The 46,124-nt window shown below is 52.5% G+C and carries 48 protein-coding genes and 1 pseudogene; 19 read left to right on the forward strand and 30 right to left on the reverse strand.

Annotated elements, in window-relative coordinates:
* The first annotated feature begins 375 nt into the window (after positions 1 to 375).
* The 4 genes from yqaB (at position 376) to luxS (ending at position 3,661) form a co-directional block, all read left to right on the forward strand.
* Entirely contained in the window at positions 376 to 942 is a 567-nt protein-coding gene (yqaB, locus tag AC07NP_RS14135) for a fructose-1-phosphate/6-phosphogluconate phosphatase (protein ID WP_494660854.1), read from the forward strand.
* The gene (locus AC07NP_RS14140) at positions 939 to 1,367 is read left to right on the forward strand and encodes a YqaA family protein (protein ID WP_192613202.1); all 429 of its coding nucleotides are present in this window, start codon (positions 939 to 941) and stop codon (positions 1,365 to 1,367) included. The genes yqaB and AC07NP_RS14140 overlap by 4 nt, the downstream gene beginning before the upstream one ends.
* 72 nt (positions 1,368 to 1,439) lie before the next feature.
* Complete coding sequence (gene gshA / locus AC07NP_RS14145) at positions 1,440 to 2,996, forward strand: glutamate--cysteine ligase (RefSeq protein ID WP_494660855.1); 1,557 nt, start codon at positions 1,440 to 1,442, stop codon at positions 2,994 to 2,996.
* 149 nt (positions 2,997 to 3,145) lie between these two features.
* Positions 3,146 to 3,661, forward strand: coding sequence for an S-ribosylhomocysteine lyase (luxS, locus tag AC07NP_RS14150; RefSeq protein ID WP_494660856.1), 516 nt, complete (start codon positions 3,146 to 3,148; stop codon positions 3,659 to 3,661).
* A 127-nt stretch (positions 3,662 to 3,788) separates the two neighbouring features.
* Here the strand turns inward: luxS and emrB are convergent, their stop codons facing one another.
* From emrB to AC07NP_RS14210, 12 genes are all read right to left on the reverse strand, one after another.
* On the reverse strand, positions 3,789 to 5,327 hold the full coding sequence (gene emrB / locus AC07NP_RS14155) for a multidrug efflux MFS transporter permease subunit EmrB (protein WP_494660857.1): 1,539 nt from the start codon (positions 5,325 to 5,327) through the stop codon (positions 3,789 to 3,791).
* A gap of 16 nt (positions 5,328 to 5,343) precedes the next feature.
* Positions 5,344 to 6,516, reverse strand: coding sequence for a multidrug efflux MFS transporter periplasmic adaptor subunit EmrA (gene emrA, locus AC07NP_RS14160; RefSeq protein WP_203360263.1), 1,173 nt, complete (start codon positions 6,514 to 6,516; stop codon positions 5,344 to 5,346).
* Positions 6,517 to 6,645: 129 nt separating this feature from the next.
* A complete protein-coding gene (gene mprA, locus AC07NP_RS14165; RefSeq protein WP_203360264.1) occupies positions 6,646 to 7,176 on the reverse strand; it encodes a transcriptional repressor MprA in 531 nt (176 codons plus the stop codon).
* A gap of 460 nt (positions 7,177 to 7,636) precedes the next feature.
* Positions 7,637 to 8,821 (reverse strand): MFS transporter, encoded by a 1,185-nt coding sequence (locus tag AC07NP_RS14170; protein ID WP_494660858.1) that lies wholly within the window; start codon positions 8,819 to 8,821, stop codon positions 7,637 to 7,639.
* A gap of 133 nt (positions 8,822 to 8,954) precedes the next feature.
* Entirely contained in the window at positions 8,955 to 9,950 is a 996-nt protein-coding gene (gene proX / locus AC07NP_RS14175) for a glycine betaine/L-proline ABC transporter substrate-binding protein ProX (RefSeq protein WP_494660859.1), read from the reverse strand.
* Between the two features lie 68 nt (positions 9,951 to 10,018).
* On the reverse strand, positions 10,019 to 11,074 hold the full coding sequence (proW, locus tag AC07NP_RS14180) for a glycine betaine/L-proline ABC transporter permease ProW (RefSeq protein ID WP_494660860.1): 1,056 nt from the start codon (positions 11,072 to 11,074) through the stop codon (positions 10,019 to 10,021).
* Complete coding sequence (proV, locus tag AC07NP_RS14185; protein WP_203360268.1) at positions 11,067 to 12,269, reverse strand: glycine betaine/L-proline ABC transporter ATP-binding protein ProV; 1,203 nt, start codon at positions 12,267 to 12,269, stop codon at positions 11,067 to 11,069. Before proV ends, proW begins: the two co-directional genes overlap by 8 nt.
* A 356-nt stretch (positions 12,270 to 12,625) precedes the next feature.
* A complete protein-coding gene (gene nrdF, locus AC07NP_RS14190; protein ID WP_494660861.1) occupies positions 12,626 to 13,585 on the reverse strand; it encodes a class 1b ribonucleoside-diphosphate reductase subunit beta in 960 nt (319 codons plus the stop codon).
* Positions 13,586 to 13,595: 10 nt separating this feature from the next.
* Positions 13,596 to 15,740 (reverse strand): class 1b ribonucleoside-diphosphate reductase subunit alpha, encoded by a 2,145-nt coding sequence (gene nrdE / locus AC07NP_RS14195; RefSeq protein ID WP_494660862.1) that lies wholly within the window; start codon positions 15,738 to 15,740, stop codon positions 13,596 to 13,598.
* A complete protein-coding gene (nrdI, locus tag AC07NP_RS14200; RefSeq protein ID WP_494660863.1) occupies positions 15,713 to 16,123 on the reverse strand; it encodes a class Ib ribonucleoside-diphosphate reductase assembly flavoprotein NrdI in 411 nt (136 codons plus the stop codon). The genes nrdE and nrdI overlap by 28 nt, the downstream gene beginning before the upstream one ends.
* A complete protein-coding gene (nrdH, locus tag AC07NP_RS14205) occupies positions 16,120 to 16,356 on the reverse strand; it encodes a glutaredoxin-like protein NrdH (protein WP_494660864.1) in 237 nt (78 codons plus the stop codon). The genes nrdI and nrdH overlap by 4 nt, the downstream gene beginning before the upstream one ends.
* A 269-nt stretch (positions 16,357 to 16,625) precedes the next feature.
* On the reverse strand, positions 16,626 to 17,057 hold the full coding sequence (locus AC07NP_RS14210; protein ID WP_494660865.1) for a carboxymuconolactone decarboxylase family protein: 432 nt from the start codon (positions 17,055 to 17,057) through the stop codon (positions 16,626 to 16,628).
* A 91-nt stretch (positions 17,058 to 17,148) separates the two neighbouring features.
* Here AC07NP_RS14210 and pdxR point away from each other — a divergent pair, with 91 nt between their 5' ends.
* Positions 17,149 to 18,486, forward strand: a complete 1,338-nt coding sequence (gene pdxR, locus AC07NP_RS14215; RefSeq protein WP_494660883.1) for a MocR-like pyridoxine biosynthesis transcription factor PdxR — start codon at positions 17,149 to 17,151, stop codon at positions 18,484 to 18,486.
* Positions 18,487 to 18,536: 50 nt separating this feature from the next.
* Here pdxR and AC07NP_RS14220 read toward each other — a convergent pair whose 3' ends face one another.
* Positions 18,537 to 18,863, reverse strand: a complete 327-nt coding sequence (locus tag AC07NP_RS14220) for an ElaB/YgaM/YqjD family protein (RefSeq protein WP_203360274.1) — start codon at positions 18,861 to 18,863, stop codon at positions 18,537 to 18,539.
* A gap of 161 nt (positions 18,864 to 19,024) precedes the next feature.
* Here AC07NP_RS14220 and AC07NP_RS14225 point away from each other — a divergent pair, with 161 nt between their 5' ends.
* The gene (locus AC07NP_RS14225) at positions 19,025 to 19,381 is read left to right on the forward strand and encodes a DUF2002 family protein (protein WP_192613190.1); all 357 of its coding nucleotides are present in this window, start codon (positions 19,025 to 19,027) and stop codon (positions 19,379 to 19,381) included.
* A gap of 35 nt (positions 19,382 to 19,416) precedes the next feature.
* Here the strand turns inward: AC07NP_RS14225 and alaE are convergent, their stop codons facing one another.
* On the reverse strand, positions 19,417 to 19,854 hold the full coding sequence (gene alaE / locus AC07NP_RS14230) for an L-alanine exporter AlaE (protein ID WP_203360275.1): 438 nt from the start codon (positions 19,852 to 19,854) through the stop codon (positions 19,417 to 19,419).
* Between the two features lie 696 nt (positions 19,855 to 20,550).
* Here alaE and stpA point away from each other — a divergent pair.
* Positions 20,551 to 20,952, forward strand: coding sequence for a DNA-binding protein StpA (stpA, locus tag AC07NP_RS14235; RefSeq protein WP_203360276.1), 402 nt, complete (start codon positions 20,551 to 20,553; stop codon positions 20,950 to 20,952).
* 94 nt (positions 20,953 to 21,046) lie between these two features.
* Here the strand turns inward: stpA and AC07NP_RS14240 are convergent, their stop codons facing one another.
* The gene (locus AC07NP_RS14240; RefSeq protein ID WP_494660866.1) at positions 21,047 to 21,574 is read right to left on the reverse strand and encodes a rhodanese family protein; all 528 of its coding nucleotides are present in this window, start codon (positions 21,572 to 21,574) and stop codon (positions 21,047 to 21,049) included.
* A gap of 9 nt (positions 21,575 to 21,583) precedes the next feature.
* The gene (locus tag AC07NP_RS14245) at positions 21,584 to 21,883 is read right to left on the reverse strand and encodes an ArsR/SmtB family transcription factor (protein ID WP_203360278.1); all 300 of its coding nucleotides are present in this window, start codon (positions 21,881 to 21,883) and stop codon (positions 21,584 to 21,586) included.
* Positions 21,884 to 22,066: 183 nt separating this feature from the next.
* On the opposite strand from AC07NP_RS14245, the gene AC07NP_RS14250 reads away from it, so the two are divergent.
* Positions 22,067 to 22,225, forward strand: coding sequence for a YqaE/Pmp3 family membrane protein (locus AC07NP_RS14250; RefSeq protein ID WP_192613185.1), 159 nt, complete (start codon positions 22,067 to 22,069; stop codon positions 22,223 to 22,225).
* 105 nt (positions 22,226 to 22,330) lie between these two features.
* Here AC07NP_RS14250 and csiR read toward each other — a convergent pair whose 3' ends face one another.
* From csiR to AC07NP_RS14295, 9 genes are all read right to left on the reverse strand, one after another.
* The gene (gene csiR, locus AC07NP_RS14255) at positions 22,331 to 23,023 is read right to left on the reverse strand and encodes a DNA-binding transcriptional regulator CsiR (RefSeq protein ID WP_203360279.1); all 693 of its coding nucleotides are present in this window, start codon (positions 23,021 to 23,023) and stop codon (positions 22,331 to 22,333) included.
* Between the two features lie 51 nt (positions 23,024 to 23,074).
* Positions 23,075 to 24,475: a GABA permease gene (gene gabP, locus AC07NP_RS14260; RefSeq protein ID WP_494660867.1), complete on the reverse strand. Its 1,401-nt coding sequence runs from the start codon at positions 24,473 to 24,475 to the stop codon at positions 23,075 to 23,077.
* 121 nt (positions 24,476 to 24,596) lie between these two features.
* Positions 24,597 to 25,880 carry a 4-aminobutyrate--2-oxoglutarate transaminase gene (gene gabT / locus AC07NP_RS14265; RefSeq protein WP_494660868.1) on the reverse strand — a complete coding sequence of 428 codons (1,284 nt, stop codon included), beginning with the start codon at positions 25,878 to 25,880 and terminating at the stop codon, positions 24,597 to 24,599.
* Between the two features lie 35 nt (positions 25,881 to 25,915).
* Positions 25,916 to 27,364 carry an NADP-dependent succinate-semialdehyde dehydrogenase gene (gabD, locus tag AC07NP_RS14270; RefSeq protein WP_494660869.1) on the reverse strand — a complete coding sequence of 483 codons (1,449 nt, stop codon included), beginning with the start codon at positions 27,362 to 27,364 and terminating at the stop codon, positions 25,916 to 25,918.
* A gap of 23 nt (positions 27,365 to 27,387) precedes the next feature.
* Positions 27,388 to 28,656 carry an L-2-hydroxyglutarate oxidase gene (gene lhgO, locus AC07NP_RS14275; protein WP_494660870.1) on the reverse strand — a complete coding sequence of 423 codons (1,269 nt, stop codon included), beginning with the start codon at positions 28,654 to 28,656 and terminating at the stop codon, positions 27,388 to 27,390.
* A gap of 23 nt (positions 28,657 to 28,679) precedes the next feature.
* Positions 28,680 to 29,657, reverse strand: coding sequence for a glutarate dioxygenase GlaH (glaH, locus tag AC07NP_RS14280; protein ID WP_494660871.1), 978 nt, complete (start codon positions 29,655 to 29,657; stop codon positions 28,680 to 28,682).
* A gap of 305 nt (positions 29,658 to 29,962) precedes the next feature.
* On the reverse strand, positions 29,963 to 31,393 hold the full coding sequence (locus AC07NP_RS14285; protein ID WP_494660872.1) for a DUF2272 domain-containing protein: 1,431 nt from the start codon (positions 31,391 to 31,393) through the stop codon (positions 29,963 to 29,965).
* A gap of 41 nt (positions 31,394 to 31,434) precedes the next feature.
* Positions 31,435 to 32,382: a hypothetical protein gene (locus AC07NP_RS14290; protein ID WP_494660873.1), complete on the reverse strand. Its 948-nt coding sequence runs from the start codon at positions 32,380 to 32,382 to the stop codon at positions 31,435 to 31,437.
* Positions 32,383 to 32,925: 543 nt separating this feature from the next.
* Positions 32,926 to 33,837 (reverse strand): LysR family transcriptional regulator, encoded by a 912-nt coding sequence (locus AC07NP_RS14295; RefSeq protein ID WP_192613174.1) that lies wholly within the window; start codon positions 33,835 to 33,837, stop codon positions 32,926 to 32,928.
* A 153-nt stretch (positions 33,838 to 33,990) separates the two neighbouring features.
* Here AC07NP_RS14295 and speB point away from each other — a divergent pair, with 153 nt between their 5' ends.
* The 10 genes from speB (at position 33,991) to AC07NP_RS14345 (ending at position 41,732) form a co-directional block, all read left to right on the forward strand.
* The gene (speB, locus tag AC07NP_RS14300; protein ID WP_192613173.1) at positions 33,991 to 34,968 is read left to right on the forward strand and encodes an agmatinase; all 978 of its coding nucleotides are present in this window, start codon (positions 33,991 to 33,993) and stop codon (positions 34,966 to 34,968) included.
* A 90-nt stretch (positions 34,969 to 35,058) separates the two neighbouring features.
* Entirely contained in the window at positions 35,059 to 36,570 is a 1,512-nt protein-coding gene (locus AC07NP_RS14305) for an aldehyde dehydrogenase family protein (RefSeq protein WP_494660874.1), read from the forward strand.
* A gap of 142 nt (positions 36,571 to 36,712) precedes the next feature.
* A complete protein-coding gene (locus AC07NP_RS14310; protein ID WP_494660875.1) occupies positions 36,713 to 38,254 on the forward strand; it encodes a purine-cytosine permease family protein in 1,542 nt (513 codons plus the stop codon).
* Complete coding sequence (gene betA / locus AC07NP_RS14315; RefSeq protein WP_494660876.1) at positions 38,254 to 39,945, forward strand: choline dehydrogenase; 1,692 nt, start codon at positions 38,254 to 38,256, stop codon at positions 39,943 to 39,945. The genes AC07NP_RS14310 and betA overlap by 1 nt, the downstream gene beginning before the upstream one ends.
* Positions 39,946 to 40,334: 389 nt before the next feature.
* Positions 40,335 to 40,547: a cold shock protein CspG gene (gene cspG, locus AC07NP_RS14320; RefSeq protein ID WP_192613158.1), complete on the forward strand. Its 213-nt coding sequence runs from the start codon at positions 40,335 to 40,337 to the stop codon at positions 40,545 to 40,547.
* 10 nt (positions 40,548 to 40,557) lie between these two features.
* Positions 40,558 to 40,746, forward strand: coding sequence for a cold shock small protein YmcF (ymcF, locus tag AC07NP_RS14325; protein WP_192614395.1), 189 nt, complete (start codon positions 40,558 to 40,560; stop codon positions 40,744 to 40,746).
* 80 nt (positions 40,747 to 40,826) lie between these two features.
* Positions 40,827 to 41,054 (forward strand): hypothetical protein, encoded by a 228-nt coding sequence (locus tag AC07NP_RS14330; RefSeq protein WP_192613157.1) that lies wholly within the window; start codon positions 40,827 to 40,829, stop codon positions 41,052 to 41,054.
* Between the two features lie 117 nt (positions 41,055 to 41,171).
* Positions 41,172 to 41,258: a hypothetical protein gene (locus tag AC07NP_RS14335; protein ID WP_193568791.1), complete on the forward strand. Its 87-nt coding sequence runs from the start codon at positions 41,172 to 41,174 to the stop codon at positions 41,256 to 41,258.
* On the forward strand, positions 41,248 to 41,421 hold the full coding sequence (locus AC07NP_RS14340; protein ID WP_494660877.1) for a GnsA/GnsB family addiction module toxin: 174 nt from the start codon (positions 41,248 to 41,250) through the stop codon (positions 41,419 to 41,421). The genes AC07NP_RS14335 and AC07NP_RS14340 overlap by 11 nt, the downstream gene beginning before the upstream one ends.
* A gap of 137 nt (positions 41,422 to 41,558) precedes the next feature.
* Positions 41,559 to 41,732 (forward strand): YnfU family zinc-binding protein, encoded by a 174-nt coding sequence (locus tag AC07NP_RS14345; protein ID WP_494660878.1) that lies wholly within the window; start codon positions 41,559 to 41,561, stop codon positions 41,730 to 41,732.
* 79 nt (positions 41,733 to 41,811) lie between these two features.
* On the opposite strand, the gene AC07NP_RS14350 is transcribed toward AC07NP_RS14345, so the two are convergent.
* Entirely contained in the window at positions 41,812 to 42,168 is a 357-nt protein-coding gene (locus AC07NP_RS14350) for a hypothetical protein (RefSeq protein ID WP_490469991.1), read from the reverse strand.
* A gap of 181 nt (positions 42,169 to 42,349) precedes the next feature.
* On the opposite strand from AC07NP_RS14350, the gene AC07NP_RS14355 reads away from it, so the two are divergent.
* Complete coding sequence (locus AC07NP_RS14355; RefSeq protein ID WP_494660879.1) at positions 42,350 to 42,706, forward strand: DUF1294 domain-containing protein; 357 nt, start codon at positions 42,350 to 42,352, stop codon at positions 42,704 to 42,706.
* A gap of 48 nt (positions 42,707 to 42,754) precedes the next feature.
* Here the strand turns inward: AC07NP_RS14355 and AC07NP_RS14360 are convergent, their stop codons facing one another.
* From AC07NP_RS14360 to AC07NP_RS14375, 4 genes and pseudogenes are all read right to left on the reverse strand, one after another.
* Positions 42,755 to 43,453, reverse strand: a complete 699-nt coding sequence (locus AC07NP_RS14360) for an RluA family pseudouridine synthase (RefSeq protein ID WP_494660880.1) — start codon at positions 43,451 to 43,453, stop codon at positions 42,755 to 42,757.
* Between the two features lie 100 nt (positions 43,454 to 43,553).
* Positions 43,554 to 43,940, reverse strand: coding sequence for a DUF7079 family protein (locus AC07NP_RS14365; RefSeq protein ID WP_494660884.1), 387 nt, complete (start codon positions 43,938 to 43,940; stop codon positions 43,554 to 43,556).
* A 299-nt stretch (positions 43,941 to 44,239) separates the two neighbouring features.
* Complete coding sequence (locus AC07NP_RS14370; protein ID WP_494660881.1) at positions 44,240 to 44,746, reverse strand: hypothetical protein; 507 nt, start codon at positions 44,744 to 44,746, stop codon at positions 44,240 to 44,242.
* 531 nt (positions 44,747 to 45,277) lie between these two features.
* Positions 45,278 to 46,042: pseudogene (locus AC07NP_RS14375) on the reverse strand (integrase core domain-containing protein).
* Positions 46,043 to 46,124 lie beyond the last annotated feature (82 nt).

Raw genomic sequence — 46,124 nt, forward strand, 5'->3', positions numbered from 1 at the left:
TCCGTAGCTCAGCTGGATAGAGTACTCGGCTACGAACCGAGCGGTCGGAGGTTCGAATCCTCCCGGATGCACCATCTTCTCGGAAATAACAGTCAATGTGTTGTTTCATGGTCTGCGGACATACCGCAAGTACCAGGGAGGATAACGTTGCTTTAGCAACGGCCCGCAGGGCGAACACCAGTGAGTCATCCTCCCGGATGCACCATCTTCTCAGAAATAATCCTCCCGGATCCCCCATCTTCTACAAAACACTTCATTTCTTCACACAAACACTTCTTTGCTTCACACACTGAACAATCCTCACTATCTCCATCAGCGACAAAATCAATCAATTACGATAAAGTAACGTCTGGTCATTAGGCTGGTGAGAACGCAATGTACGAACGTTATGCGGGTTTGATTTTTGATATGGATGGCACCCTCCTGGATACTGAACCGACGCACCGTAAGGCGTGGAGTGAGGTATTAGGACGCTACGGCCTGCATTTTGATCTTCAGGCAATGGTAGCACTCAACGGTTCTCCAACCTGGCGCATTGCTCAGTCGATCATTGAACTCAATCATGCCGATCTTGACCCCCATTCGCTGGCGCGAGAAAAAACCGATACGGTAAAAAGTATGCTGCTGGACAGCGTCGAACCGTTGCCTTTAGTTGAGGTGGTGAAGGCCTGGTATGGCCGTCGCCCGATGTCAGTGGGAACCGGTAGTGAAAGTGCCATCGCTGAAGCGTTGTTGGCTCACCTGGACTTACGTCGCTATTTTGATGCGGTCGTCGCGGCTGATCATGTTCAGCATCACAAACCCGCGCCTGATACGTTCTTACTGTGCGCGGAACGCATGGGCGTGATTCCAGCGCAATGTGTGGTGTTTGAAGATGCTGATTTTGGTCTGCAGGCGGCACGTGCGGCGGGAATGGATGCTGTGGACGTTCGATTATTGTGAGTGATGGACTGTCGCTCCTGTCACTGTTTGCCAGTAGTTTTCTCAGCGCCACGCTATTGCCCGGAAATTCAGAAGTTGTTTTAGCGGCGATGTTAGTTTCTGGGGTAAGTCATCCCTGGGTCTTAGTCTTAACAGCAACAATGGGTAATAGCCTTGGGGGGTTAACTAACGTTATCCTTGGGCGTTTCTTCCCGTTACGTAAAACGTCGCGCTGGCAAGAAAAAGCCACGGGCTGGCTTAAGCGTTATGGCGCAGTCACACTGCTATTAAGCTGGATGCCGGTCGTGGGGGATTTACTGTGCTTACTGGCGGGATGGATGCGCATCTCATGGGGGCCAGTGCTCTTTTTTTTATGTCTTGGTAAAACGTTGCGCTATGTTGTGGTCGCAGCGGCTACTCTTCAGGGCATGATGTGGTGGCACTAATTGTAGATTGACACACATGGTCACCATTACAATTATGCTAAATAAAACGATTTTGACAGGCGGGAGGTCAATTTGATCCCGGACGTATCACAGGCGTTGGCCTGGCTGGAAAAGCATCCTCAGGCATTGAAGGGGATTCAGCGCGGGCTAGAGCGCGAAACACTGCGTGTTAATGCTGATGGCACATTAGCAACGACGGGTCATCCAGAGGCGTTAGGCTCTGCGCTGACGCATAAATGGATAACGACCGACTTTGCTGAAGCGCTGCTGGAGTTTATCACTCCGGTCGATGGCGATATTCAACATATGCTGACATTGATGCGCGATCTGCATCGTTTCACGGCCAGAAACCTGGGCGATGAACGGATGTGGCCGCTGAGCATGCCTTGCTATATTGCCGAAGGGCAGGATATCGAACTGGCGCAGTATGGAACCTCTAACATCGGTCGTCTGAAAACGCTGTATCGCGAAGGGCTGAAAAACCGCTACGGCGCGTTGATGCAAACCATCTCTGGCGTGCATTACAACTTCTCGCTGCCGATGGCGTTCTGGCAGGCGAAGTGTGGCGTAACGGAAGGCGAAGATGCGAAAGAAAAAATCTCCGCCGGTTATTTCCGTCTGATTCGTAACTATTACCGTTTTGGTTGGGTGATCCCGTACCTGTTTGGCGCGTCCCCGGCTATTTGCTCTTCGTTCCTGCAGGGAAAACCGACCACGCTGCCGTTTGAGAAAACGGACTGCGGCATGTACTACCTGCCGTATGCAACGTCTCTGCGCCTAAGCGATCTCGGTTATACCAATAAGTCGCAAAGCAATCTCGGTATTACGTTTAACGATCTGCATGAGTATGTGGCAGGATTAAAGCGCGCGATCAAAACGCCTTCCGAGGAGTATGCGGAGATTGGGCTGGAGAAAGACGGCAAGCGCCTGCAAATTAACAACAACGTTCTGCAGATTGAAAACGAACTCTATGCGCCAATTCGTCCGAAGCGTGTAACGCGTAGCGGCGAATCGCCGTCAGATGCGCTTTTGCGCGGCGGTATTGAGTATATAGAGGTGCGTTCGCTGGATATTAACCCGTTCTCGCCGATTGGCGTGGACGAGCAGCAGGTGCGTTTCCTTGATCTGTTTATGGTCTGGTGCGTATTGGCGGATGCGCCGGAAATGAGCAGCGACGAACTCCTGTGTACGCGTACTAACTGGAATCGGGTGATTCTGGAAGGGCGTAAGCCAGGCCTGACGTTAGGTATTGGCTGTCAAACGGCGCAGTTCCCGCTGCCGAAAGTCGGTAAAGACTTGTTCCGCGATCTAAAACGTGTGGCACAAACGCTGGACAGCATCCACGGCGGAGAGGAATATCAGAACGTCTGCGATGAACTGGTAGCCTGCTTCGATAATCCGGAACTGACGTTCTCGGCACGTATTCTGCGGTCTATGATTGACACAGGAATTGGTGGAACAGGCAAAGCGCTGGGCGAGGCCTATCGTAATTTGCTGCGTGAAGAGCCGCTGGAAGTATTGCAGGAGCAGGACTTTATTGCTGAACGCGAGGCATCGAAACGTCGCCAGCAGGATGTCGAAGCGGCGGATACCGAGTCGTTTGCAGAATGGCTGGAAAAGCACGCCTGACAGAAAAGAAAAAGGCCACTCGGGAGTGGCCAAAATTTCATCTCTGAAAACAGGGATGATGATAACAAATGCGCGTCTTTCATATACTCAGACTCGCCCCGGAACAAAGAGTTCAGTTTATTTTTAAAATAATTATCGGAGGTGGCGAAATGCCGTTGTTAGATAGCTTCACTGTCGATCATACCCGGATGGAAGCACCTGCAGTCCGGGTCGCGAAAACGATGAACACCCCGCATGGCGACGCCATTACCGTGTTTGATCTGCGTTTCTGCATCCCAAACAAAGAAGTGATGCCGGAAAAGGGCATTCACACGCTGGAGCACCTGTTTGCGGGCTTTATGCGTAATCACCTTAACGGTAACGGCGTTGAGATCATCGACATCTCCCCGATGGGCTGCCGTACAGGTTTCTATATGAGCCTGATTGGTACGCCGGACGAGCAGCGCGTGGCGGATGCCTGGAAAGCGGCGATGGCGGACGTGCTGAAAGTGCAGGATCAAAACCAGATCCCGGAACTGAACGTCTACCAGTGTGGTACGTATCAGATGCACTCGCTGAGCGAAGCGCAGGAGATTGCGCGTCATATTCTGGAGCGCGATGTTCGCGTGAACAGCAATGAAGCGCTGGCGCTGCCAAAAGATAAGCTGCAGGAACTGCATATCTAGTTGCTGTGCCGAATGGCGATGCTGACGCATCTTATCCGGTCTACAATGAGAAATGTCCTCGTAGGTCGGGTAAGTGAAGCTGCCACCCGACACAAAAAAAGCCAGTTCAAAAGAACTGGCTTTTTTACTAGTGCGCACCGCCGCTGCCGCCACCCGCGCCAAAGGGTGGTTTGGCGAACCAGACCAGTCCGAGCAACACCAGAAATATCCCCGCCGACATCCAGAAAATTTCATTGGCAGAGATAATCAGCCCCTGGCTGGTTATCTGCTGGGCGAGCCAGCCAGAAGCCTGCTGTTCGGTCATGCCCAGCCCCTGGAGCTGATCGTACATGGCCCTTGCATTGGGGTTATACGGATTCACCGCCTCGGTTAACTGTGCATGGTGCATGGACTCGCGGCTGGTCCACATGGTGGTCGTAATTGAAGTACCAATGGAACCTGCCAGCGTTCGCGTAAAGTTCGACAAACTCGATGCCGCCGCCAGACGCTCAGGCGGTAAGCCGGAGAGGGTGATCGTTGTCAGCGGCATAAAGAAGCAGGCCACAGCGAAACCCTGAATAAACTGCGGCCAGGCCGATGCGCCGAAATCCATGCCCGGCTCGAACGTGTATGCGCGCCAGTAGAAGCAGACGGCGTACATAATAAAGCTGAACGTGACCAGCCTGCGCATATCCAGCTTGTGCGCGAAGCGTCCGATAATGGGCGACAGGATCACCGGAATAATCCCCACTGGCGCAGATGCCAGACCTGCCCACGTCGCGGTATAGCCATACACTTCCTGCAACAGCTGCGGCAGCAGGACTATAGCGCCGAAGTAGAGCATATAGGCCAGACTGATACACAGACACCCTATCGTGAAGTTTCGCGACTTAAACAGCGAGAGATCGACAATGGGGTTATCGTCCGTCAATTCCCAGACAATCAGGAAGCTAATGGCGACAACGGCGACCACGGTCAGAATGATAATCTCCTGCGAGGCGAACCAGTCCAGTTCTTTGCCGCGGTCGAGCATAATCTGTAGGCTGCCGATCCCGACCACCAACAGCGCGAGGCCGATGGCGTCAATCCGCCGCTGCTCGGTGCGGGTTTCCCGTCCGCGCAGGGTTTGCAGCGTCATCAATACGACCACCGCGCCGATAGGCACGTTGATGAAGAATATCCAGCCCCAGTGGTAGTTATCGCTGATATAGCCGCCGAGAATCGGGCCGCAAATCGGCGCGACAATCACCGTCATCGACCATAACGCCAGGGCGATAGAGCGCTTAGCGGGCGGATAGTTATTCAGCAACAGGCTCTGCGAAAGCGGAATTAATGGCCCGGCAACAATCCCCTGTATCACACGAAAGAAGATCAGCATATTGAGGCTGTTGGAGACGCCGCAGGCCCACGACGCAATGACAAAGGCGACGGTGGACCACATGAACAGCTTCACTTCGCCAACGCGTTTCGCCAGCCATCCGGTGATCGGAATCGAAATGGCGTTTGCCACCCCGAATGAGGTGATCACCCATGTTCCCTGGCTCAATGAAGAGCCAAGGTTTCCGGCGATAGTTGGGATCGCCACGTTAGCAATGGTGGAGTCCAGAACCTGCATGAACGTTGCCATCGACAACGCGATCGTCATAATGACGAGCTGTGCGCCTTCCAGCGGTTTTTGCTGTTGCATCACACGCACCTCAGGATTAACCCGCGTTGGCCAGGACTATCTCTTCGATCAGCTTATTGACCGGAGCGAGACTGATTTCTCGGGCATCGCTTTCAGAAACGGGCGTTGTGCGCACCTGGCTAGCCAACACCTGCCCATCGCGATTTGAGGTATCTACCGTCACTAATGTCGATAAACCAATACGCAGAGGATGTTGCGCCAGTTGCTGCGCATCCAGTTCAATACGGACTGGCAGACGCTGTACGACTTTGATCCAGTTACCGGTCGCATTTTGCGCAGGGAGCAGCGAGAAGGCGCTGCCTGTTCCCATATCGAGACCGACGACTTTCCCGGTATATTTCACGTCATCGCCGTAAATATCGCTGATGACGGTAGCCGGTTGGCCAATGCGCATATGCGCCAGCTGAGTCTCTTTAAAGTTGGCATCGACCCACAGATTGTTCGCCGGAACGACCGCCATCAGCGGTGTGGTCGGACTAATCTGGGCACCTGGCTGAACGGCGCGGCGAGACACGTATCCTGTCATCGGGCTGACAATTTTCGTACGTTCCAGCGCCAGCCATGCATTGCGGACTTCAGTCGCCGCTTGTTGCACGGCAGGCTGATCTTCCAGCCGACTACCGAGGATCATGGCCTGATTAGCGTTATATTGTTGAATCGCGACGTCAAGTTGCGCCTGGGCGCTGGCGACGGCATCACGCGCGTGTTGCAGCTCTTCGCGGCCAATCAGGTTGGCGTTACCCAGCGGAACACGACGATTAAAGTCACTTTGTGCCTGGGCCAGCGCGGTTTTCTGCACTTCAATGCTCGCCTGCAACTGCTTGCTGTTGATCATTAACTGGTGTGTCTGACGTACGCTTGAGGCTAACGCTGTTTTGGCTTTTTCAAACGCTTGTTTGGCATCGGTCTGATCGAGCGTGACCAGGACATCGCCTTTTTTCACAAAGTCAGTATTATCAGCCCAGACTTTGGTCACGCTGCCGGATACCTGCGCCATGATTTGCACCTGGTTCCCTGCCACGTACGCATCATCAGTCTCTTCGGCATGACGCAATACTAAAAACCAATAAATCCCATATGCCACGGCAATAATAATAAAGAGCAAGGTGAGAAGGATAAGCATACTTTTACGTTTGCCATTCTTCTTAACCGGTTGCTGCGGGGTTTGAGTCTCCGCATTTGCGCTCATGTTGTTCTCCACGATCTTATTTCTCACATCGGCTGAGCCGACCTGTTTGTCAGAAAGGCCAGCAGTGTCACGTGCTGGCCTGTCAGTTTTTTTCTTTTATAAATCTGGATTTTTGAGCGTGTCGACGCGTTAGCGTAGTGCCTCAAGAACGGCACCGTCCTTATCCATCTGATCGAGACGGGTCAGGAGTTTACGCGTGATGTGCTCAAGCTGATCTTTTTCGGCGGTGCTGAGTGATGACCAAAGCTGATGCAGGCAGTGGTGCTGAGGTGGGAGAACCTCACGCAAAAAATCATGCCCCTTTTCAGTCAATTGCAGGTGCAGACAACGACGATCGTTATCGCTTTCACGACGTTCGATCCAGCCGCGTTTTTCTAACTCATCCGCGATTCGTGTTGCGTTAGTACGGGACGAACCGAGTGCACAACTCAGTTCCGATGGCTGAATACTGTGGTTTTCCTGAGACTCCAGCGTAATCAACGCCATAAACAACGTCTCGTTAATCCCTTGAGCTTTCAGCATTTTATTGCGGTTTTCCAGCAACTTGCCCTGCATATGCATGCAAAGACGGGTCAGAAGAATTTCCTGATATGGGAAATCTTCGTAGCGGCTGGCGCGAAATTTTAGCATTTGTTCAATGGGCGTAAACGAACTATCCATTTGGGCATGACCTCATTAATTTCAGCCGATATAGTAACGACAGTGACAAATAAAGTAAATGTATTATTAAATTAAAACGATTCTTGCTGGTTATAAAATCGCCAGTATTTTCCGGGCTAATCCGTAGTCCGGAAAACGCAACGATGCGGGGAGCGAGCAAACAACGAATAAGCAGTACGGGAGGCATGAAACCTGACGTGACCCCAGCGGGGGGAAACCCCCGACGGGTAAACGTAAAAGCGAACGGGTTACCGCTGATGACTATCGGTACGCTGTCTTCACATCCCTCAGCGATCGTCGCCGGACTGGGATCAGACAGGTGGGCAGGGCTTTCCATAGGATTATATGATTCGTCACCGATGTTAAATAATCAGGATAAATAATTCCTATAACCTTAACAGACTGGGGGGCACCTTAACACCCTAAGGAGCCCAAACAGGCATAAACGCTTAGCGTCTGCTTAATTTACGGCTTCTTGTCGATGAAAACCTCGCCACCAGACCAGCAGGTTAAGTACGGCAACGGTCGTCCCCGCCAGACAAACGCCAGTCCACCCTGCATGTTGCCAGGCGGATGCGGAAACCAGAGAACCGGCAGCGCCGCCGATAAAATAGCAGGTCATGTAACCCGCCGTCAGACGGTTACGCGCATCCGGGTGAATACGATAGATAACCGTTTGGTTGGTGATGTGTACGCCCTGAACCGTCAGATCCAGCACCAGAATACCGACAATCAGCGCCAGCACGGAGGTGTGTCCATACCAGATAGCCAGCCAGGAGAGCAGCAACAGCGCCAGGCCGATGGTGGTCGTGAGATGGGATTTTCCTTTATCGGCAAAACCACCTGCAGGCCGTGCGCCCAACGCCCCTGCGGCACCTGCCAGACCAAACAGGCCAATCATCCCTTCGGAATAGTTAAACGGCGGCGCGGCAAGCAAAAAGGCCATTGAAGTCCAGAGGATGCTGAAGTTGGCAAAGGTCAGGCATCCTAACAGTGCGCGGGTGCGCAGCAGTTTGTCGTGGATAAACAGGCTGAATACGGAACCCAGCAGCTGCGGATAATTGAGATGGGTTTCCGGTTTCATCTTCGGCAGTCCACGCCACAGCGCGAGAGCCATCAGCGCCATCAACACGGAAGCGACCCAGAATACGGTTCGCCAGCCGCCGAGATTAGCGAGCAATCCGGCGACGGTTCGCGCCAGTAAAATCCCCAGCAGCAGACCGCTCATGATGGTGCCGACCACCTTACCGCGCTTATCCGGCGTGGCGAGGGTGGCGGCCAGAGGAACCAAAATTTGGGCGACGACCGAGAACAATCCGGTGAGCGCCGTCCCCAGGATCATCATGGCAAGCGACTGGCTGCTGGCGGTGATCAACATGCCGCCTGCCGCCAGCAGTGTCATTGAGACAATCAGCGTCCGGCGTTCAAACATGTCGCCCAGCGGAACCAGAAACAGTAACCCGGCCGCATAGCCCAGCTGTGCGGCTGTGACGATAAATCCGGCGGAGCTGGCCGAAAGCGAGAACGTGCGGGCGATGCTGTCGAGCAGCGGCTGCGCGTAATAGTTGCTGGCGACCGCCAGACCGGTGGCGACAGACATCAGAACAATCAGCGCCGGACTCAGGGGATGTGTGGGGTTATTCATTGTTATCAGTATGTTTTGATTGAGTGACAACAATCATAACGAATGAAAATGAATTCAGGTGATGGATTGTGCGGTTTAGCGGGGGAGGTGAAATGTGCCTGATGGCGTCTTGCCATCAGGCATAAAGCTTACATTACTTCTGCGCGGCCAACGCTTCTTTCACCCAGCCGTCAAATTGCTGCTGGTGAGCTTTGATCCAGCCGTCAACATGACCCTGAATATCACCTTCGGAAGCCTTACCTTCATGCATCATCGAGTTTTGGGCGTTGATATCCGCAACTGACAGTTTCATGACGGCAAACAGTTTCGCCGCCGCCGGGTTTTTCTCAGCCCAGGCTTTGTTGGCGACAATATGCATCGTACTCACCGGGAAGCCATAGTTCGCACCGTTCGGCAGTTTGGTGTCGATATCTTTCTGCACACCCGGCAGAGAGGAGAACGGGACCTGCAACCAGACCACATCTTTACCTGGTTTCAACACGTCGCTCACCCAGTACGGTGTCCAGGTGTAGTAAAGCACTGGCTTGCCTTCTTTATAACGGGCGATGGTATCGGCCATCATCGCCGCATAGTTACCCTGGTTGTGGTCAACGGTTTTCGTCAGGTCATAGGCACCTAACTGATGATTAATGGCCGCTTCACAGCCCCAGCCTGGGTTACAGCCGGTTAAGTCCGCTTTACCGTCGTTGTTGCTGTCGAACAGTTTGGCGATTTTCGGGTCTTTCAATTGCGCGATATTGGTGATGTTGTGTTGTTCGGCGGTTTTTTTGTCGATCAGATAACCCTGGGCGGCACCTGTGACGAATACCCCCTCGCGATAGAACTTCTTATCGCCACCCGCAGCGGCGTACATATCATCATGCAGCGGCTGCCAGTTCACGGCAGTAAACGTGGCATCGCCAGAGGCAATGGAGGTGTAACCCACGTTGTAGTCGACTTCACTCGGTTTACTGACGGTATAACCGAGTTTTTCCAGCGCCCGGCTGACCAGCAGTGTCTGGAAGGTTTCTTCGGAAATAGTGCTTTGAATTGGCTGTACGGTAATGCCTTTGCCCGGCAGGTCAGCAGCGAAAGCGCTGGTGGAGACAAGGGTGGCAAACGCTGTGGCAATGATTATTTTCTGTCGCATCGTTGTTCCTTAATTATTGGAGGGACACTGAGGCCCGGCAGGCATCGCGCTACCGGGCAACAGGTGAATTACTTGATGAAAGGGCGGGTAAAAAGCCCAACAGGACCGGTGGTATACCAGCGGCGGTTGCCACGGCTGCGCGCGTCGCGCCCCACGGCTTGTGTCAGACGATCCAGAATGATGGCGAGGATCACTATGCCCACTCCGCCAACAGTGGCCAGTCCCATATCGAGACGACCGATGCCGCGCAGAACCATCTGGCCCAGCCCGCCAACAGCAATCATGGAGGCGATCACGACCATGGAGAGCGCCAGCATCAGTGTCTGGTTGACGCCTGCCATAATGGTGGGCATTGCCAGCGGCAACTGAACTTTGAACAGCATCTGGCGCGGACTGGCGCCAAATGAGCGCGAAGCCTCAATCAGATCCGCTGGCACCTGGTTGATCCCCAGAATGGTCAGACGCACAATCGGCGGCAGGGCGAAGATGATGGTCACCACCACGCCTGGCACATTGCCAATGCCGAAAAGCATCACAATCGGCACCAGATAGACGAACGCTGGCGTGGTCTGCATCGCATCCAGCAACGGGCGGATAATCTTAGATGCCCTGGGGCTACGCGCCAGCCAAATTCCCAGCGGTAACCCGATAATGACGCAGAACAACAGCGCGGTGAGCACCAATGCGAGCGTAATCATTGCCTGAGACCAGGCACCGATGGCACCAATGGCAATTAGCGAGACCAGCGTGGCGATCCCCATGCCGAGGCTCGACATTTGCCAGGCGATCAGAGCAAAAAGAAGAATCGCCACCGGCGCTGGCATTCCCAGCAGCAGTTGCTGGAAGGCGCTCAGGATATAATCTACCGGCACACGGATCCCCTGAAAGGCCGGGCGGAGGTGCAGTACTATCCAGTCGATCCCCTGTGTCACCCAGCTATCCAGTGGGATCAGCGTCTTATGGAAAGGATCCATAATATTAAAATGTTCCGGCGCTGGCGCAGGCGCGCTGTTCAGCCAGTCTGCACCGCCGCTGTTGGCAGGCGCGCTGCCCCAGGCATCTGCCGATTGTGCGGCGTTCTCTGTTGCCGGTGCGGTATCCCACGGATTGTTTTGATCAGCCATTATTTGCCCCCTCGCGATCTAAAGCCTGTAACAGCATGCGTTTTGAAATGATGCCGACATACTGTTGTTCCTCGTCGACGACCGGTACTGCACAGGGCGCCTGACCAACATGAGAAAGCAATTCGCTGAGTGGGGTTTGCGCATCTACGGCTAATGGCTGTTCGATCAACGCCGCTTCCATGCCTTGCGCCTGACTTAATGCCGATTTTAAGGAGTCAATTGACACCACGCCGACATACTTATTTCCGCGTTCAATGACGTAGCCGAATTCGCGGTCTTCATCCTGTAATAATTTCAGCGCAGAACGTGGACCGAACCCTGGGGTTTTACGAATTAATCCCACGGGACTACGGCGGGCAATATCTTTTGCGCTGAACACCTGGCTAATATCAACGCCGCGGAAGAAGGTGCGGACATAATCATTCGCCGGATTATTCAGAATCTCATCCGGCGTCCCGACCTGTACGACTTCGCCATTTTGCATAATGGCAATCCTGTCGCCAATACGCATCGCTTCATCCAGATCGTGGGAAATAAAGACCACGGTTCGCTGGTGTTTCGCTTGCAGTTTTACCAGTTCATCCTGCATCTCAGTACGAATTAACGGATCGAGGGCCGAGAAGGCTTCATCCATTAATAAGATGTCAGGATTGATGGCTAATGCGCGGGCGAGACCGACACGCTGACGCATGCCCCCGGAAAGTTCATCCGGGTAGCCGTGAGCATAATTCTCCAGTCCGACCTGGCGTAACGCATCGAGCGCTTTTTCCCGACGTTCATTCGCAGCAATACCGGCTAATTCCATGCCGAATGCTGTATTGTCCAGCACCGTCATGTGCGGCATTAATGCAAATGACTGGAACACCATCGCAATCTTTTTTCTGCGCACCTCGCGAAGTTCTGCATCGGATATTTTTGCAATATCGACACCGTCAATCAGAACTTGCCCGCGGGTGGGTTCAATCAGGCGATTGAGAAGGCGTACCATTGTGGATTTACCCGAACCGGATAATCCCATGATGACAAATATCTCGCCTTCTTCAATGGCCAGACTGGCGTCTTTAACGCCAAGCGATAGCCCCGTTTTATCCAGAATCTGCTCTTTCGAAAGTCCTTTTTCAATATATTTGAAAGCTCGCTGTGGATGCTCACCAAATATCTTATAGAGATTTTTAACTTCTAATTTAATTGCCATGCAATAGATTGTTTCCTGTTATTTATATATGTCAATATGTTACCTGATAGAAATAGTCACCTTTTTCTACCCTAACATACTGAGAATCTGAGACAACCCTGAATTTGTTAATGATGTTAATGCAATGGAATGCTATTCGGCAGGATTTCCCGTGATATAAGGGCTGAGCGCCAATGATTACGTGGCGATATTTTTTGTAAGGGGCATTTGAAATGCGCCTGAATTGTCAGTGTTCAGGCGGATAAGATGGAAGATAATGAGTGTAGATCACACAATAATAATTGAATGACAAAAATGTGATCGCGTTAAAAATATTAACGCAAATATCAGCGCGATATTTACGTCAATAGCCATTATCAGAAACTCCAGTCTTCGTCTTTGGTTTCTACCGATTTACCCATGACATAGGATGATCCCGACCCGGAAAAGAAATCATGATTTTCATCGGCATTGGGCGACAGCGCAGCAAGAATTGCCGGATTAACGTCGGCCATTTCTGCCGGAAACAATGTGTCATATCCCAGATTCATTAAGGCTTTATTGGCGTTGTAGCAAAGGAAGGCGTTGACCTCCTCGACCCAGCCGGTTTCTGCGTATAATTCTTGCGTATAGCGGACTTCGTTGTCATACAGTTCCATCAGCAGTTCAAGGGCAAAATCCTTCAGCGATTCACGTTCCGATTCTGAGGCTTTCTCCAGCCCTTTTTGGTACTTATAACCGATGTAATAGCCGTGGACCGCTTCATCACGGATGATCAGGCGGATTAGGTCGGCGGTGTTGGTCAGTTTGCCGCGGCTGGAAAAATACATCGGGAGCCAGAAGCCGGAGTAAAACAGAAATGATTCGAGAAATACGCTGGCAATTTTCTTCTTCAGCGGTTCCTCGCACGCGTAACAGGTCAGGATAATGTCTGCTTTACGCTGTAACGGTTCGTTGCGCTCACTCCAGGCATAGGCGGCGTCGACGTCTTTGGTCTGACACAGCGTCGAGAAGACAGAGCTGTATGAACGGGCATGTACGGCTTCCATAAAGCTGATATTCGACAGCACCGCTTCTTCATGCGGGGTCAATGAATCCGCCATCAACGAGGGCGCACCGGCGATATTCTGAATGGTGTCGAGCAAGGTTAAGCCGGTGAAGACGCGAATAGTCAGTTGTTGTTCAACGGCGCTCAGTGATTGCCAGGCTGGCGTATCGTTAGACAGCGGCACCTTCTCGGGCAACCAAAAGTTGCTGGTCAGGCGATTCCACACTTCCAGGTCTTTATCGTCCTGGATCTGGTTCCAGTTGATGGCGCTGATACGTGATAGTTTCACTTCGATCTCCTTACAGCGCGCATGACACGCAGCCTTCAATTTCAGTACCTTCCAGCGCCCTCTGGCGTAGTCGGATGTAATAGATTGTTTTGATGCCTTTGCGCCAGGCGTAGATCTGCGCTTTGTTGATATCGCGGGTGGTGGCGGTATCGGGGAAAAACAGCGTCAGCGATAGCCCTTGATCCACATGCTTTGTGGCTTCGGCATAGGTATCGATAATTTTCTGCGGGCCAATCTCATAGGCGTCCTGGTACATCGCCAGATTCTCGTTGGTCATAAACGGCGCCGGGTAGTAAACGCGCCCGGTTTTGCCTTCCTTGCGGATCTCCACTTTCGACACAATGGGATGAATACTTGATGTCGCATGGTTAATGTAGGAGATCGACCCGGTCGGCGGCACCGCCTGTAAATTCTGGTTATAGATACCGTAGCGCATCACATCATCGCGCAGTTGCAACCACATTTCGCGCGTCGGCAGCGTTATGCCGGCACGGGCAAACAGCGCCCGGACTTTCCCGGTTTTTGGTTGCCAGTCGCCGTGCAGATACTGCGCAAAATAGTCGCCGCTGGCGTAGCGGGATTGGGTAAACCCGGCGAAGGTTTTACCGCGTTCGCGCGCCAGCAACATCGAGGTATGCAGCGCATGCCAGGTGACGGTGTAGAAATAGAGATTGGTGAAATCCAGTCCCTCCGGCGAACCATAAGCAATCCCTTCCCGCGCCAGATAGCCGTGCAGGTTCATTTGTCCAAGTCCGATGGCATGTGAAGCGGCGTTGCCCACGTCAATTGAGGGGACGCTACGCATATGGCTCATGTCCGATACCGCCGTCAGAGCGCGAACGGCGATTTCCACGGTGCGGCCAAAGTGGGGAGAGTCCATGACGTGGGCGATGTTCAGCGAACCGAGATTACAGGAGATGTCGTGACCGATGTCCGCGTAATCCAGGTTTTCGTCATAGGTAGATGCGCTGTTGACCTGCAATATCTCCGAGCACAGATTGCTCATATTAATACGCCCGGCAATGGGACTGGCGCGATTGACCGTGTCTTCATACATGATGTACGGATAGCCGGACTCAAACTGGATCTCAGCAAGGCGCTGGAAAAAGTCGCGGGCGTTAATGGTTTTTTTACGGATGCGTTCGTCGGCAACCAGCTCATGATACAGCTCGCTTATCGCAATATCGCCAAACGGCTTACCGTAAATACGCTCCACGTCATAGGGTGAGAACAGCGCCATTTCGGCGTTCTCTTTGGCTAACTGAAAAGTGATATCCGGGATCACCACGCCAAGCGACAACGTTTTGATACGGATTTTTTCGTCGGCATTTTCACGTTTGGTATCAAGAAAACGCAGAATATCCGGATGATGCGCGTGCAGCCAGACCGCGCCTGCCCCCTGGCGCGCCCCAAGCTGGTTGGCATAAGAGAACGCATCTTCCAGCATTTTCATTACGGGGATCACACCCGAGGACTGGTTTTCAATGCGTTTAATTGGCGCGCCGGCTTCGCGCAAATTAGAGAGCAAAAACGCCACGCCGCCGCCGCGTTTAGACAGCTGAAGCGCCGAGTTTACCGCCCGCCCAATCGACTCCATGTTGTCTTCAATGCGCAGCAGAAAACAGGAGACCAGTTCACCCCGCTGGCGCTTCCCGCTGTTTAAAAAAGTCGGCGTGGCAGGCTGAAAGCGCCCGGAAAGCATTTCATCAGCGAGCTGGATCGCCAGCGTTTCGTCGCCCTGCGCCAGCGTCAACGCCACCATGGTGACGCGGTCTTCAACGTCTTCCAGATAGCGTTTACCGTCAAAGGTTTTCAACGTGTAGCTGGTGTAGTACTTCCATGCGCCGAGGAATGTCTGGAAACGAAAACCGCTGGCATGTGCCCGGGCAAACAGCGATACCACGAACGCGCGGTCATAGCGGCTGAGCACGTGGTTATCGTAATAGCCTTCACGTAACAGATAATCCAGACGCTCATCCTGGCTGGCAAACGCCACGGAATTGGGCTTCACATGCGTGGTAATGAATACCTCTACCGCCTGGCGGTCTTTGTCGAACTGAATATGGCCCGCTTCGTCATACAGATTCAGCATGGCATTCAGGGCATGATAATCCGTGGTTGTCGGCGTCACGCGTTCTGCGGTTGTCGTTGCCAAAATTCGTTCACTCCTTTTCGGACATTATCGATATCGGCAGGCGTTCCCATCAGCTCAAAGCGATACAGGCAGGGCACGCCGCATTTTTGTGAAATAACGTCTCCGGCGCGGCCATACGCTTCACCGAAATTGCGATTGCCAGAGGCAATAACGCCGCGAATTAACGCCCGGTTGTGTTCATCATTTAAAAAGCGGATCACCTGTCGGGGTACCGCGCCCGCAGTACCTCCACCACCATAAGAGGGCACCACCAGAAGGTAAGGTTCATCCACGCGGATCCGTTCTCGCTCATTAAGCGGGATACGGATGGCAGGCAACCCCAAACGCAACATAAAGCGATGCGTGTTTTCGGAGCTGCTGGAGAAGTAGACGAGCTGGCTCATGCGTGGGGTTCGGCGCGCAGACGGTTAATCATGTCGGGGCGGAATCCAGACCAGCTGGTTTCCCCGGCAACCACGACTGGCAACTGGCGAAAACCCCGGGCACGCAGGGTTTCTGCCGCATCAGGGAGCCTGTCGACGTTCACCATCTCAAAATCAAAGCCACGGCTTTCCATCGCCCGTTTAGTTGCGTGGCACTGAACGCAATTATCTCGAGTGTAAATAGTTATGCGCATGATTCGTATTTCCATTTAAAGTTAGAGAACGGCGCGAAGGTATGCGTCGGGTTGTATGTGTTTCGATAAAGGAAATACTAGATGTAGTTGTAAAAAGATTCAACCATACAAGATATGGGAAATTTAGATTGATTACGCCCCGACTAATGCACTCAGCGGGGAGGGGGCGTTATTGGGGAAATTGCCGGATGGCGACACAAGCGTGTTATCCGGCCAAGAATGTGCTCTTTTGTAAACCTGATAGCGATAGCGCCATTCGGCAACAAAAGTTACATCCGCATGCTCACTGCCAGACGGTTAAAGCAGTTCATCAGGCCGATCGCAAAGGTCAGATCGCTTACCTCTCTGGCGCTAAAATGGTCGAGCAACGGCAGATAAACGTCATCTTCCGCGCGGGTGCCGACAATATCCGTGACGGATTCAGCCCAGGCGAGCGCTGCGCGTTCCTGTTCACTGAAACGATGGCTTACCCGCCAACCTGCCAGCGCATCCAGTTTGGTTTGCTCAACGCCGGATTTACGCAGCCCTTTGCTGTGCATTTCAAGGCAAAACGCGCAGCCATTGATTTGCGAAATGCGCAGATAAACCAATTCCATTAGCGTGGTATCCAGTGCGCTGTTTTCCAGTGCTTGTTTCGCCTGAACCAAAGCGTTATAGACTTCAGGGCTAAGTTCATAATAGGGCTGGCGTAATGTTGTCATGGTGTTTCTCCTCGTTTCAATGGCTGCACTGTAGCACTATAATGGACTGTTAAAGAGAGCCATATTTTCACATAAAAAGCAGGCCATAATGATGCCGCGCTATCAGCAAATCGCCCGTCAATTAAAAAATGCCATTGAACAAGGTGAACTCAAACCTGGCGCACGGTTGCCGTCCAGCCGCACGTGGGCGCAGGAGTTGGGCATTTCCCGCTCAACGGTGGAAAATGCGTACGGTGAGCTGGTGGCTCAGGGCTGGCTGGAACGGCGTGGACAAGCCGGAACGTTTGTCAGTGGTCATCTGCGTTTGGAAAAACCGCATGCCGCGCCGGCTGTTTTTGCCGGAGAAAGCCAGACGCCGCAGCCTTTTCAGATGGGATTACCCGCGCTGGATCTCTTCCCACGCGAGATATGGGCGCGTGTCATGGGACGCCGTCTGCGCACCCAGACGCGTTTTGACCTGGCGCTGGGCGAGGTTTGTGGCGAAGCCGTGCTGCGTCAGGCGATTGTCGACTACCTGCGGGTCTCACGCAGTATCGAGTGTGAGCCGGAGCAGGTGTTTGTGACGTCCGGATATGCGTCCTCGATGATGCTCATCCTGCGGGCGCTGGCACAACCGGGGGATGGCATGTGGGTGGAAGACCCTGGTTTTCCTCTGATTCGCCCGGTTATCGAGCAGGAGCGGGTTGAATTGTTGCCCGTGCCGGTCGATGGCGATGGTCTGGATGTGTCGGCGGGGATCCGCGCTTACCCACAGGCGCGTTTTGTCCTGCTAACGCCCGCGCATCAGAGTCCGCTGGGCGTGGCGCTGTCATTGGCGCGTCGCCATCAGCTCCTGGAGTGGGCCGCCAGTTCACAGGCATGGATTATCGAGGATGACTATGACAGTGAGTTCCGCTATCACGGTAAGCCGCTGCCTCCGCTGAAAAGTCTGGATGCGCCGCAGCGCGTGGTGTATGCCGGAACATTCAGCAAGTCACTCTTTCCGGCGCTGCGCACGGCATGGCTGGTGGTGCCGATGAATCAGGTCGCGCGATTTCGTGAGCAGGCGGCATTGATGGCCAGCAGCGTACCGGTGTTATGGCAACAGACGTTGGCGGATTTCATTCGCGACGGCCATTTCTGGCGACATTTAAAAAAGATGCGTCAACATTACGCCGAGCGCCGCCACTGGATAGAAGAGGCGCTAACGGAGCAGGGCTTTCACGTGGTGTCGCAGGAAGGGGGCATCCAGATGGTGATTTCAGTAGAAGGTGATGATGTTTCTCTGGTAGAGAAGGCGAATCATGCCGGGTTGGCGGTTCAGGCGTTGAGTCGCTGGCGAATAAGAGAGGAAGGGCAGGGCGGATTGCTGCTGTCGTTTACCAATATCACCACCGCCGCGATGGCGAAACAGGTCGCGCAACAGCTCAGGCAGGCGATAGCGTCGTGAAGCAATGCCGGATAAGACGTTTTGGCGCCATCATCCGGCATATCGGCCTGTTAGCGACGCCGACTCAGTAGCGCGCCGAGAAAAATACCGACCGCCGCTGCGGTACCCACGCTGCACCAGGGTTTGTCGCGTACAAAAGTATCCGCGCAGCCAATGGCGTCCCGGGCTGCCTGCTGGACGCGAGTGCGACCATGCATACGTGCGCGAGTCTCTTTCAGCAAAGCCTGCGCTCTGCGTCGTGCGTCCTCCGCTTCGTCTTTGGCGTCACTCCCCCAGGACTTAAGCACCTCTTCCAGACTGTCAGCTAATCGACTGGCATCATTATGAATATCCTGTACATCTTCATCTACGTCGTTTCGGTTGGGTCTGTTAAACATATGATCCTCCATTGATTTCGATGTGCTTTTCAGTGTAGACCATAATTTTATCTTCCGACGTTCATCACGCTGTATTCGTATGTTTATGGATTTTTCTGAAAGCGCTGCTAATGCTGAATCAGGTATGGTAAGGCCGCGGTAAAAGATGACGAGGAAATTATATGTATTTACGACCAGATGAGGTGGCGCGCGTACTTGAAAAAGTAGGCTTTACCGTCGATGTAGTGACACAAAAAGCATACGGTTATCGGCGTGGCGAAAATTATGTCTACGTGAATCGAGAAGCGCGTATGGGACGAACCGCATTAGTGATTCATCCGACATTAAAAGAACGAAGCTCTTCGCTGGCAGAGCCTGCAACGGATATTAAAACCTGCGATCACTATCAGCAATTTCCACTGTATTTAGCGGGTGAAACGCACGAGCATTACGGTATTCCACACGGATTTAGCTCGCGTATTGCGCTGGAACGTTATTTGAATGGGTTGTTTGGCGAGGCGAAACTGAACGCAAACTAATAAAGCGACTGGCGGGGCCAGTCGCCAGTGATGACTCAGGCGTAACTGCTGACCTTAAACAGGCGACGGCAGTAATCGAGAAAATAACCGTATACTGCCCCCATCAACATTGATACCACGATATTCGAACTCACGGCGGCGGTGATTTGATGCCAGTCAGCGCCAACCGTCAGCAAAATAGCGACATAAACCGGCGACTGGAAGGTTACATAAGCCAGAATATCCGCCAGGTTTTTCACCCATCCTGCCGAACTTGCCTTGCGCGAAACGCGCATAAACAGATCCCGGTACATTCCATACGGCCATGCGATAAGGATGTTAACCGGTATAGCCACCAGCCTGGATGAAAGCGACTGTTCAAAGGTCATTCCGGAGAGGAATATCTCGATCAACATGTTCACGACAGAACAGTAAACAACCATCGCGAACGTGTCAGCGACAGCATGACGCAAGCGTGACTGCGGTGAGAACATGTTAATGCTCCTTGTCAAAGGGGATTAATCGTCGTTAAATACTGCCCTGTAGTGAATTAGCGAAGCCTTTTCGCTTTTGCATAGAGTATATCTCTATATAATAACTAGCAATTAGCGTAAAATTTTTATTTATACGCTTTTTGTCGATAAAATGCTCTGCAATGGTCTGTTTTTTGTACGTTTCGGGATTTTCGGTGTCCGTTTGCAGTAAATGTATTTTAAATCAAATCGTTATAGCGTCTTGTCTTTTCGGTTTTTTTGAGAATCATTGTGAAATGTATCAGATTCAACAGAGAACTCGGCGGCGCAGGCGGTTTTTGTCTTACCAGCATGTTTAATGCTGTATTGGGTTATTTTGCAGTATAAAACTCCATCTAAGCGATATGGCTAATTAATCGCTTTTTATAAATTTTTATTCATTACAGCTCCAGTGGTGAGTGAGTGACATTCTCCGTCAGTCGCTTAGTTTTCGCGGATTTTCTGGTACACCACAGGAAAATATATTTTTTTATTTATTCACAAAATGCAGTTCGGCTGCAATATATTCACTGGCGGGTGTTTGATAAATAATCATTATAAAGTGACATTTCATAATATTCTTAAACACGCCTGGGTCTGGAAATATCATTAAATATCGAATACACTTCCTTCTGTAATACTGTTTTTGGCTTTCTGCGTTAAAAGGTTTTTATTATTATGAATTTGATGTTACAGAACTTAAATAATATTCGTACGCTGCGTGCAATGGCTCGCGAATTCTCCATTGACGTTCTTGAAGAAATGCTCGAAAAATTCAGGGTTGTCACTAAAGAAAGACGTGAAGAAGAAGAAGAACAGCAGCGTCAACGTGCAGAGCAGCAAGAGAAAATTAATACTTTTCTCGAGCTGATGAAAGCGGACGGCATTAACCCGGAAGAATTACTGGGAATGCAAACTGCGGCACCTCGCGTAACGAAAAAACGTCAGCCGCGTCCGGCGAAATACCGTTTTATCGATTTTAATGGTGAAACGAAAACCTGGACCGGGCAGGGGCGTACACCTAAGCCGATTGCTCAGGCGCTGGCAGCCGGTAAATCTCTGGATGATTTCCTGATTTAATACGGGTCGTGATATGCCGGATGGCAGCATTACACTGCCTCCGGTTTATTACCGGAAACCGGACTCCACATTACAATACTGACCTGCCGGGTTCTTAATGCGCACGACGGTTCCAGGGCATTTTATCGAGCAGACGCGCCATCCCGCAAAAACCGGTGAATCCGGCCAGCATCAGCCCCGCACCGACGAAACCGCTCAGCAGGAAGAAGCTCTGACTCACCGCGTATCCCAGCACAACCCCGAGCAAAATCAGCCCGCCAGCGGCAATCTGCACCTGACGCATTAGCGGCAACGGCTGCGATGTGTCCTTTGTGACGGGCAGCGACGCCGCTTTCCAGCCATCAATACCGCCTTCCAGCAGCCAGACTTTTGCTGGCGCAGCAACCGCCTGTAGCCTGGCTATATTGTTTTGTGTGCGCCGCCCCGACTGGCAATGAAAGATAACGCACTCCCCGCGCAGACGGTCGGGAAAGGCGCTCTGTTCAAGCGTAGTGAGCGGAACCAGATGGGCATCAGGAATATGTTCATGCAGATACTCATCGACATCACGGATGTCAATCAGATTCGCGCCCTGCGCAATGAGCGCCTGCGCCTCGCGTGGGGAAATCGTCCCGCTTGTCATAGTGGCTCCTTATGGGCAATACAGGGTTTTCAATGTGGCGATAAGTGAACCTACCGCCTCATTTTTGATGAAGTAATGAATACGCTGGGCATCCCGCTGGCTGTCGATAAGTCCTTCTTCACGCATACGCGCCAGATGTTGCGATGTGGCGGAAGGACTGAGTCCCGTCGCCCGCGCCAGTTCACCGGCACTGGTGCCCGGCGAGCCGCAGAGCATGCACAAAATCAACAACCGTTTTGGATTGCTCATGGCCTTTAGCAGGGCGGCAGCCTGTTCGGCGCTAGCCTGGAGTTGTTCGAGTTCAGTCATGGTTATTTAAGTATTGTCTAAATTAAGGTAATTCTAAAATAATGAGCAACAGTATGCCAGCGTCAAGAGCGTAAAAGAGGGTAAACGAAAAGGGGTAAATTGGCAGATTCGGCTAAACTGACTACGCTTAGAGAGAAAATCTCTTTTTTAAACAATGAGTAATTTTACTTTTTTGGAGTGTGTATGGGTTTCTGGAGAATCGTAATTACCATCCTTCTTCCTCCGCTTGGCGTGCTGCTGGGGAAAGGATTCGGCTGGGCATTTATCCTTAACATCATTTTGACGCTATTGGGCTACATCCCCGGCCTTATCCATGCTTTCTGGATCCAAACTCGCGACTGATTATTGCCGGGGGCGCTTCGCTTGCCCGGCCTACGATTATTTTCAATTTCAACAAATTACAGATGTTTGTAGGTCTGATAAGCGAAGCGCCATCAGACAATTTCCTCAGGTCTGCTCTTGCTGAAGTTTGCCGGACATCGCCTGTTGAATAATCGGGATTGGCGTCAGTAAGTGCTGGCGCATTAACTCGCTGGCGCGTTGTGCATCCCGCGCCAGAATCGCCTCGGTGAGCGTCTGGTGCTGAATGTGTTTGTCCTCCAGCATTTCGACCGACAGCACCGTTTCACGCAGCCAGATAAACCGGTAGCGCGCTGCAAGATCAAACAGGCGTTCACGCATTTGCAGCAGATAATGTGAACCGCATCCGGCGACGATGGCGGAATGAAACGCCTGGTGACGCTGATCCCACTCATCCAGCATTCCTTCACTGGCATCGCTTGATTCCAGTTTATTCAGCATATGCGCTCTGGCGAGGATCTCGGCTTCCCATGCGTCGTCTCCACGCTCGATAGCCAGTCGAACCAGCATGGCTTCCGTATTGGCGCGGGCATCAAATATATCGAGCAGTTCCTGCCCGGACATCGATGCCACACGGTAGCCTTTCTGATTGACCACGGTCACCAGCCGTTCCGCCACCAGTTGGGAAAGGGCTTCTCGTAACGGCCCCACGCCAAGTTCATAGCGTGAGGTCAGTAAACTCATTCGCAGTTTTTCATCGGGCTGATAAATACCGCGAATGATGTCATTTTTAAGCCAGTGGTATCCATCTATGGCCGTCGGTTGGGAAGTGGCGGTCATGGGTACGACTCCTTAAGAAAATCACTATCCCGGCTTGCGCCGGGAACAGGTCTAACGTGTATTTTGTAACGGTGCCTTTTGCCACGATAGCAGTTTTTTCCAGCGTGACATAATCGGGACCGTACAAATGATCCCCAGGCCCAGAAGCCCTGTGGATATCACCTCAAGCTGCTGTGCAGGTCTGAACAACATGGCGATCAGCACGAAGGCGATAAAGGCAATTACCAGCCAGGTTAACCACGGATAGAGCCACATTCTCAGTTTAATGTCGCTCCCCTGCGCCAACAGAATTTTGCGCATCCGTAATTGAGAGACGGCAATAACCAGATACACCAACAGCGCGATGGCGCCTGAACTGTCGATCAGGAATTTAAACACTTTCGCCGGGGCATAATAATTCACAACCACCGTTAAGAAGGCCGCGCCCGTCGAGAGCAGCACCGCCACATAAGGCGTTTTGCTGCGGTTGGTTTTGCCCATAAACGCAGGCGCATCGCCGCGATGGCTCAGGGAGTAGAGCATCCTGGAGGCCGTATACAGCGCGGAGTTCAGGCAACTGGTGACCGACAGTAAAATGACGCAATCCATAATCAGTTTAGCGTATGGAATATTCAGCAGTTCCAGCACCGAACGGTACGACCCCACACTCTTCAGTCCCGGCATGTTCCAGGGGATCAGCGCTACCACCACGAAAATTGAGCACAGATAGAAGATAGAAATACGCCAGATAACCGAGTTACTCGCCCGCACGATGTGCTTATCCGGGGTGTCGGATTCCGCGGCGGCGATAGTGACGATTTCCGCCCCCATAAACGAAAACATCGTAATCAGCATGGCGCTCAGTACCGCGCCAAAGCCATTTGGCATAAAGCCGCCATGATCCCATAAGCGTGATACACCGCCCACGTCGGCATACGGATAAAAACCACTGATCGCCACCGCGCCCAGCGCAATAAACGCCAGAATGGCAACGACTTTGCACAGCGCCAGCCAGAATTCAAATTCGCCGTAGTTTTTGACGCTTAGCAAATTACTGCCCGTCAGAGCGAGCGTGATCACCAGTGAAAACACCCAGATAGGTATGCCCGGGATCCATGAATTCAGGATGATGGCGGCGATATTGGCTTCCAGCGGAATCACCAATACCCAGAACCACCAGTACAGCCAGCCAATGGTATACCCCGCCCACGGACCGATAGCTTTATCCGCATAGGTGGAAAAGGATCCGGTGTCTGGCGTGGCGACGGCCATTTCAGCCAGCATACGCATGATCATCACCACCAACAGACCGGCGAACAGATAGGCCAGCAGAACAGCAGGCCCGGCTTCAGCAATAGCGACGCTGGAACCGACAAATAAACTCGCGCCGATAACACCGGCAATAGATAACATGGTGACGTGGCGTGATTTCAGCCCGCCCCCTAAAGCATGTGATTCTGACGATTGCCCCATCTTCTATCCTCTCGAAAGTGTGTCACTTGGGAGAGCACCCCGACATTTCCCGCGTCGGGGCACGCGTATTATTGTTGTATTTACTGCATCGTCATCATTCCGTTAGCAACGAGGTATAGCCTTAGCGTTGTTTAACCTCATCGAAACACTGGGCGATAATCTCCAGCCCCTGGCGGATCTGCGCATCTTCAATGGTCAGCGGTACCAGAATACGCAGCACGTTGTAGTAAGGGCCGCAGGAGAGCAGGATCAGGCCTTTGTCGCGCGCGCGGGCGACGATTTCTGCGGTCAGCTTCGCATCGGGTTTGCTGTGATCGCCGTTTTCAAACAGCTCGATGGCGATCATGGCGCCCAGTCCGCGAACATCGCCGATTTCCGGGTGTGTTTCAGCAATCGCCAGCAGTCCTTCGCGCAGGGTTTTGCCCAACGTGTTGGCCTTTTGCAGCAGATTTTCCTGCTCGAAAATTTTCAGTACCGCCAGCGCGGCGGCGCAGGCAATCGGGTTACCGGCATACGTGCCGCCCAGACCACCCGGGGCAACGGCGTCCATCACTTCGGCACGACCGGTCACGCCCGCCAGCGGGAACCCTCCGGCAATGGATTTGGCAAAGGTTGTAATATCCGGGGCGACGCCCATTTGCTCCATGGCGAACAGCGTGCCGGTACGACCCGCGCCGCTCTGCACTTCATCGGCAATCAGCATGATGCCGTGCTCGTCGCAGATGGCGCGCAGGCGTTTCATAAAGGACGGGGAGGCGGCATAAAAACCGCCTTCGCCCTGGACAGGTTCGATGACGATGGCAGCAATGTCTTCCGGCGCAGCATCGTTTTTGAAGATGCGCTCAATGCTGGCAATCGCATCGTCATCGCTGATACAGTGCAGTGCGCAAGGGTACAGCGCGCGATAAACGTGGCCCGGCATCAGTCCCATCCCGGCAGAATACGGATTCACTTTCCCGGTCAGCGAGAGCGTGTAGTGGGTACGGCCGTGGTAAGCACCGCTAAACGCAATGGTGCCGCTGCGTTTGGTGGCGGCGCGGGCGATTTTCACCGCATTCTCAACCGCTTCTGAACCGGTGGTCACCAGCAGGGTCTTCTTGGCAAAATCCCCCGGCACTTTCTGGTTCATGATTTCGCACAGTTCCAGGTACGGCTCATAGGCCAGCACCTGAAAACAGGTGTGCGACAATTTTTTCAACTGCTCTTCTACTGCCGAGACGATCCCTGGATGCAGGTGTCCGGTATTCAGCACCGCAATGCCGCCCGCAAAATCAAGAAACTCACGACCTTCAACATCCCAGACGCGGCAGTTTTCTGCGCGATCGGCAAAGATGGGGTGAATCTGCCCAACGCCGCGAGGAACGGCGTTGCTGCGGCGCTGCATTAATTCTTTATTGGTGCTCATTCGCTTTCTCCAGTCTTCAATCAGGTAAGGTTTACTTAAAGGCCGATACACATGTATTTGATTTCTAAATAATCTTCGATACCGTATTTGGAGCCTTCGCGGCCAAGACCGGAGGCTTTGATCCCACCAAAGGGCGCAACTTCGTTAGAGATAATGCCGGTGTTGATCCCGACAATGCCGTACTCCAGCGCTTCGCCGACGCGGAAGACGCGGCTCAGATCGCGGGCATAAAAATAAGCCGCCAGACCGAACTCGGTGTCGTTGGCCTGGGCTATCACGTCAGCTTCATCGTGAAAGCGGAACAGCGGAGCGAGCGGGCCGAACGTCTCTTCTTTGGCTACTTTCGCATCACGCGGAACATCCGCCAGAATGGTGGGCTGGAAGAAGTTACCGCCCAGCGCATGCGCCTGACCGCCTGTGACCACGCGCGCGCCTTTCCCAACGGCATCCGCGATATGTTCTTTCACTTTGGCGACGGCTTTCTCATCGATCAGCGGTCCGGTGGTGACGCCCGCCTGTAAGCCATCGCCGAGATGCAGTTTGTTCACCGCTTGCTGAAGTTTTTCCGCAAAGCGCTCGTAAACACCGTCCTGCACATACAGGCGATTGGCGCAGACGCAGGTCTGCCCGGCATTACGGAATTTTGAGGCCAGCGCCCCTTCCACGGCTTTATCCAGATCGGCATCGTCAAAGACGATAAACGGCGCGTTGCCGCCAAGCTCCAGAGAGACTTTTTTGATGTCTTTGGCGCACTGTTCCATTAACTGACGGCCAATTTCTGTGGAGCCGGTAAAGGAGAGTTTGCGCACCAGCGGGTTGCCGGTCAGTTCATTGCCGACGGCGCTTGCTGATCCGGTGACGACGTTAAAGACGCCGGTGGGAACTCCGGCGCGATGTGCCAGCTCCGCCAGCGCCAGCGCGGAAAACGGGGTCTGGCTGGCCGGTTTGAGCACCATGGTGCAGCCCGCAGCCAATGCCGGGCCGGCCTTACGGGTGATCATTGCCGACGGGAAGTTCCACGGCGTAATGGCGGCGGTGACGCCAATCGGTTGTTTGATGACGATCAGACGCTTGTCTGCCTGATGACCCGGAATGGTGTCGCCGTAAATACGTTTGCCCTCTTCGGCAAACCATTCAATAAAGGAAGCGGCATAGACGATCTCGCCTTTCGCTTCAGCCAGCGGCTTGCCCTGTTCCAGCGTCATCAGGCGCGCCAGATCGTCCTGGTGTTCCATCATCAGGTTGTACCAGCGACGCAGAATATTGGCCCGCTCTTTGGCGGTCAGCGCGCGCCAGGCGGGGAGGGCGCGATTCGCGGCTTCAATGGCTTCGCGGGTTTCGGTGGCCCCCATTTTGGGGACGCTGCCCAGCTGTTGGCCGTTTGCAGGATTGTTCACTGCGATCACGTCGCCGCTTTGGGCATCGCGCCACTGGCCTTCAATAAAAGCCTGCTGGCGGAACAAGGTTGGATCGTTAAGTTGCATGATTGCTTCCTGTCTCAAGGTGTTTAACGGGTAAATGCGGCGTGTAAGGTGTCCACGCTACGTGCCGCACGCAGCGTACGTCCGGTATTGTGTTGGCTCTCCAGTAGCGTCTGCACTTTGCTGACGATATGGGCGCCGATCGGAATGGCCGACGTCGCTGCCGGAGAAGGGGCGTTACAGGTATGGATCGAGCGCGGTGTGGTCACAAACAGAAAGTCGTCGATAAGCTTTCCGTCTGGCGAAACCGCCTGCGCCCGTACGCCCGCAGGCCACGGCTGGAGATCTTTTAATGTCAGGCTCGGGCAGTATTTTTGTACCAATCGCAGGTAGCCGCTTTTGCACAGCGAGTTTTTCATTTCACTGAGACCAGAACGCAGATTGTTTTGCAGTACACGACGGATCCCGGACGAACCGAGGATCTCCAGCGTGTCGCTGAAGGAGAAGTCGCGCTTGCGATAGCCTTCGCGTTTGAAGGCGAGCACGGCGTTGGGGCCGACCGTGACGCTGCCGTCGATCATACGGGTGAGATGCACGCCAAGAAACGGCATCGCCGGATCGGGGATCGGGTAGATCAAATGGTTGACGATGTGATTATGCTCGGGCGCCAGGCGGAAATACTCGCCACGGAACGGGCAGATGATAAAACCGGGATCGACCCCCAGCATTTTGACCAGTCTGTCGGCCATCAGCCCAGAGCAGCTAATCAGCGTCGAGGCTTCAAATTCTTGCCCCTGACGGGTGTGGACAACCACGCCGGTCGCGTGCTCTTTCAGGGCGCTAACCTCGGCGTGATAAACAATATCGCCGCCTTTCGCCTGGAAGATTTTCGCCATTGCTGCGGTGACTTCGCGATAGCTGACAATCCCGCTGGAAGGCACAAAAATGCCGCCCAGTCCGGTAATGTTTGGCTCGCGTTCGCGCAACTCGTCTGCACTGAGCCACTCGCGCTCAATCCCGTTGGCTGCCGTACGATCCCACAGCGCCTGCATCCGTTCCATTTCCAGTTCGGAGGTGGCGACCAGCATTTTTCCGCACTCGTCGTAGCGAATGCCGTTTTGATCGCAGAAGGCTTTGGTGGCCTTGTTTCCCGCCAGGCAAAACTGCGCTTTCAGGCTGCCAGGGGTGTAGTAAACCCCGGCATGAATTACGCCGCTGTTGTGGCCCGTCTGATGACAGGCCGGTGCAGACTCTTTTTCCAGCACCACAATTTTGGCGTCCGGGTAGACATCAATCAGCTGCATGGCGGTCGACATGCCGATAATGCCGCCGCCAATAATCACAAAATCATACATCCGCTCTGTTCCTCGGGTGGCGCTTATTGGTGCGTCTGGTAGCCATGAGTGGCGTAGGCGAAATAACCGCGCTGGCGCATCAGTTCACGACGTAAATCAGGATGCGCGGTAAAACGATCGCGTCCGTGCAGCCAGAATAGGTTGTTAATCAGCAGGAATTTGCCGACCGGTACGGGAACGGAAAGGATGTTTTTACTGGTTTCCAGCGCATCCGAAAGATCGCTAAGCCAGGTGCCTTCTTCAAAATCTTTCGGCTGGACGAACTGGTCGATGTAGCGCATGACCGGACGGCCCAGTGGGTCGACGTCGAACACCGGGTGAAAGACATCGTGACTGACGTTTTTGCTTGGCGGCGCTGCCCAGCGCATCGCCCGGCGCGCCAGCGGGTGCGAGAAGTACTCTTCCAGGTGTTCCCAGTCATCAAGGTGCAGCAGCAGCGAATTACCGCCTTCCATGTTCTGCTCATCGATTTTCATCATCAGCACGTAATCGGTTACCTCTTCGACGAAGGTTCCGTCGTTGTGCAATTCCAGTACGCGGTGAGGCTGGCGCAGGTAGCTGTCTGAACTGTCGACATTTTTCACCACAAACCGCGCATAGTATTGACCGCTCATCGCGTCATAATTGGAACGCCCAATCAGATGCGCCACGGCGGTGGCCAGTTTGACCATATCGTCAGCCTGCGCCACGTTGTCGATCCCTTCAGCGCCGATCAACAGAGCGCCTTCGCCTCGCTCCAGTAGCGTTTTGATCAGCAGCGGTTGCAGTTGGTTGCCGCAGAGATCGTCGAGGATCTTGCTCACCTTAAAGCGTAAAAATGATTTGTATTCCAGCGCCTGCACCGGCCACTGCGCAACCTGCTGTAAGAATTGTTGGGTCGTGTCGGAGCTAAACGTCAGTTCCAGTAGTCGCGGTGATTGTGCGGACGGGGCGACGGTGAAACCGGTGTAGTTCCGGGCTGAATCCCCAGCGTTGGGTTTTACGGCAGTCAGTGCATTCATCAGAATCGATCCTCTCGGTAGATTGTCGTGGGAGACATGGCGATGCTCATTTCGTAGCCATAAATTAAAAATATCTACATTTTCAATAAACGCATACAAAACGGCCAATTTGTTTAATTTTTGTGATCAAAAACAACAAATATTTAACAATATGAGTTGTGTGGATAAAGGGGGAAGGGGCAGGGATTTTTCACTAAAGGTAATGTAAAACAATGCATTAATAGAAGGCGACCGCTGGGAGGAGCGCCCAGCGGTGCACCCATAGATCAGTTCCAGTCGGTGATCGTTCTCGTCGACACGCACCCTCAGCCAGCGCGATAGCCCATAATGGCGAACAGCGTTTCACCGCCTTGTGCGCCACTGGCCAGAAAACCTTCAGCAGTGAGCGCTAACGGGCGTCGTGTCACCGAATTCCCGACATTACCGCCGATAATTTCAATTTCATCAGCACCGACGGAAACCACTAAATCCGTATGGCTGCTGTAATTGCCAAGATGCTGGTGATCGTAGTCGACGACTTTATCGGGGTCCCGATCCCAGCACACCAGATCGCCCACCTGGGGTTTACGCTCATTCAGCCTGTAACCCCAATACAAGGTATTGGCGTTACCCTGATTTCTGTCCCGGATAGACTTGCTGATGTAGGTCGCATGCGAGGCCGAGTAGGCAAACCGATGATCGGCCCCCGCCTGGCGCATCACCCATGAGATAAACGCCGCTGACCACGGCCAGTCATGATCCCGGCCGTCCAGATCGTCTCGTCCGATCTTCGCCCAATACAGACCGACACGCTGCCACCAGCCATCTTCACCCTCTTTACGCCCGGTATGGATAATGCCTCCGCTGCGGTTGTAACGTTGATCGCCGAAAAAACGCCATTCTTCGGTTGCGATTGTCGCCGCACTGGCGGTAAAACCTGTAACGGAAGAAACCGCAGGTTGGGGTTCTGACGCGGGTGCTGCTGCTCCGTTTCCACTTGTCGCTTCGTCAATAAACGGTACCGTGCCTTGCTCCGTGAGAGGCATTGCGACCGGAATTACCGGTATACCGGTCGCCGGTCCCACCGGTATGCCGTGGGCATTAATCGGCACCTGCGAAAGATCCCAATTGCCACGTTCAATTTCGACGCGCAAACATTTTGTCCGGTAGACCGTGGGATGCAGTACCGGGTTGCTATGGTTGGCTAACCATGAATTTCGCACCCTGACATACTCGGAAATCCACGTGCGCTCATTCCCTCCGCTGGCTGGAGGAACCTCACGAAACCGGGAACGCAGGAACGGCAAAATGCTGCCGCTATGGATAAAAGAGTCATAGATGACCAGCATGGACAGCGCTTCTTTAAAGCCAAACGTTTGTGCCCATTTCAGCGCGGGAGTGAAGTAGCGCTCATCAAAAAACAGGTCCTGAACGGTCTTCATTATCGGGTCGTCGCTGCCTGCGCGACGAAGCAGACTCTTGAACTGCTCATGATCAACCAGCGGTGTATTTCCGATCAGGGGAACGAAGGGGGCAAGTTCGGCGCTGAATTGCCCGTTTGCGTTGACGTATCGGGCGACCAGATCTTTCAGTTTGCCGTATTCGGTGGTTTGCGAACGGCCAAACGTTATTTGTCGAATTTGATGCGGCCCATCAGGGAATATTGCGATGACGGAATAATTCCCCTCGGCTGAACCGGTTTCAAAAGCATTCAGAACGCGTTCACAAATACTTTTTTGCACGGGGGTGAGTATCATAAAACTCCTCCTGTTATCGAGAGTGAGTGAATGCACATTGCTCATTTTTTCTTACGGGCGGGCTGGTCTGGATCGGGGGGTTTTGGGCCGGTGGAGCGTATCTGCATGACGCGCTGAAGTGTGTCGAACCAGAATTGGCCGCCGAGCGAGACCGCGAAAATGGTGACCAGCAATCCCGCTGCTTTTGCCAGGTATTCCCACACGGTGTGCGGCAAACCTTTCCATCCGAATGAGAGGCCGGACGTCTCCAGGGCGGATACCGCCTCTGTATATTTTGTTGTGGCTATTTCGACTTGAGCGTTTGCTTGTGCAACGTTGACAACTATCGTTTTGTTCTTCGCTTTTTCAGCCTGATTTTCCGCGCTGGTCAGAGCCTGCTGCGCAGTGCTCACTATTTTTTCGCGAGCCGCAGGATTTGATGCCAGTACTGTCGCGATATTGATGGTGTCGACATTTCCGCTGAGAACCAGAAGCGCGGCGATGATAAGCGTGATGGTCTGCGTTTTACGTTTGTACCAGCCGGAGGCGCGGTCCATCACGGCATCGAACTGTTTTGCGACGGCCTGGCGAAACTGAGTTGCATCGTTTTCAGTCTGCATCACAAATGTTTCAAGGATCCCTTTTATACGGTTATTTTCCGCCGTTCCCGGCAGCGAACTCACCCCTGCGGACAGCGTCGCCATGACGGTTTTCCCCACCACCAGCGATTCCACAACCTGTCCGACTATTTCTGGGGGAATATAAGAGGGGAGACCGTTTTGGCCTTTGCTAAGGGATTGAATCAAAGGATGCGCATAAAATTGGGTAATAAACTGTTCCTTCGGCGCCAGCTCTCCTGAAAATAACTCTTTCAGCGCCAGGTCAAGATTTTTGCTGCGGATATTGGCCCAGGCAGAAATGGCTTCAACGATAGCGGTGCAGGCAATTCCGAACGTAAAGTACACGGTCATAAGCCCAATCAGTACGTCGAGCGTCTCCAGTCCAAACATGTTGTTTTCCTCACCATCAGGCGTGTTCAATCAACCGCTTTCGGAAATCGCATAGATTTCTCCCTGAAATATGAATCAGATACCATTAATAATCGTTAATATTTTCGTCGTAATTTATCGCGTGATATCAATCATTCGTCGCATCCCGCTGGGGTTCCCATGTGGAAAACAGTGAGGATGGTGATGCGTCAGGGAAACTGAATAACAAAATGATAAGGCGCGCTGGAGCGGGGGAGGCAGGCCGTCGCCTGAACGATTGCGGTGTATTTTACGTTTATTACCTCTCTATTAGTTATAAATAAATTTATCTGTAAAAAGAGTTAATCACTTTTTTCACAAGCTTAATCTTATCGCAATGCCAATATCAGAATAACGACGTGCTGCTTTGTTGATATAAATATTATTGCAGAGGTTGAAGGTTTTAACTGAAAAATAAGGCGATAACCGGGGTTCGTTATTATTTATCCGACCTGGGCATCACCGGGAATTATCGGCTACTGCCCGCGCGTTGTCATTTCCGGTATTTTTTCTCAATGTTATCTATCAGGCAGACGCTGAATAAGAATGGCTCATCAGCTCCTCCAAAAACAGGCGAAGGATTGCCGGTTGTGTGGCTCCCCGTTTTGTTATCGAAGAAAACGGCCATTTAGAGCCAAATTGCTCAGGCTCCAGCTGGCGCATTTGACCTGCGTTAACCCACTGGCGGGCATAGTGTCGGGGGAGAAAACCAAGGTACGCGCCGGTCAGAATGAGAATGGCCTGCGCTTCGACATTGTCGACGGTGGCGGCGGCATAGCTTGATTTGAGCAATTGCAGATCGCGTTGTTGCAGAAAGCCGCGTGCGACAATTTGACTCTCACGGATCGCATCGATAAGGGCATCGCCGCGTGGAGGATTATCGAAAAGCGGATGATAGCGGCTGCAATACAGACCATCAGGCTCATCGTATAACTGCGTATAGCTGAGCCCGGCCACCTCAAACGGGAAATGGCCAATGGCGACGTGCAATCGCCCGTCAAGGACGCGTCCTTCCAGCTCTGCGGGCGTACCGATGTAGATATCCAGTTGCACATCGTGACCGTGGGAGACGAACTGGCGCAACGTACGCGACAGGACGCTGTCGTTGTCAGTGGCGGTATTGTCAATGATGCCCAGATAGAGCTTGCCGGAGATGTGCCGCTTGAGTGCGGAGGTATCCATACAAAACGTATCCACCGCCAGAAATAGCCGTTGCGCCGCCTCGTAGGTGGCGGTGCCGTATTCGGTCAGTCGAAACCCGCAACGCCCGCGTTCGCACAATTTGACGCCGAGGCGTGTCTCCAGGCTGGTCATGTGTTCGCTGATCGTGGACTGGCTCACATTCAACGCCGCCTGAGCTGCAGAAAAACCGTTACATTTCACTATGGTCATGAAAATTCTGAGTAGCTTAAGGTCAATATTCTGCAGTTGATTCACGTCTCTATCTCCTCATGCGTTACTTCGGAAAAGCCGATATGAATATCTGATGTTTTCTATTTTTATCATGCAAATTGTTGTCCATAGTCATTGTTATGGCAAGTCAACCTGTGCCAGGTCGTTTCAGAAAATTCACAGATTGGGGGAGAGAGTATGGGGAACAATAACTACGAGTCCGGACGATTGAATCTGCCGTTTGTCGGCCATTGTACTTTTGCCAAAGCGCCGGTATGCCTCAACTGGGAAGAGATTGATGCCGATGTCGCGATCCTGGGCGCGCCCAACGATATGGGGACGCAGTGGCGTTCTGGCGCCCGTTTCGGACCCCGCGGCATTCGCGAGGCGTCTACGTTATTTTCGTTTGGTCATGCTGGTGCCTATGATCATGAAGACGATGCGCTGTATCTGACGCAAGACCAGGTACGAATGGTCGATGTGGGCGATGCGGACATCGTGCACACCGATATGACCAGCAGTAACGCAAACATTGAACTGGCGGTACGTAAGATCCTGGCTTCCGGCGCGATGCCAGTGGTGCTGGGCGGCGACCATTCCATTCATGCCCCGGTCATTAAGGCCTATGAAGGGCGCGGGCCGATTCACATCGTCCATTTCGATGCCCACCTCGACTTCGTCGATGAGCGCCACGGCGTGCGCTATGGTCATGGCAGCCCGCTGCGCCGCGCGTCAGAAATGAATCACATCGCGGGCATGACGCAACTCGGTATCCGCAACGTCTCCTCATCCAACCGCAGCGACTACGACGCGGCGCGTGCGGCGGGTTCCAATATCCTGTCGGTACGCGACGTTCGCCGTTTAGGCGTCGAAGGCGTGCTGGAGCAGATCCCGCAGGGCTGCAACTACTACCTCACCATTGATATCGACGGTTTTGACCCGTCGATTGCCCCGGGCACCGGTACGCCGAGTCACGGTGGTTTCCAGTACTACGAGGTGCTGGAGATTATTCAGGCGCTGGCGAAACGCAGTGGCGGCAACATTATCGGTATGGATTTGGTCGAAGTAGCGCCCGCCTACGATCCCACCGGCGTGACCTCGATTCTGGCTGCCCAACTGCTGATGAATAGCATTGGTTTTATTTTCTACGAGCGTAAGCAATCCCAGGCACGCTAAGCAACAAGTGGGTGGTTAAACCACCCCTCTGAACCCTACCTGCATAACCCGTGAGTTAAAAATCGGGTGTAAAAAAAAGAGGATCATCAAATGGATGCAGCAGTAACGCACTATCTCAATCGTTACGGTATTTTAGACGCGACACGACGCTTTCTGAGTAAACCGCAGAAGATGTTTATTGGCGGAGAGTGGGTTGACGGTAGCGAAGGGGAGGTCAGCGCTGTTATCGAGCCTTCCACGCAGGGTGTGTTGACCACGATCCCGTTGGCTACCGCGTCTGACCTTGATCGCGCCGTGGCGGCGGCTCGCCAACAGTTCGACCACGGTGAGTGGCGTCGTCTTAAACCGCTGGAGCGCGAGCGTATGCTGCATCGCCTGGCGGATCTGATTGAAGCTAATGCTAGAGAACTTGCTGAGATCGAATCCATTGATATGGGGAAATCGGTGACGCAGGCGCGTGACGTTGATATCCAGGGCACCATCGACACCTTTCGCTACTTCGCGGGCTGGGCCTCAAAACTGCACGGCCGCACGGTAGAACCTTCGCTGCCGGGCAATTATCTGGCCTATACCCGCAAAGAGCCGATCGGTGTAGTGGCCGCCATTGTGCCGTGGAACTTCCCCCTGCAAACCATGGCGTGGAAATTGGCGGCGGCGCTGGCGGTGGGCTGTACTGCGGTGATTAAACCCGCTGAACTGACCTCATTATCGACGCTGCGTTTTGCTGAACTGGTTCAGGAAGCGGGTATTCCGGACGGCGTGGTAAATATTGTCACCGGATACGGCAGTGTGATTGGCGCGGCCATGACCGCGCATCCGGGGATCGACAAAGTGACCTTTACCGGTTCGACGCCTGTCGGGCGTTCCGTCGGGCAGACGGCGGTTGAAAACATCAAGCGCGTGACCCTGGAGCTGGGCGGGAAATCCCCGGTTCTGGTGCTGGAGGATGCCGATATCCCTGCCGCCGCACAGGCGGTGGCCAACGGGGTGTTTTTTAACTCCGGGCAGGTCTGTGACGCGGGGACCCGCGCCTATATTCACCGCAGTATTTATGACCGTTTCCTGGCGGCGCTCGCTGACTATACCGCCACGCTGAAAATGGCCCCGGGCCTCGATCCGGAATGTTTCATTAGCCCGCTGGTTTCCGCCAAACAGCAGGACACGGTGCTGTCATTCATTGACGCTGGCGTGCGCGAAGGGGCGACGCTTTACTATGGCGGACGTCCCCAGGACAGAGACGGTTTCTTCGTCGAACCGACCATTTTTGCTCACTGTCGCAATGATATGCGCATCGTGCGCGAAGAGATCTTCGGCCCGGTGCTGGTCACCGCGCCGTTCGATACCGTCGAAGAAGCGGTTGAGCTTGCCAACGACTCGCCGTTTGGCCTGGCTGCGGCGATCTATTCGAACGATTTGGCCCGCGTGCATACCCTTATTCCCCAGCTAGAGGCCGGTTCGGTGTACGTCAACGCGCACAGCACCATCGACCCGGCGCTGCCATTCGGCGGTTTCAAGGAGTCCGGCTTTGGTAAAGATCTCGGCCCCGAGCAGCTTGACTACCTGATGGAAACCAAAACCGTGTGGATCACCTTGCCTTCATAGTCTGACTTATCGGCCCTTCCGGCACAGCCTCATGCTGCCCGGAAGCGGCCAGGTACGGCACAACGCACTGAGCTAACGAGCCGGCAACCGCCTGGCTTAATGAATTCTTATTGCTTCACCCTTCTCTACCAAGGGGTACCTTATGCAACCAGAATCAACCGCAGTGAAAGGGACAAGCAGTGAACAAAGTCCAATAGAAGGACGCTCGATCGACTTTGTGCCAGAACAGGAACGCACCGATAAACTCTCCAGTCAGGGACCCTTCTGGTTTGTCGGCAATTTTACTTTTTTTACCATGACCATCGGCTTTGTCGGGCCGAGCGTCGGACTTGATGCGCTATGGACTACGCTTGCGGGCACCTTGGGCATCATGTTCGGTACGCTGTTCATGGCTTTCCACGGATCGCAGGGACCGCACCTGGGGCTGCCGCAGATGATCCAGTCGCGTGCGCAGTTTGGCTATCGCGGCGTGGTGCTCGTGTTGCTAGCAACGCTGTTTGTGTTTGCTGGCTTCAATATTGTCAACCTGGTGCTGATGATGCAGGGGTTGAAAACGCTGTTTAGCTGGAACCCGTTCCAGGTCGCGCTGGCGGTGACGGTACCGGCAACCATTCTGGCCATCCTCGGCCACGACTGGATGCACAAAACCTTCAAATGGTCGTTGTTTTTATCGTTGCCGTTGTACGGTCTGGTGACGCTGGCGGTGCTGATGGGCTGGGTTCACGATGCTCCGGCCGTCGAAGGGGCGGCGAAGGCGGCACCTTTGGGCTTCAACTGGACGGGCTTTGTTGCTCAGTTTGCGGCAGCCGCCAGTTACAACATCGCTTACGCACCGTATGTGTCCGACTATTCGCGCTATCTGCCGAAAAATACCTCCAGCGGTAAATTGATCGCCGCAGTGTTTCTGGGGGCATCGCTGTCAGGGGCCTGGATGATCTCGGTGGGCGGCTGGCTGGCGTCGCATTTGCGCGCGACCGATGTGCTGGTGGCGCTCAATATGGTTGGTGCCAACTTTTCGCCTCATCTGGGAACTGCCGTGGTGGCCATCACTATCCTGGCGTTCCTGCCGGTGATTGCGATGAATATCTACAGCGCCAAACTGACCGCCATTACCAGCGTGGACTCCTTCAGGAAGATAGAGCCGACGGCCAAAGCTCGCATCGTGGCCATCATCTTTGTGGTGCTCCTGCAACTGGGCGTGGCGATGAGCATCTACAACTCCAGCTCGGGGTTGTCCGTGCTGAATATCTATCTGGTGGTGATGCTGTACTTCCTGGTGCCCTGGACGGCGGTCAACCTAACGGACTATTTCTTTGTACGCAGAGGGCGTTACGCCATCCCGCACTTCTTCCAGCCGCACGGCAACATTTATGGCCGTTGGGGGGCGCGTGGTTTGTTGTCCTACCTCGCGGGCTTTCTCGCGATGGTGCCATTCTTCTGCATCTTTGACGGTGGTCGTGAGGTGTTTGTCGGGCCGATAGCCCGCGCGATGGGCAGCGTTGATCTGGCCTGGCTGGTGGGGCTTATCGCCTCCAGCATCGTCTACTACGTCTCCTGCCGTTCACTGAACCTGCATCATGAAGAAGCCGTGATTTCGCATATCGAATTACACATGCCGGAGTACACCACGGGTAATAAAGGTGTGCCTGTCGCAATTGTCCAGAACCAAAATGGAGCAAGATAATGATGTCTACTAAACAGTTCGACTACATCATCGTAGGGGCAGGATCGGCCGGTTGCGTACTGGCAAATCGCCTGACTGAAGATCCGCGTGTGAACGTATTGGTGATCGAGTACGGCGGAAGCGATCGCAACATTATTATCCAGATGCCCAGCGCGTTCTCGATGCCAATGAACACCAAAAAATTTAACTGGCACTACGAAACTGAGCCGGAACCGCATCTGGATGGGCGTCGTCTGCACTGTCCGCGCGGGAAAGTGCTGGGCGGATCGTCATCGATCAACGGCCTGGTCTACATCCGGGGTCACGCTTACGACTTCGATGAGTGGGAGTCGTTAGGGGCCAAAAACTGGGGTTATCGCAACTGTCTGCCCTATTTTCGTAAAGCGGAGAACTACAAGTTTGGCGGCGATGATTATCGCGGTTCAGAAGGCCCGCTGAGCACCAACAACGGCAACAACATGCAGAACCCACTGTATGGCGCCTGGGTCGAAGCCGGTGCGCAGGCGGGCTACATCAAAACGGATGATACCAACGGTTATATGCAGGAAGGCTTTGGCGCGATGCACATGACGGTAAAGAATGGTGTGCGCTGGTCTACCGCAAATGCCTATCTGCGACCGGCTATGACACGACCTAACCTGACCGTCGTCACCAATGCGATGACGCGTAAGCTGGTGCTGGCAGGTAAACGTGTTGTTGGCGTTGAGTATGAGCAGGGGGGAGAAATCCACACTGTGCGCTGTACGCGAGAGGTGTTGATCTCTTCCGGTCCAATCGGTTCCCCGCACTTGTTGCAGCGCTCCGGTATAGGCCCCGCCGAGGTTCTGCGTAAAGCCGGTATCGAGGTGAAACACGATCTCCCGGGCGTCGGGGAAAACTTGCAGGATCACGCCGAGATTTATATCCAGTTCCAGTGCAAAGAACCGGTCTCGCTGAACAGCAAAATGGGACTGTTTTCGAAAGCATTAATTGGCCTGCGCTGGCTGCTGTTTAAAGATGGTCTGGGGGCGAGCAACCATTTCGAAGCGGGAGGATTCATCCGTTCAGAAAAGGGGTTGCGCTGGCCGGATATTCAGTTCCATTTTTTACCTGCGGCAATGCGTTACGATGGCGATAAGCCGTTCAAGGGACACGGTTTTATGGTGCTGACCGGCCCTAACAAACCGAAGAGCCGTGGCTATGTGCGGGTACGTTCTGCCGATCCGTATGAGCATCCGGAAATTCGTTTTAACTACCTGGAGCGCGAAGAAGATCGTGAAGGTTTTCGCCGCTGCGTGCGTCTGACGCGTGAGATCATCGGTCAGCCCGCGATGGACAGTTTTCGTGGCGAGGAGTTGGCTCCCGGTCCGAACGTCAACACGGACGAGGAGATCGATGCGTTTGTGCGTGCCAACATGGAAAGCACGATGCATCCGTGTGGCTCCTGCCGGATGGGGGAGGACTCGCTGGCGGTCGTCGATTCCGAACTGCGCGTACATGGACTGCAAGGGGTTCGCGTGATTGACTCTTCCGTGTTCCCAACGGAACCGAACGGCAACCTGAATGCACCGACGATCATGCTGGCGGAACGTGCGGCGGATCTGGTTCGGGGTCGCACGATGCTTGTGCCGTCAGAGGTTGAGGTTGGCCTGGCAGACAAGTGGGAAACGCAACAACGTACCCACGAACCTCGCCGTAAAGTGGCCGTCTGAACACATTTCGTAACGCGTACGGCGATGGCCGGTCCGGTGCGCAAATGGTGCTTCACATGGGAGGGTGACCACGCGTGGATTAACAAAACGTACCCCGCCCGCTAAGCGGGGGAGTGGCGGCAGTGATTAGGGTCATTGCCGCCCGTTTTGGATTTATCCCGGTATTGACGAGGAAAGATAAGAATTATTTTTAAGCAAAACTAAAGCTTGCTATGTTTGGTTAACCATGCGTTAATGACTGTGCGGTTTGATACAAAATTATCTGAAGTAGTCATTGTAATATTTCTCATCATGATTCCCTCTTGAGATTCCCTTTAGGTTTTTTTCTCTCTGATAAATTTTCTTTCGGACTATTTTGCCCAAGGGCTAACTCAATAAGGTAATAATTTATGTCTAATAAAATGACTGGTTTAGTAAAATGGTTTAATGCTGATAAGGGTTTTGGTTTCATTACTCCTAAAGATGGCAGCAAAGATGTATTCGTCCATTTTTCTGCAATTCAAAGTAACGATTTCAGAACGCTTAATGAAAATCAGGAAGTTGAATTTTCGGTAGAACAGGGCCCTAAAGGTCCAACGGCAGTCAATGTCGTGGCGCTCTAAGGTAACTGATATTACTAACCATATTCACTTCCGGTGTCCATGTTGTCATGGTTCACAATACAGAACATCAACGTTTGATGTCACTGAAAGCAATCCCTTCGGCGCAAAATGTATTTTTTGCAAGTCGACAATGATGACATTCGATAATGTCGCGTTGTACGTCCGTTCCGGTCAGGCTCCATTAGATTTCAGAAAATAATGCATATTGGCTCCGCACTGGAGCCATATTTGATTTCAGTATGCTAACAGATGGCCTGCAGAGGGCATCACGGTGGGGTTATGAAAAAAGTGATTGTATTTTTTAACGCAGAACCTGCTGCTGTTGTTTCCGTTATGAGTGGCATCACGACAATTTTACGTGAGTATCCCAATGGCGAGAAAACGCATTTACCGGTCATGTCTGCTGGATTTCCTTCCCTGACGGGCGATCATCAAGTCGTTCATGTTGCCTCCGATCGCGATATTAGCTCGGAAGAAATACTGGATGCCGCGAGAAAGTTTCTTTAGCGAAACCGTACATCCCTTCCTCATTCACTGCAGATCCCTAACCTGTTTTTGCCTAAAGAATGAGCATCGCCAGTTCTCGGGGTTATTGAATGTATCAGCAGGATAGCTTATAAATATCTGTGCCTTACAGGCAAACTGAAATCATTAACCTTGCTGGCGCGTTGCTGCCTTTACAAACCAGAAGAGGTCAACAGTGAACATTGAAGACTTAAAAAGAAAAACAGAAGCGGATATATCGGAATTTATCACGAAGAAAATAGTGGAACTGAAAAAGAAGACCGGGAAAGAGGTCTCGGATATTCAGTTTTCCGCTCGTGAGAAGATGACTGGTCTTGAAAGCTATGACGTAAAGATTAAATTAATTTAATTCTTTTTTTGCGTTCCTTGAGCGTTATTTATATAAAACATCACTTTTCTTTGAAGTGATGTTTTTGTGTTTTGAGTTGCATACGATTTGACCACCGCGTGATACGATGAAGCTCATTCATTGAAAGGTTAATCATCATGTCATTTTTCGATTACGCAATGAAATTCATTGGCGGCGTTTCTACAACTACCGTCACTTGCCCGGAGTGTGGTCTCAAGTCTTCCCAGTCCGCGTCTAAAATTCGTCTGAAGCAGGCAATGCTTTGCCCTGGATGTAAGGCCCTGTTTATTGTGCCGCGCTCAGGCTCGTGATGTGGATTCTGGTGGCGGTTAATAACGAGAGCCGGGGCGAAATGGATGAAAAACCCAGCCCACAGGCTGGGTTAATGTATTAGCTGGCGTTTTCGCAACCGGGTAAACCACGGTCAATAATCAGATTACCCTCGACGCGTAAACCGATTTTGCCGAACAGAAATGCGTGATTTAATTGAGTGACCACCACATCGGTTAAACCAACAGCGCACTTGTCTTTCTCAATAGCGCGATCTGCTGCTGTTTTAACATTCGGGATCCCCGTAGGGAAGATGATCACCGGGTAGCTATCTTCCGCTGTTACCCGTTTCCCCTTATAGAAATGCCCACCGTTCAGGTTGTAGTTCTTGGTGCTTGCGACAGTGAGATCTGCAACGCGCACCGTACAGCCTGACAATAAAAGCGCTCCCAGCGCTACAGCGATGATTTTTTTCATGTTTTGCTTCCATTGGTTGTATCCGGCGGTATTTTACCATGGGGATAACCCGCATCAACCGGTTGATGTCCGCCGCCTGGGTGATTAAGCGCGTTATGACGATGGGGGATTAACGGGTGAAATGAGGTTCATTTCTGGTTTATGCTTCGTAGCGGATTTATGGAGCGGGAAGGCCATCAATATGAGAATTAATCAACTTTGTTACAGCGTACTGGTGCTCTCATTGATAGCCAGCTATTTCGTTTTTCATTCGTTCTGGGCATGGTTGTTGCTGGTCAATATATTCACTTTTCTGCTCTATGGCGCAGATAAATATGCTGCACGTCGCGACTGGCAGCGCGTGCCAGAAAAGACGCTTCTGATCTTTGGCCTTGTAGGTGGGTGGCCCGGTGGTGTGATCGCGCAGCAGTTGTTCCGGCATAAAACCCAGAAACAACCGTTCAAAACCTGGTTTATGGTGAGTGTTATTGTGAATTTGGCCGTGTTGTTAGGTCTGGTATATCAAAGCGAATTACTTGAGCAAATAACAACACTGTGAGACGGGCATCTATTTCACACTCAGACACCTTCGACTATTTTCAGGGGTTCAGAACGGGCTGGCATGGCGGGCGGTGATCTTCTCCAGGCTTATGGGATGAACAAAATGCAACTCACTGGCGTGCAGCATTAATCGTGGCGTCCGCTCGGTGCCTGGCAACAGGCGCCCGCCGTACAGGTCGCAGCCCAAAATAGGGTGACCCAGTTGCTGGCAGTGAATGCGCAGTTGATGGGTACGCCCGGTCTCCGGGGTTAGCGCTACCCGCGTTACCGGCAGCAACGTTTGATCTTCCCGTTCGTAATACAAGCGCTCAATGACCCGATAGCGGGATCGGGCGGGTTTGCCGTGGATTGCGCAAATTGACATCAGCGGGAACAGCGCGGGGTCTTTGGCAATCGCCGCGTCTATTATCCCTTCATTGTCGTTGAGATGTCCGCAAAGCAGTGCGCTGTACACTTTGGTCACTGTACGTTGACTGAACTGTTGGCAGAGTGCGGCATTGATAGCCTTATTACGGGCAATCACCATCAGCCCGGACGTCCCGAAATCAAGGCGGTGGACCAGGGTGCAACCGGGGAATATCTGTACCAGCCGATGATGCACCGAATCGATATTTTGCGGATTTTTCCCCGAGAGACTGAGCAACCCTGTGGGTTTATTGATAAGGACCAGGTGATCGTCCTGATAGAGTATTTCTATCTTGTCATGGCACGGCGGGGCAATAAAGGAATCGAAAATCGTAGACATCAGGCTGCCCGGATGGAGAGTGAGGGCGGATAATAACCAATTTTTAGCTGACTGGCGAATCTTCAGTTTCATTGAGTGGGCTGGTGGAGTATCGGTTTTTTCATGTGCCTTTATCCAGCTCAGCCGTGAGTTTTAGGATTTCATCCTGAATGTATTTTCGCCGCTGTTTGAATAAATAACGGGAAGGAATCACCCTCTCAATAAGGGTTGGTTTTCTGCTGACATATCGCGAAACCAGCTCTTTGATATCGTCCTCTGACCATTCGTCTATAACGGGAGTGGGGTTATAAAGAAGGTTTGTCTGCAGAGCGGGGGCGACTTCCTCATCCAGAATAGTAAAAATCTCTTCCCGACTTAGCCCGGAGTCCTTCAGCACTTGCGCCATCCATCTGTAGTCATAGTCCTGGAGATCACGCCAGGTGAAAAGTTCAGATAACGCATACCAGACAGGGGCACGGCTAATCAATTCGGCTTCGCTAAGCTGCATAGACATTTTTTCCCTGTGGTGAAATGTATCGGGTTCCCGCAGATGAAATACCGGGTCGGGCGCGAATGCATACGGCTAAAATTATGCTGTGAAAGCAACCGATGGCCAGAGTCAGAGCCTCTGTCGATACTGCGATACAAGGCAGTCTACTGTATCACCGCGTTGTTATATATGCTGTACATCGTGGGATATAAGGTCTGCACGAAACAAAACCCGCCTCCGAGCGGGTTTTCGCTGCAATAAATCAGGAACGCGCTACAGCATATCGATGACTCATGGGAGAATAACCAAAGTTCGGCTTACAGTTCTATTTTGCATGCCTTAATGAATTTATTTACGGATTTTTTGGCAAACGAGACAGATCCGGAGCCTGATGAGAGTTGATTCCCTTTGCTATCCATAACTCCAATTAAAAAGTCTTGTCTGGAGGTTTGAACCTGTAGTTGACGTAGAAGAGTCATAATTTTATCTTTTTCAGTGCTGGTAAGCGCTATAGACTCCGGGCTTCTTCTTATCAATGTCGTGTTCAAGGCTACAGGCTGGTTATCATCAATCTTGATGAGCGTCTGATAACTCCCTTTTCCTGTGACAACCGTATTTCTATCTGCTTCAACCTGACTGATCGCTAACTTTCCTTCAGAGCAATCAAATACAACCGACTGATTTTCATTCGATATTTCTCCAATGAGTTCAGCTTTTTTACCAGCAGAGAATATATCGTTCTCGACAACCGTTTTCCATGATGCCTGTGCAACGGGTAAGTATGTAAATGAAAATAAACTTATAAGCACTATTTTTCTTAACATTTAAGACGCCTTTTTTTGGTTGTCTGGCGGTTCGTGTAACATGTTTCCGCAGTAGAGTAGAGAGTGGATCTGGTATTGAGTCCTGCAAACCGGAAACATTTTAATCAATGTATTGGAATTTATTTTGCTTTTAAGTGGCTTACCGAAGCGGGTGGTTGCTAACTAAACACAGTCAGACCAACGATAAACACCGGGGTTGTAACGGTGCTGGTTGTTACACATCTTGGGAGCTGTTGGTTTAGTTTAATGTCTGGTGGTACAACGTCATGACTGTTCATTATTAAACCAGTATCTATAAGCCAACTCTATGTTGATAAGGTTACATTACTGCCTGTTTTTAATAATTAAAGCGTGTGGCTTTGTGTATTATTGAATCCGAATGTGTAATTCAAATTTATGATAAGTGAATTTAATTTTAATGATTTTCTGTTTGGATTGTTTTTCAAGATTTATTATTTTTGGGTAAGGTTTGTTAATTATTGGCGAGAGGATCGAACGCTGATCCTGACCCAAAAAAAGTGCAGTGCTAAATCAGAGATCTTTGCCTTTCCGGAGACTTCGGATGAATTCAGCCGGAGTCATGTCATTTAATGATGAATGCGTCCTTTCATGATTGTATTCCCTGCACCCGCTGTCGAGTTTGTCCTGTGCATCTTCCAGTGACAGGAACCAGTGAATGTTCAGGCATTCATCCCGCAGACTACCGTTAAATGATTCAATAAACGTGGCTTTCCGGGGCGGGAGAAGTCGATGGTCACGCCATGCTCGTACACCCATTTATCCAGACTTTTCGAGATAAACTCGCTGCCGTTATCCAACATGAAATCCATACTCCAGCACTGATCGATATGCATCAGGGCCGGGCGCGGCTGGCGGCGTGCGGCACTGACATGTCTGCGGGGGCGTTTTCTGCGCAGATTGAGACCTTCCAGGTAATAAATCCGGTGGGTTTTCTTGTGGTTAACAAGCCAGCCCTCCCGCTGCAGCTGCAGCTGGATATGAATGCGCGGACAACCATACCGTATCCGGGTTTCCACGATTTCCCGGATACGCAGGGTTATCGCCCGGTCGTCACGCCGGCTCTGCCAGTGGTAGACAGTTCTGCTTTGCATCAGTAACCTGCATCCCCGGCGGACGCAGTTCCGTCACGCCCAGACCGGCAAATTTCTTTTTCCAGTTGTAAAAGGTGGCTTCAGAAATGCCCATTTTTCTGCAGACGTCCCCGACGCGGGTGCCGGTTTCGGCCTGTTTCAGCGCAAACGCAATCTGTTCTTCGGTATAACGGGTCTTTTTCATGGCGATGTGATCCTACCCACGTAATGTGGACACGGCCCTAAGCGAGGTTCTGGTTTTCAAACTGTTCCGGGCTGAGTCCGCC

The organism is Citrobacter sp. GW821-FHT07H02 (genome assembly GCF_059418505.1).

What these genes read in the sequence shown, in the direction of transcription:
- yqaB (WP_494660854.1), top strand. Translation starts at nt 376, where the DNA reads ATGTACGAACGTTATGCGGGTTTGATTTTTGATATGGATGGCACCCTC.
- luxS (WP_494660856.1), top strand. Translation starts at nt 3,146, where the DNA reads ATGCCGTTGTTAGATAGCTTCACTGTCGATCATACCCGGATGGAAGCA.
- emrB (WP_494660857.1), bottom strand. Translation starts at nt 5,327, where the DNA reads ATGCAACAGCAAAAACCGCTGGAAGGCGCACAGCTCGTCATTATGACG.
- emrA (WP_203360263.1), bottom strand. Translation starts at nt 6,516, where the DNA reads ATGAGCGCAAATGCGGAGACTCAAACCCCGCAGCAACCGGTTAAGAAG.
- mprA (WP_203360264.1), bottom strand. Translation starts at nt 7,176, where the DNA reads ATGGATAGTTCGTTTACGCCCATTGAACAAATGCTAAAATTTCGCGCC.
- AC07NP_RS14170 (WP_494660858.1), bottom strand. Translation starts at nt 8,821, where the DNA reads ATGAATAACCCCACACATCCCCTGAGTCCGGCGCTGATTGTTCTGATG.
- proX (WP_494660859.1), bottom strand. Translation starts at nt 9,950, where the DNA reads ATGCGACAGAAAATAATCATTGCCACAGCGTTTGCCACCCTTGTCTCC.
- proW (WP_494660860.1), bottom strand. Translation starts at nt 11,074, where the DNA reads ATGGCTGATCAAAACAATCCGTGGGATACCGCACCGGCAACAGAGAAC.
- proV (WP_203360268.1), bottom strand. Translation starts at nt 12,269, where the DNA reads ATGGCAATTAAATTAGAAGTTAAAAATCTCTATAAGATATTTGGTGAG.
- nrdI (WP_494660863.1), bottom strand. Translation starts at nt 16,123, where the DNA reads ATGAGCCAGCTCGTCTACTTCTCCAGCAGCTCCGAAAACACGCATCGC.
- nrdH (WP_494660864.1), bottom strand. Translation starts at nt 16,356, where the DNA reads ATGCGCATAACTATTTACACTCGAGATAATTGCGTTCAGTGCCACGCA.
- AC07NP_RS14210 (WP_494660865.1), bottom strand. Translation starts at nt 17,057, where the DNA reads ATGACAACATTACGCCAGCCCTATTATGAACTTAGCCCTGAAGTCTAT.
- pdxR (WP_494660883.1), top strand. Translation starts at nt 17,149, where the DNA reads ATGCCGCGCTATCAGCAAATCGCCCGTCAATTAAAAAATGCCATTGAA.
- AC07NP_RS14220 (WP_203360274.1), bottom strand. Translation starts at nt 18,863, where the DNA reads ATGTTTAACAGACCCAACCGAAACGACGTAGATGAAGATGTACAGGAT.
- AC07NP_RS14225 (WP_192613190.1), top strand. Translation starts at nt 19,025, where the DNA reads ATGTATTTACGACCAGATGAGGTGGCGCGCGTACTTGAAAAAGTAGGC.
- alaE (WP_203360275.1), bottom strand. Translation starts at nt 19,854, where the DNA reads ATGTTCTCACCGCAGTCACGCTTGCGTCATGCTGTCGCTGACACGTTC.
- stpA (WP_203360276.1), top strand. Translation starts at nt 20,551, where the DNA reads ATGAATTTGATGTTACAGAACTTAAATAATATTCGTACGCTGCGTGCA.
- AC07NP_RS14240 (WP_494660866.1), bottom strand. Translation starts at nt 21,574, where the DNA reads ATGACAAGCGGGACGATTTCCCCACGCGAGGCGCAGGCGCTCATTGCG.
- AC07NP_RS14245 (WP_203360278.1), bottom strand. Translation starts at nt 21,883, where the DNA reads ATGACTGAACTCGAACAACTCCAGGCTAGCGCCGAACAGGCTGCCGCC.
- AC07NP_RS14250 (WP_192613185.1), top strand. Translation starts at nt 22,067, where the DNA reads ATGGGTTTCTGGAGAATCGTAATTACCATCCTTCTTCCTCCGCTTGGC.
- csiR (WP_203360279.1), bottom strand. Translation starts at nt 23,023, where the DNA reads ATGACCGCCACTTCCCAACCGACGGCCATAGATGGATACCACTGGCTT.
- gabP (WP_494660867.1), bottom strand. Translation starts at nt 24,475, where the DNA reads ATGGGGCAATCGTCAGAATCACATGCTTTAGGGGGCGGGCTGAAATCA.
- gabT (WP_494660868.1), bottom strand. Translation starts at nt 25,880, where the DNA reads ATGAGCACCAATAAAGAATTAATGCAGCGCCGCAGCAACGCCGTTCCT.
- gabD (WP_494660869.1), bottom strand. Translation starts at nt 27,364, where the DNA reads ATGCAACTTAACGATCCAACCTTGTTCCGCCAGCAGGCTTTTATTGAA.
- lhgO (WP_494660870.1), bottom strand. Translation starts at nt 28,656, where the DNA reads ATGTATGATTTTGTGATTATTGGCGGCGGCATTATCGGCATGTCGACC.
- glaH (WP_494660871.1), bottom strand. Translation starts at nt 29,657, where the DNA reads ATGAATGCACTGACTGCCGTAAAACCCAACGCTGGGGATTCAGCCCGG.
- AC07NP_RS14285 (WP_494660872.1), bottom strand. Translation starts at nt 31,393, where the DNA reads ATGATACTCACCCCCGTGCAAAAAAGTATTTGTGAACGCGTTCTGAAT.
- AC07NP_RS14290 (WP_494660873.1), bottom strand. Translation starts at nt 32,382, where the DNA reads ATGTTTGGACTGGAGACGCTCGACGTACTGATTGGGCTTATGACCGTG.
- speB (WP_192613173.1), top strand. Translation starts at nt 33,991, where the DNA reads ATGGGGAACAATAACTACGAGTCCGGACGATTGAATCTGCCGTTTGTC.
- AC07NP_RS14305 (WP_494660874.1), top strand. Translation starts at nt 35,059, where the DNA reads ATGGATGCAGCAGTAACGCACTATCTCAATCGTTACGGTATTTTAGAC.
- AC07NP_RS14310 (WP_494660875.1), top strand. Translation starts at nt 36,713, where the DNA reads ATGCAACCAGAATCAACCGCAGTGAAAGGGACAAGCAGTGAACAAAGT.
- betA (WP_494660876.1), top strand. Translation starts at nt 38,254, where the DNA reads ATGATGTCTACTAAACAGTTCGACTACATCATCGTAGGGGCAGGATCG.
- cspG (WP_192613158.1), top strand. Translation starts at nt 40,335, where the DNA reads ATGTCTAATAAAATGACTGGTTTAGTAAAATGGTTTAATGCTGATAAG.
- AC07NP_RS14330 (WP_192613157.1), top strand. Translation starts at nt 40,827, where the DNA reads ATGAAAAAAGTGATTGTATTTTTTAACGCAGAACCTGCTGCTGTTGTT.
- AC07NP_RS14345 (WP_494660878.1), top strand. Translation starts at nt 41,559, where the DNA reads ATGTCATTTTTCGATTACGCAATGAAATTCATTGGCGGCGTTTCTACA.
- AC07NP_RS14350 (WP_490469991.1), bottom strand. Translation starts at nt 42,168, where the DNA reads ATGAAAAAAATCATCGCTGTAGCGCTGGGAGCGCTTTTATTGTCAGGC.
- AC07NP_RS14355 (WP_494660879.1), top strand. Translation starts at nt 42,350, where the DNA reads ATGAGAATTAATCAACTTTGTTACAGCGTACTGGTGCTCTCATTGATA.
- AC07NP_RS14360 (WP_494660880.1), bottom strand. Translation starts at nt 43,453, where the DNA reads ATGTCTACGATTTTCGATTCCTTTATTGCCCCGCCGTGCCATGACAAG.
- AC07NP_RS14365 (WP_494660884.1), bottom strand. Translation starts at nt 43,940, where the DNA reads ATGCAGCTTAGCGAAGCCGAATTGATTAGCCGTGCCCCTGTCTGGTAT.
- AC07NP_RS14370 (WP_494660881.1), bottom strand. Translation starts at nt 44,746, where the DNA reads ATGTTAAGAAAAATAGTGCTTATAAGTTTATTTTCATTTACATACTTA.